Annotated in this window: 53 protein-coding genes and 2 tRNA genes; 1 reads left to right on the top strand and 54 read right to left on the bottom strand. The window is 38.3% G+C overall.

Features of this window, described 5'->3' with window-relative positions; translation table 11 throughout:
* Positions 1 to 385: 385 nt before the first annotated feature.
* The 33 genes from E7276_RS10595 to E7276_RS10755 all read right to left on the bottom strand — a co-directional run bounded on the left by E7276_RS10595 (position 386) and on the right by E7276_RS10755 (position 30,842).
* A complete protein-coding gene (locus E7276_RS10595; RefSeq protein WP_294217287.1) occupies positions 386 to 1,408 on the bottom strand; it encodes a threonine aldolase family protein in 1,023 nt (340 codons plus the stop codon).
* A 113-nt stretch (positions 1,409 to 1,521) separates the two neighbouring features.
* Positions 1,522 to 1,607, bottom strand: a tRNA-Ser gene (locus E7276_RS10600).
* 150 nt (positions 1,608 to 1,757) lie between these two features.
* Positions 1,758 to 2,447, bottom strand: coding sequence for a 2-C-methyl-D-erythritol 4-phosphate cytidylyltransferase (gene ispD / locus E7276_RS10605; protein WP_294217290.1), 690 nt, complete (start codon positions 2,445 to 2,447; stop codon positions 1,758 to 1,760).
* Positions 2,447 to 3,472, bottom strand: coding sequence for a tRNA (adenosine(37)-N6)-threonylcarbamoyltransferase complex transferase subunit TsaD (gene tsaD, locus E7276_RS10610; protein WP_294217292.1), 1,026 nt, complete (start codon positions 3,470 to 3,472; stop codon positions 2,447 to 2,449). The genes ispD and tsaD overlap by 1 nt, the downstream gene beginning before the upstream one ends.
* Positions 3,462 to 4,046, bottom strand: a complete 585-nt coding sequence (locus E7276_RS10615) for a DUF6715 family protein (RefSeq protein WP_294217295.1) — start codon at positions 4,044 to 4,046, stop codon at positions 3,462 to 3,464. The genes tsaD and E7276_RS10615 overlap by 11 nt, the downstream gene beginning before the upstream one ends.
* A gap of 1 nt (position 4,047) precedes the next feature.
* The gene (locus tag E7276_RS10620; protein ID WP_294217297.1) at positions 4,048 to 4,959 is read right to left on the bottom strand and encodes a ribonuclease Z; all 912 of its coding nucleotides are present in this window, start codon (positions 4,957 to 4,959) and stop codon (positions 4,048 to 4,050) included.
* Positions 4,960 to 5,400, bottom strand: coding sequence for a ribosomal protein S18-alanine N-acetyltransferase (gene rimI / locus E7276_RS10625; protein ID WP_294217300.1), 441 nt, complete (start codon positions 5,398 to 5,400; stop codon positions 4,960 to 4,962).
* Positions 5,400 to 6,110: a tRNA (adenosine(37)-N6)-threonylcarbamoyltransferase complex dimerization subunit type 1 TsaB gene (gene tsaB / locus E7276_RS10630; RefSeq protein ID WP_294217302.1), complete on the bottom strand. Its 711-nt coding sequence runs from the start codon at positions 6,108 to 6,110 to the stop codon at positions 5,400 to 5,402. Before tsaB ends, rimI begins: the two co-directional genes overlap by 1 nt.
* Positions 6,111 to 6,113: 3 nt before the next feature.
* A complete protein-coding gene (gene tsaE, locus E7276_RS10635) occupies positions 6,114 to 6,551 on the bottom strand; it encodes a tRNA (adenosine(37)-N6)-threonylcarbamoyltransferase complex ATPase subunit type 1 TsaE (RefSeq protein ID WP_294217309.1) in 438 nt (145 codons plus the stop codon).
* Positions 6,548 to 7,051: a YcxB family protein gene (locus E7276_RS10640; protein WP_294217312.1), complete on the bottom strand. Its 504-nt coding sequence runs from the start codon at positions 7,049 to 7,051 to the stop codon at positions 6,548 to 6,550. The genes tsaE and E7276_RS10640 overlap by 4 nt, the downstream gene beginning before the upstream one ends.
* Before the next feature lie 333 nt (positions 7,052 to 7,384).
* Positions 7,385 to 9,538, bottom strand: coding sequence for a Tex family protein (locus E7276_RS10645; protein ID WP_294217315.1), 2,154 nt, complete (start codon positions 9,536 to 9,538; stop codon positions 7,385 to 7,387).
* A 126-nt stretch (positions 9,539 to 9,664) separates the two neighbouring features.
* The gene (locus E7276_RS10650; RefSeq protein ID WP_294217319.1) at positions 9,665 to 10,711 is read right to left on the bottom strand and encodes an acyltransferase family protein; all 1,047 of its coding nucleotides are present in this window, start codon (positions 10,709 to 10,711) and stop codon (positions 9,665 to 9,667) included.
* Positions 10,712 to 10,845: 134 nt separating this feature from the next.
* Positions 10,846 to 11,211, bottom strand: coding sequence for a DUF1667 domain-containing protein (locus tag E7276_RS10655; protein ID WP_294217322.1), 366 nt, complete (start codon positions 11,209 to 11,211; stop codon positions 10,846 to 10,848).
* Positions 11,212 to 11,229: 18 nt separating this feature from the next.
* On the bottom strand, positions 11,230 to 12,492 hold the full coding sequence (locus E7276_RS10660) for an NAD(P)/FAD-dependent oxidoreductase (protein WP_294217324.1): 1,263 nt from the start codon (positions 12,490 to 12,492) through the stop codon (positions 11,230 to 11,232).
* Entirely contained in the window at positions 12,492 to 13,949 is a 1,458-nt protein-coding gene (locus tag E7276_RS10665) for an NAD(P)/FAD-dependent oxidoreductase (RefSeq protein ID WP_294217430.1), read from the bottom strand. Before E7276_RS10665 ends, E7276_RS10660 begins: the two co-directional genes overlap by 1 nt.
* Before the next feature lie 193 nt (positions 13,950 to 14,142).
* Positions 14,143 to 14,868, bottom strand: coding sequence for an MIP/aquaporin family protein (locus E7276_RS10670; RefSeq protein ID WP_294217326.1), 726 nt, complete (start codon positions 14,866 to 14,868; stop codon positions 14,143 to 14,145).
* 32 nt (positions 14,869 to 14,900) lie between these two features.
* Complete coding sequence (gene glpK / locus E7276_RS10675; protein ID WP_294217329.1) at positions 14,901 to 16,400, bottom strand: glycerol kinase GlpK; 1,500 nt, start codon at positions 16,398 to 16,400, stop codon at positions 14,901 to 14,903.
* A 67-nt stretch (positions 16,401 to 16,467) separates the two neighbouring features.
* A complete protein-coding gene (locus tag E7276_RS10680; RefSeq protein ID WP_294217332.1) occupies positions 16,468 to 17,046 on the bottom strand; it encodes a glycerol-3-phosphate responsive antiterminator in 579 nt (192 codons plus the stop codon).
* Between the two features lie 295 nt (positions 17,047 to 17,341).
* A complete protein-coding gene (thrH, locus tag E7276_RS10685; RefSeq protein ID WP_294217335.1) occupies positions 17,342 to 17,944 on the bottom strand; it encodes a bifunctional phosphoserine phosphatase/homoserine phosphotransferase ThrH in 603 nt (200 codons plus the stop codon).
* A gap of 18 nt (positions 17,945 to 17,962) precedes the next feature.
* Positions 17,963 to 19,159: a homoserine dehydrogenase gene (locus E7276_RS10690; RefSeq protein ID WP_294217338.1), complete on the bottom strand. Its 1,197-nt coding sequence runs from the start codon at positions 19,157 to 19,159 to the stop codon at positions 17,963 to 17,965.
* 4 nt (positions 19,160 to 19,163) lie between these two features.
* On the bottom strand, positions 19,164 to 19,607 hold the full coding sequence (locus tag E7276_RS10695; RefSeq protein WP_294217340.1) for an ACT domain-containing protein: 444 nt from the start codon (positions 19,605 to 19,607) through the stop codon (positions 19,164 to 19,166).
* Between the two features lie 107 nt (positions 19,608 to 19,714).
* Positions 19,715 to 20,852, bottom strand: a protein-coding gene (gene prfB, locus E7276_RS10700) for a peptide chain release factor 2 (protein ID WP_294217342.1) whose coding sequence is annotated in 2 segments (ribosomal slippage) — positions 19,715 to 20,776 and positions 20,778 to 20,852 — 1,137 coding nt in all. Because the reading frame shifts where the segments join, the coding sequence is not laid out codon by codon here.
* A 155-nt stretch (positions 20,853 to 21,007) separates the two neighbouring features.
* On the bottom strand, positions 21,008 to 22,261 hold the full coding sequence (locus E7276_RS10705; RefSeq protein WP_294217345.1) for a S41 family peptidase: 1,254 nt from the start codon (positions 22,259 to 22,261) through the stop codon (positions 21,008 to 21,010).
* 70 nt (positions 22,262 to 22,331) lie between these two features.
* Positions 22,332 to 23,240 carry a permease-like cell division protein FtsX gene (gene ftsX, locus E7276_RS10710; protein ID WP_294217347.1) on the bottom strand — a complete coding sequence of 303 codons (909 nt, stop codon included), beginning with the start codon at positions 23,238 to 23,240 and terminating at the stop codon, positions 22,332 to 22,334.
* Positions 23,230 to 23,910, bottom strand: coding sequence for a cell division ATP-binding protein FtsE (gene ftsE, locus E7276_RS10715; RefSeq protein WP_294217350.1), 681 nt, complete (start codon positions 23,908 to 23,910; stop codon positions 23,230 to 23,232). Before ftsE ends, ftsX begins: the two co-directional genes overlap by 11 nt.
* Before the next feature lie 41 nt (positions 23,911 to 23,951).
* Positions 23,952 to 25,040 (bottom strand): PucR family transcriptional regulator, encoded by a 1,089-nt coding sequence (locus E7276_RS10720; RefSeq protein ID WP_294217353.1) that lies wholly within the window; start codon positions 25,038 to 25,040, stop codon positions 23,952 to 23,954.
* A gap of 685 nt (positions 25,041 to 25,725) precedes the next feature.
* The gene (locus E7276_RS10725; RefSeq protein WP_294217356.1) at positions 25,726 to 26,937 is read right to left on the bottom strand and encodes a C40 family peptidase; all 1,212 of its coding nucleotides are present in this window, start codon (positions 26,935 to 26,937) and stop codon (positions 25,726 to 25,728) included.
* A gap of 143 nt (positions 26,938 to 27,080) precedes the next feature.
* Positions 27,081 to 27,995, bottom strand: coding sequence for a thioredoxin-disulfide reductase (gene trxB / locus E7276_RS10730; RefSeq protein ID WP_294217358.1), 915 nt, complete (start codon positions 27,993 to 27,995; stop codon positions 27,081 to 27,083).
* An 18-nt stretch (positions 27,996 to 28,013) separates the two neighbouring features.
* A complete protein-coding gene (locus E7276_RS10735) occupies positions 28,014 to 28,388 on the bottom strand; it encodes a RidA family protein (protein WP_294217361.1) in 375 nt (124 codons plus the stop codon).
* Between the two features lie 37 nt (positions 28,389 to 28,425).
* Positions 28,426 to 29,256 carry a CvfB family protein gene (locus E7276_RS10740; RefSeq protein ID WP_294217364.1) on the bottom strand — a complete coding sequence of 277 codons (831 nt, stop codon included), beginning with the start codon at positions 29,254 to 29,256 and terminating at the stop codon, positions 28,426 to 28,428.
* The gene (locus E7276_RS10745; protein ID WP_294217365.1) at positions 29,256 to 29,954 is read right to left on the bottom strand and encodes an acyl-[acyl-carrier-protein] thioesterase; all 699 of its coding nucleotides are present in this window, start codon (positions 29,952 to 29,954) and stop codon (positions 29,256 to 29,258) included. The genes E7276_RS10740 and E7276_RS10745 overlap by 1 nt, the downstream gene beginning before the upstream one ends.
* A 67-nt stretch (positions 29,955 to 30,021) precedes the next feature.
* A tRNA-Gln gene (locus tag E7276_RS10750) sits at positions 30,022 to 30,093 on the bottom strand.
* A 95-nt stretch (positions 30,094 to 30,188) separates the two neighbouring features.
* Positions 30,189 to 30,842, bottom strand: a complete 654-nt coding sequence (locus E7276_RS10755) for a YigZ family protein (protein WP_294217367.1) — start codon at positions 30,840 to 30,842, stop codon at positions 30,189 to 30,191.
* Between the two features lie 115 nt (positions 30,843 to 30,957).
* On the opposite strand from E7276_RS10755, the gene E7276_RS10760 reads away from it, so the two are divergent.
* Positions 30,958 to 33,546 (top strand): transglycosylase domain-containing protein, encoded by a 2,589-nt coding sequence (locus tag E7276_RS10760; protein WP_294217371.1) that lies wholly within the window; start codon positions 30,958 to 30,960, stop codon positions 33,544 to 33,546.
* A 156-nt stretch (positions 33,547 to 33,702) separates the two neighbouring features.
* Here the strand turns inward: E7276_RS10760 and E7276_RS10765 are convergent, their stop codons facing one another.
* From E7276_RS10765 to rpsM, 21 genes are all read right to left on the bottom strand, one after another.
* Positions 33,703 to 35,823 (bottom strand): glutamine synthetase III family protein, encoded by a 2,121-nt coding sequence (locus tag E7276_RS10765; protein WP_294217372.1) that lies wholly within the window; start codon positions 35,821 to 35,823, stop codon positions 33,703 to 33,705.
* Positions 35,824 to 35,921: 98 nt separating this feature from the next.
* The gene (fba, locus tag E7276_RS10770; RefSeq protein WP_294217375.1) at positions 35,922 to 36,788 is read right to left on the bottom strand and encodes a class II fructose-1,6-bisphosphate aldolase; all 867 of its coding nucleotides are present in this window, start codon (positions 36,786 to 36,788) and stop codon (positions 35,922 to 35,924) included.
* Between the two features lie 75 nt (positions 36,789 to 36,863).
* Positions 36,864 to 37,757 carry a diacylglycerol/lipid kinase family protein gene (locus E7276_RS10775; protein WP_294217377.1) on the bottom strand — a complete coding sequence of 298 codons (894 nt, stop codon included), beginning with the start codon at positions 37,755 to 37,757 and terminating at the stop codon, positions 36,864 to 36,866.
* A gap of 15 nt (positions 37,758 to 37,772) precedes the next feature.
* A complete protein-coding gene (locus E7276_RS10780) occupies positions 37,773 to 38,021 on the bottom strand; it encodes an HPr family phosphocarrier protein (RefSeq protein ID WP_294217380.1) in 249 nt (82 codons plus the stop codon).
* A gap of 39 nt (positions 38,022 to 38,060) precedes the next feature.
* The gene (gene whiA, locus E7276_RS10785; RefSeq protein WP_294217383.1) at positions 38,061 to 38,906 is read right to left on the bottom strand and encodes a DNA-binding protein WhiA; all 846 of its coding nucleotides are present in this window, start codon (positions 38,904 to 38,906) and stop codon (positions 38,061 to 38,063) included.
* The gene (gene rapZ, locus E7276_RS10790) at positions 38,907 to 39,779 is read right to left on the bottom strand and encodes an RNase adapter RapZ (protein ID WP_294217387.1); all 873 of its coding nucleotides are present in this window, start codon (positions 39,777 to 39,779) and stop codon (positions 38,907 to 38,909) included.
* Positions 39,779 to 40,702, bottom strand: a complete 924-nt coding sequence (murB, locus tag E7276_RS10795; protein WP_294217390.1) for a UDP-N-acetylmuramate dehydrogenase — start codon at positions 40,700 to 40,702, stop codon at positions 39,779 to 39,781. Before murB ends, rapZ begins: the two co-directional genes overlap by 1 nt.
* Positions 40,695 to 42,092, bottom strand: a complete 1,398-nt coding sequence (locus tag E7276_RS10800) for an aminopeptidase (protein WP_294217391.1) — start codon at positions 42,090 to 42,092, stop codon at positions 40,695 to 40,697. Before E7276_RS10800 ends, murB begins: the two co-directional genes overlap by 8 nt.
* A gap of 40 nt (positions 42,093 to 42,132) precedes the next feature.
* Complete coding sequence (gene hprK, locus E7276_RS10805; protein ID WP_294217394.1) at positions 42,133 to 43,068, bottom strand: HPr(Ser) kinase/phosphatase; 936 nt, start codon at positions 43,066 to 43,068, stop codon at positions 42,133 to 42,135.
* A 62-nt stretch (positions 43,069 to 43,130) separates the two neighbouring features.
* Positions 43,131 to 44,981, bottom strand: a complete 1,851-nt coding sequence (gene uvrC / locus E7276_RS10810; RefSeq protein ID WP_294217397.1) for an excinuclease ABC subunit UvrC — start codon at positions 44,979 to 44,981, stop codon at positions 43,131 to 43,133.
* Positions 44,982 to 44,984: 3 nt separating this feature from the next.
* Entirely contained in the window at positions 44,985 to 47,039 is a 2,055-nt protein-coding gene (gene ftsH / locus E7276_RS10815) for an ATP-dependent zinc metalloprotease FtsH (protein ID WP_294217400.1), read from the bottom strand.
* A 219-nt stretch (positions 47,040 to 47,258) separates the two neighbouring features.
* Positions 47,259 to 48,056, bottom strand: a complete 798-nt coding sequence (locus E7276_RS10820) for an ABC transporter ATP-binding protein (RefSeq protein WP_294217402.1) — start codon at positions 48,054 to 48,056, stop codon at positions 47,259 to 47,261.
* Positions 48,049 to 48,975 (bottom strand): ABC transporter permease, encoded by a 927-nt coding sequence (locus tag E7276_RS10825; protein WP_294217404.1) that lies wholly within the window; start codon positions 48,973 to 48,975, stop codon positions 48,049 to 48,051. Before E7276_RS10825 ends, E7276_RS10820 begins: the two co-directional genes overlap by 8 nt.
* 71 nt (positions 48,976 to 49,046) lie before the next feature.
* On the bottom strand, positions 49,047 to 50,075 hold the full coding sequence (locus tag E7276_RS10830; RefSeq protein WP_294217406.1) for an ABC transporter substrate-binding protein: 1,029 nt from the start codon (positions 50,073 to 50,075) through the stop codon (positions 49,047 to 49,049).
* 143 nt (positions 50,076 to 50,218) lie between these two features.
* A complete protein-coding gene (locus E7276_RS10835; RefSeq protein WP_294217409.1) occupies positions 50,219 to 50,998 on the bottom strand; it encodes an SDR family oxidoreductase in 780 nt (259 codons plus the stop codon).
* Positions 50,999 to 51,187: 189 nt separating this feature from the next.
* A complete protein-coding gene (locus E7276_RS10840) occupies positions 51,188 to 52,552 on the bottom strand; it encodes an MATE family efflux transporter (protein WP_294217410.1) in 1,365 nt (454 codons plus the stop codon).
* Between the two features lie 141 nt (positions 52,553 to 52,693).
* Complete coding sequence (locus tag E7276_RS10845; protein ID WP_294217414.1) at positions 52,694 to 53,218, bottom strand: bL17 family ribosomal protein; 525 nt, start codon at positions 53,216 to 53,218, stop codon at positions 52,694 to 52,696.
* 135 nt (positions 53,219 to 53,353) lie between these two features.
* Positions 53,354 to 54,313 (bottom strand): DNA-directed RNA polymerase subunit alpha, encoded by a 960-nt coding sequence (locus E7276_RS10850; protein ID WP_294217421.1) that lies wholly within the window; start codon positions 54,311 to 54,313, stop codon positions 53,354 to 53,356.
* A gap of 156 nt (positions 54,314 to 54,469) precedes the next feature.
* Positions 54,470 to 55,063 carry a 30S ribosomal protein S4 gene (gene rpsD / locus E7276_RS10855; protein ID WP_294217423.1) on the bottom strand — a complete coding sequence of 198 codons (594 nt, stop codon included), beginning with the start codon at positions 55,061 to 55,063 and terminating at the stop codon, positions 54,470 to 54,472.
* 16 nt (positions 55,064 to 55,079) lie between these two features.
* Positions 55,080 to 55,472, bottom strand: coding sequence for a 30S ribosomal protein S11 (rpsK, locus tag E7276_RS10860; RefSeq protein ID WP_090420832.1), 393 nt, complete (start codon positions 55,470 to 55,472; stop codon positions 55,080 to 55,082).
* Positions 55,473 to 55,507: 35 nt separating this feature from the next.
* On the bottom strand, positions 55,508 to 55,857 hold a 350-nt coding region (rpsM, locus tag E7276_RS10865; RefSeq protein ID WP_294217428.1), incomplete at its 5' end, for a 30S ribosomal protein S13.

Genomic DNA, 55,857 nt, shown 5'->3' on the forward strand with positions numbered 1-55,857 from the left:
GTGTAAGTAACAAGCTTGCTTGTTACCAATTAACTTGTATTAATTCAAGGTTTGTTTCACTGTTCAGTTATCAATCTTCATTTCGTTGTTGCCCTCAGCAGCAACTCGTTCATATTATCACGATGCCAGCTTTTTGTCAACAACTTTTTGTTTTTTATTTTCTTGATTCTCTTTGAAGAATCAAGGGCTGAAGCACTATTGCGTCAGCTTGTTTATAGTATCAAGTGGCAAGCTTTTTGTCAAGCACTTTTTACTATATTTTTCTGTCTTAATTCAAGAGAAATAGTTCATTTTTCAAACTATTTTCCTTTCCCGCGACAGCTTGTTTATAATAGCATTCAGCCCTTTTTGTGTCAACAACTTTTTGTTAATTTTTCGATATTTTTCACAGTATTTTCTTGAGTTCTTCTACTGCATTATCTGAGGTCGCCCAGCTTGTTGCTATTCGGATCACAGTATGGGTCTCATCATACTTTTCCCAAAATCCATAAGCAACCTTTTCTCCAAAGGATTCAAGCTTTTCATTTTCCATTACAACAAAAATCTGATTTGTTGGATTCTCCATATACAGCTTGTAACCTTTGGACTTTAAATCGTCGCGTATTATTGCAGCTTGCTTCACCGCATTTATTCCCATAGACATATATAAATCATCTGTAAATAATGCATCAAACTGCAAACCTAGTAGACGCCCCTTTGCCAATAAAGCTCCATGCTGCTTGATTTGGGTTATCATGTGTTTAGGAGTATTCCCTTTTGTAAACACAACCGCCTCTCCAAAGAGTGCTCCAACTTTAGTCCCACCAATATAGAAAACATCTGCAAAAGCTGCTATATCTGCCATGGATAATTCCGACTGAGCAGCAAGACCGTAAGCAAGTCGTGCGCCATCTACAAATAATGGCATTTCGTATTCCTTACATATAGAAGAAATAGCATCAAGCTCCTCACGTGAATAAAGTGTTCCATATTCAGTAGGATACGATATATACACCATGCCTGGATTAACCATATGTTCTGCGCTATCATCAGCATAATGATCAATTAACATCTGTTTCAATTCTGACGCGTCAATTTTACCTTCATGAGCTGGCAATGTGATTACCTTGTGACCACTATATTCAATAGCCCCTGCCTCATGAACCGCCACATGACCTGTATCTGCTGCAACCACACCATCATAGTTAGAAAGCATTGAATCAATCACAACTTGGTTAGTCTGTGTACCACCCACAAGGAAATAAATATCAGCATTAGGACATTTTATGTAATCTCGAATCTTTTCCTTAGCGCTGTTGCAAAATTCATCTTCCCCATATCCAGGTGTGGATACCATGTTTGTGTCATTTAAAGCCTGAAGCACTTTAGGATGACAACCTTCCGCATAATCACATGAAAAATAGAGCATACTTTACCTCCCTTATAGCACAAAAGCCAGATATGCATACGGTTATAAACCATAAGATTCTGGCTCTCATTATACAAAAAAGGTAGTCACATTTGCGACTACCTTTTATAAAACGCAGAGGGTGGGATTCGAACCCACGCGCCCTTGCGGACAAACGGTTTTCAAGACCGCCTCGTTATGACCACTTCGATACCTCTGCATGTATCTCTCGGACACGAATAGTATAATAACATCCGTGCCCTATTATGTCAACAAAAAATCATAAGTTTTTTCGGAAATCCCCGAATTCAGAAAATTATGACAATGCTTATATTTGCTTGCTTTTTCTAATGTAAATCCTTGTATACTTTTAACATCTTTTAAGAATTGCCTCTCCAAAAGCGGCATCCTCAGGAGTAGTAACTTTTATGTTAGTATATGCTCCCTCTATCATATGAACATCATGATCCGTTGCCAGCTCAACTATCATCGCATCATCAGTAACCGAATATTCCTCAGCCTTTGATATGATTTTATCGTAAGCGCCACGAATTAGGTTGTATTCAAAGCATTGTGGAGTCTGAACAATCCATACATTGCTTCTGTCTGGTGTGTCAAGAACCTTTCTGTGCGAATCTGTAATTTTGACCGTATCCTTTGTTGGCATTCCAACCACACAAGATTCATAAAGTGCTACAGCAGACATGCATCTATGAATAATATCTACAGAGACAAATGCACGTGCACAGTCGTGTATCAGTACATATCCATCATTAATCGCCTGCAATCCTGCATAAACAGAATCGTAACGCTCTTCTCCACCTTCAACGATAGCTATGCATTTATCTATATGATATTTCTCAATTATTTCCTTGCGACATTTCTCAACATCACCATGGGCAACAACTAAGACTATTTGAGTACATTTGCTTTCTTGAAATGTACGTAGACAGTGAACCATCAAAGGTGCTCCACCAATATCCATATATTGTTTTGGAATTTCTTGTTCCATACGTTTGCCAGAGCCAGCCGCTAAAACTATCGCTGTGAATTTGTTCATTATCTTTCTCCCAATTTAAGATTTGGAATTGCGTTTAAATCCCAACCATCACGTTTACCTGATAAGTATTCATAATAAGCTGCTGCGCCTATCATTGCCGCATTGTCTGTGCATAAAATTGGAGATGGATGATAGAACTTCACCCCTTTTTCTGCACACATCTTTTCTATGGCAGCCCTCAATGTCTGATTTGAAGCAACTCCACCAGCTATCGCAAATTTATCCATGCCGAACTCGTCAATAGCCATAGCAGCATGCTCACAAAGAGTATCAATTACTGTCTGTTGGAAGGATGCTGCAACATCAGCTTCATTAATTGTTTCGCCCTTCATTTGAGCGCCATTTATATAATTTAATACCTGCGATTTAAGTCCACTAAAAGAAAAATCATATAGTCCATCAGATACCTTTGGTCGTGTAAATTGAATAGCAGTTGAATCGCCCTCATGGGCTTTCTTTTCAATTTTAGGTCCTCCAGGATATCCAAGCCCAATAGCACGAGCCACTTTGTCAAAAGCTTCTCCCGCAGCATCGTCTCTGGTGCGTCCTAATATTTCATATTTACCATAATCTGCAACTCTAACCAAATGAGTATGTCCACCAGATACTACAAGGCACAAGAATGGTGGTTCTAATTCTTTATTCTCTATATAATTGGCACTAATATGTCCTTCTATGTGATGCACACCAATAAGTGGTTTGCCTGTTGCAAAAGCAAGAGCCTTTGCCTCTGCAACACCTACAAGCAATGCACCAACAAGCCCTGGTCCATAGGTAACAGCTATAGCATCAATATCCTCTAGTCCCATATCAGCTTCTTCTAAAGCCTGCTCTATTACCTGATTGATTCTCTCGATGTGTTTTCTCGATGCAATTTCAGGAACTACTCCGCCATAAAGAGTATGCAATGGAATCTGAGTTGATATTACGTTACTTCGCACATCTCTTCCATTTACAACTACAGCTGCTGCAGTTTCGTCGCAAGAGCTTTCTATAGATAATATTTTTATTTCCTTAGTATCCATTTATTTCGTCCTCTGTAGACAACCTCCATGTAAGGATTTTCCAATGGCCATTAGAATCTTTTCGCAAGCAAAAATCTTCGTAGGTCCTTGTATACTGGCTGCCTTCTCTAATAAAGTAATAAACATTTACAAAGGCACACTCATAACCATTAACCGTTTTGTATTGGACCTCTTTAGAATCACTGACTGTTGCAGAAACAATTACTCTATTTCTATTATGATAATCATCAATCTCCATTGAGAGAGATGCCAAATATGTATCTCTCGGATTGTACTGGAGAAGCTCGTCATCCATAAGCTTACGAGCCTGATCAGCCATTTCTTCTAACTCAGATTGATCAAAGTCCTCACTATAATAGGCTGTAATAATTCGATTGTACCATTTAACTACTGCTCTAGGTGTGGCTGGATAATCAGTATCAAAATTTTTATTGATTATTGCCTGCACTTCAGAAAGGTCAACTTCTTCTTGCGTTGTTGCTGACGCATTTCTCCGTGACAGATAGGCATAAAAGCCTATAATCAACGAAGCCATACAGATTACCGCTATTCCTATTCGCAGTACCTTTTTCATATTACTCCTCCACAAAATCAAGCTCTAAAAACTTGCCGTCTTCTCCCAAGTGAGCCTGTGGAAAAATCTCACAGACTTCTTTCATATACTTTTTGTGCCCCGTCAATGAAGGTGAATAATGAGTGAGCCAAAGCTCTTTAACCTTTGCATCTCTGGCAACCTTCGCTGCCTCATAAAAAGTCATGTGCTTATTTTGCTTAGCCTTGGCCAATTTATCCTTTTCTGCATACATCCCCTCGCAGATAAGAAGATCCGAATCTGTCGCTGCTTCAACCAAAGATTTGGTTGGTCTAGTGTCTGTACAATATGTAACTTTAATTCCTTTTCGAGCTTTTCCCATAACCATGTCCGGTGTATAAACCTTGCCATCATACTCAACTGAATTGCCCTTCTGTAAAGGATTCCACAATTGAACCGGAATGTTAAGAGCCTTCGCATTCTCTACATCAAATCTGCCTTTTCTAGGAATATCAATAGTATATCCATAACAAAGTACATTATGATTAACCTTAAATGCATGTATCTGATACCCAAGGATTTCAATTCTCTGATCAGGCTCAGTTATTTCTATTAGATTAATTTGAAATGGAAGCTCTGGAGCAATTACTCTGAGAGAGTTAACTACTCTTTCAAGACCTTTTGGTCCAATAATCGTAATCGGGTCAGTGCGATCCGAATTGCCCATTGAAAGTAGGAATCCCGGCAGTCCACTAACGTGATCGGCATGATAATGAGTCAAGCAAATCACCGAAATAGGATTTGGCGAAAACCCTGCTTCCCGAAGGGCCACTTGGGTGCCTTCACCGCAATCCACAAGTAGACCTTCACCGTTAAATCTAAACAGACAAGATGTCAACCATCGATTTGGCAACGGCATCATTCCTGCTGTTCCTAACAAACATACATCTAACATCTATATATCTAACCTCATACATACAGCATCCTCGACTGGATTGCTGTAGAAATATTTGCGAATGCCGATTTCTTCGAAGCCCATATGCTCATACAAGCTACGAGCCGGCATATTGGATACTCTAACCTCAAGAAAGATTGTTTCTATTCCTCGAGATTTTAGTTCTTTGATTGAATACTCCAAAAGTTGACGACCTAGCCCTCTACCACGGCAGGTTTCCTTAACGACTATATCCGGAAGTTCGGATTCTGGCGGTGTCAGATAAAACACACTATAGCCGACAATAATTCCTTCTTCCTCTGCCACAATTACAAATGCATGCGACGAACATATAGCCTCATCAAAAGAACAAAAGGACCAGGGACAACTCATTGATGCATTTTCTATATCAACAATATTTGTCAGGTCCTTCTCTGTTGCAAATCTAAATGTAAAAGCCATTAAGCTTTTCCTTCCTTTTCCATGCGTTCACGTTCTGCCTGGGACAGTCTCAAATATTCAGGTCTATGGTCTGCGGCCGTCTCAATATCACCATTCTCATAATAGATACAGCCTAAGGCTGCCACTGAAGAAGCATGCTGTCTGTTAAGATGAGCAGGTGCAAACCTATAAGGGACCTTAACCTCGGAAGCAACTAATTCTTTGAACACAGGTACCCCGTCCCCTAGGAAGGTAACAGGTCTACCAATAGTATTAATTTCCTTTGCAATATCATGGAAATCCAGAGCGCATTGCTCTTTGATAACATTAAACTGGCCATCCTCTAAGAACTCATAAATGCCAGTATAAACTTGACCACGTCTAGCGTCGAGAATAGGGCAAATCACCCCAGATGCCCCCCACATATTGAAGGCGAGAGCATCGACTGTTGGCACAGATACGATAGGACACCCAAGGGCAAGCCCCAGCCCCTTCGCTGTAGCAGATGCAATACGAAGCCCAGTAAAAGAGCCTGGACCAGCGGCAACTGCAATGGCATCAACAGTATATAAATCTAATTCCACCATCTTTTTAAGCTCGTCCAACATTGGAAGCAATGTCTGAGAATGAGTCTTTTTATATCCTGTGGTGTACTCTCCAATTAAATTGTCGTCCTCAACAATGGCAACAGATGCAACAAGACCTGAGCCATCAATTCCTAAAATCTTCATAGTCTAACGTGAAATAGTTTCTATCGTAATTTTGCGATAGTCAAATCCTTTTTCTAAATTTTTCTCGATTGTTACCTGAGTATATTCGTCTGGTAAAATCTCTTCTATAAGATTAGCCCACTCAATAAGTGAGACGCCATCTCCATATATATAGTCCTCATAGCCGATTTCGTCCATCTCTTCGATATCGCCTATGCGGTATACATCGAAATGATAAAATGGCAACCTACCAGTATCGTACACTTGAACGATTGTAAAAGTAGGACTGCAAATAGGCTCATCTATTTCAAGACCTGTAGCAAAGCCTTGTGTAAAAACTGTTTTACCAACACCCAAGTCTCCAATTAAAGTAAATACCTGTCCTGGAGTCGCTTGCGATGCAAGCCTTTGACCTAGAGCTTCTGTTTCTTCTGGTGAATTAGTTTCTATTATTTCTATCATTTTAGTTGTAACTTATAATCCTCTACATGCTGTTTAATGTACTCTTTTATATTGTCATAATCCTCGGCAATATCTGCCATAGGAATAATATATGCATTTACTCGATTACTATAGATAAGTAAATAGCCCTTCCATGTGGAAATTTTGTATACATACTCCCATGGAAGCTCAGCTGGTTCGTCAGTAGTAGGTGATGAGATAATAATACCCGAATCAGCAAGCTCATATGTCAAAGGATGCTGAAAAACTTCCTGGGTCATCTGCGCCTTTGATTTAAGTTTAAGGCTCATTGGTATGTAAATCAGAAACACAAATGCAACAGCTGGATACATAACCTGATAAACAAGTCTCAACTGTGGAAAACGCAATATCCACACCACAATCAATAAAACAAACAGAACAACTGAAAGAATGCCCTGATTGTGTGTGTAGGCATAATGCATATTGTATCTATATAAATCGTCATCTGTAATCTTGGTGCTAAATTTAATATTAGTCATAATTTTTCTCCCTATATATAGTGTATTTTACCATAAATAAGAACAAAAAAATACAATTATTCAACCCCATTATAAAAAGGGGCGCCACTATGCAGTGTCCCCCTTTTGTGTCGTAGTCAGGAGGAAGGCAAAAAAAGAGTGAGCCGAAACCCCTAACGACTCACTCATTAACCATTTCTCCTAAAAAGCTAACTCATTGTTACTTTTCTTTACATGGAAAAGTATAGGTATTTTCTACAACAATGTCAACAAATTGTGCTTCTTAGGGTATTATTTCGTATAGTTGCATAATTTGCACGTGTAATATATGTGCATTATACGAAAACCTTTAAGCTATTTATTTTTATTTAATTTCATGGTAAGGGCAATTCTGCCCTTTTTCTCATCAACTGAAAGAACCTCTACATCAACGATATCTCCTACAGATACTACTTCAAGAGGATGCTTAATATAACGGTCAGTCATCTGCGAAATGTGCACAAGACCATCCTGATGAACGCCAATATCAACAAATGCACCAAAATCAATTACATTTCGTACAGTTCCTTTGAGCTGCATGCCTGGCTTTAAATCCTTCATCTCAAGAACATCACTCTTTAGGATTGGCTTTGGCATATCCTCACGAGGATCACGTCCTGGCTTTTCTAATTCTTTTACGATATCCTCAAGTGTCATTTCGCCAACACCAAGCTCTGTGGATAACGCCTTGATATCGGCGATACTCTTGTGGATTTCTTTAAGAGTGCCTGCTGCAATATCCTTTACATCAAACCCGAGTTTTTCAAGGAGAGCCTTTGCCGCATCGTAGCTTTCTGGATGTACAGCTGTGGAATCAAGTGGATTTCTACCACCTGTAATTCTCATGAAACCTGCACACTGCTCAAATGCTTTAGGCCCAAGCTTAGGCACCTTTTTAAGCTCTGCACGAGAATTGAATCTACCATTCTCTTCTCTATAAGCAACGATGTTTTTAGCTAAAGTTTTGTTGATACCTGAAACGTATTCTAATAATGATGCTGAAGCAGTATTAAGATCTACACCTACAGCATTAACGCATGTCTCTACTACACCTGCAAGAGTCTCATCAAGCTTCTTTTGATTCATATCGTGCTGGTACTGTCCAACACCAACTGATTTAGGATCGATTTTTACAAGCTCTGCAAGTGGATCCTGAAGTCGACGGGCCATAGATGTGGCACTACGCTGTCCTACATCAAAGTTAGGGAACTCTTCTGTAGCAAGCTTACTTGCAGAGTAAACTGAAGCGCCTGCTTCATTTACAATAATATACTCAACCTTTTCTGGAATCTCTTTAAGCATATCTACAATAATCTGCTCTGACTCACGGCTTGCAGTACCATTTCCAAGAGAAATGAGCGAAACATTATACTTTTTAATGAGAGCCTTGATTACTTTCTTAGTTTCCTCAACTTTGTTCTGAGGCGCAGTTGGATAAACAACTGTAGTATCAAGAACCTTTCCTGTAGCATCAACTACTGCAATTTTGCATCCTGTTCTGAAAGCTGGGTCCCAACCAAGAACAACACGGCCTGCAATAGGTGGCTGCATAAGAAGCTGTGTGAGATTCTTTCCGAATACTTTGATAGCTCCATCCTCAGCCATCTCTGTAAGATTGTTTCTAATTTCATTTTCAATTGATGGAGCAATAAGTCTTGTATATGCGTCCTCAATTGTAGCCTGTAAAGCTTGATTCGTATTTACGTTATCTCGGCTGATAATTTTCTTTTCGAGATACTTGAGAATATCCTCTACTGGAGCCTCAATTGAGACCTTAAGGATTTTCTCTTTTTCTCCACGATTAAGAGCAAGAATTCTATGACCTGGAAGCATTGCGATAGCCTCATCATAATCATAGTAATTCTCATATACAGACTCAGCCTCAGCATCCTTTGCCTTTGATACAATACGACCATTTTTGAAAGTCTTTTCACGAATCCATGTACGGTAATCCGCATCATCAGAAATACTCTCTGCAATGATATCGCAAGCGCCAGCAATAGCTTCCTCCGGAGTATTGACCTCTTTTTCTGGATTGATAAATGCTTTCGCTTCCTCTTCAAGGGACTTATCTGTCATCTGAAGAATAATAATATTTGCAAGAGGCTCTAAGCCTTTTTCCTTTGCGATAGTAGCTCGAGTGCGGCGCTTTGGTCTGTATGGACGATATAAATCATCAACTGCAACCTGTGTTGTAGCCTCAAGTATTGCTTTTTTCAGTTCCTCTGTGAGAAGCCCCTGTTCCTCGATTGAAGCAAGGCATGTGGCTTTTTTATCCTCTAAGTTACGTAAATAAGTAAGTCTCTCTGAAAGTGCTCTAAGCTGCTCATCATTAAGGCCGCCTGTAGCTTCCTTTCTATATCGAGAAATAAATGGAACCGTATTTCCTTCATCTAATAATTTCACTGCAGCCTCAACCTGCGCCGGACGCACCTGAAGTTCTGCTGCAATCTGTTTAGTAATATCCATGTTGTGTACTCCTATAGGTTTTTTCTCGCCTGTTACGCAAACAATCCATAGTATTACTCCGCTCAACACACGTTTCGCTTGAGTAATCTATGAGATTGTTTACTACAGGCTATTTTTACTTTTCAATTATAAACATTTCTTTACACGGTTTGTGAAATATCTCACCAGCGCGGATGATGCCCATGTCAATGCGATGGACAGTAATAACATCGTAAAAGTCTCACGGCGACTATATAATGAAATGTCATAATGCCTAAATAATAAGGTGATAATGATGTGGTGTGTCAAAATAACATACCAGCTGATACCTGAAATATAGGCGATAACTTTATATATTTTCTTTTCAGGAGAGATATCCACATCTCTTATAGCAAGAAACATAGTTATCGACCAAATTACACAGATTATCTCAAAGGGCTGGTCTAAAACTACTGGGAAAATCGCAGTATAGCCAGCAATCAATAAATATACAAATATTGCCACAGAAACAACTGCACAAATAATCCTAGTTGTTTTTGAAATTTCCTTTTTTCCAACTAACTCATAAAGGAGCATTCCAACAAAGAAGTATAAAAAAACAAATAGTGGATTGTGCTCCACTTGAATATCAAATGGATTAAAGAAAAATAGCAATAATATATTCCAAGCAACTAAAACAGCAAAAATTGTATATTTAAATTTTTTGATTAACTTTGCAAATAACGGGAAGAGCAAATAGCAAGCCACAATACATGACATAAACCATTCGCCAATTAGATAAAACCCTAGTCCACCACTCATTTCCTGAACCATGGCATCAACGCCCAATATTGTAAATACGAACATATATAATGGAGATGTACTACCTGCTGCAACATTATTAGCTGCGAAATACACAAGAAACATTATCGTATATGCGATATAAAAAGGAATAAACAAACCTTTGAATCTTCTAATGTAGTATTCTTTTATGCTTAATTCATTCTCATGATTATACATAAGAGCATAACCAGATATAATAAACAAAAATAAGCTAGCTGGACGCGCCCAGATATTAGCAAAATAATTGACGGATGGCATAATAGGATCCGTGCCATGGGCTAAATTAATGTACTCTATACAGAAATGATACAGAAATATAAAAATAACTCCAATATCCCTGAGGATATCGAGACCAATTATTCTTTTTTTCATAATCAAGAATCTCCTCTGATTAAATTCTTTATTAAGTATATTCAATTAGGGGTTGAAAAAGCAAGTAATAGTTGGGCTCAGCCAAATAAGCACAAAAATGCCCTCCCTTCAAGGGGAGGGCCATAATTGTTATATTATTTAACTTCTACATTTCTTGTGGCAACAACATCTACACCTGTGCCGCATACATTTTTAACTACTACATCACCAATATGAACTGGCGCTTTCATTACTGCTGCATCAATTTCTTTCATGACAGCACCAATTTTATCCTTTGGAATATTTGATTTTGTCTTAACCGATACACGTGGTTTATCACCACCAAGAATTATAGCAGTTGAAGTAACTGTACGTTCTGGATGTGTAACCTCATTTTTTGCATAATTCTCACCGATTTTACAGGTGTTTCCTGTAACTGAGATTACCTCTCCTTTTTCTAATTCTACTGTAATGGCACAACCCATTGGGCAGCCGATACATGTCAATTCTCTCTTTTCCATAATTTATCTTCTGCCTCCTTAGTTATCCTCTATTTTTACAGTTATTTTCTTAAGCCCTGACTTCTCTTTTAGTTTATCTTTAAGCAAAATAACCTGTTCCATTTCACCAGGTGCCATAATACGTTTCTTGTTGTGCATTACTCTCTCATCATCAAAGTAAACACTTACGTAAGAGTCCTTATATACAGCACCTACACGGAAACGAACTGTAAGCTTGTCATCCATTCTATCCACATTGATAGTAGATGGAACTGTGTAACGAGCGCCTTCTGTAGCCACAATCTCGATATCAGCTTTTGCATCTGAAAGCTGACCCTTAACAAATTTAGCTGCATTCTGACCAGCTCTATCTGCTTCCTCAGAAACATAGTCAACAAGATCATGTACATGAAGTACATTACCACAAGCAAATACACCAGGAATGTTAGTCTCGAGAGATTCATTTACAACAGGGCCGCTTGTGATTGGACTCATCTCAACTCCTGCATTTCTAGAAAGCTCATTCTCAGGAATAAGTCCGCAAGAAAGGAGAAGTGTATCACATGTATATCTCTCCTCTGTACCAGGAATTGGTTTGCCCTTGTTATCAACCTCTGCAATTGTAACTGCAGTTACATGCTCTTTACCTTCGATGTCAACGACTGTGTGGGAAAGTTTAAGAGGAATGCCAAAATCGTCAAGACACTGAACGATATTTCTCTTTAAGCCACCTGAATATGGCATAAGTTCTGCAACAACTTTAACCTTTGCTCCCTCAAGAGTCATTCGACGAGCCATAATAAGTCCAATATCACCAGAGCCTAAGATAACAACCTCACGGCCTGGCATATAGCCTTCAATGTTTACAAGGCGCTGTGCTGTACCTGCTGAGAAAATTCCCGCTGGTCTGTAGCCAGGAATGTTTAATGCCCCTCTTGGACGCTCACGGCATCCCATTGCAAGAATAACAGCTCCAGCCTTTATCTGATACATTCCATCTTCACGACTCATGGCTGTTACCACACGGTCCTCAGAAATATCCATTACCATTGTGTTGAGTTTATACTCGATTTTTGCATCAAGAACCTTCTCAATAAATCTATATGCATATTCTGGGCCTGTAAGCTCTTCTTTAAATGTGTGAAGTCCAAAACCATTGTGGATGCACTGGTTAAGAATGCCTCCTAATTCCTTATCTCTCTCTAAAATAAGAATTTTATCTACGCCGGCATTTCTTGCTGCAACAGCAGCTGCGAGTCCTGCTGGGCCGCCGCCAACAATAACAATATCGTAATTCATCATTACTGCTCGCCTCCCTTCTGATTCTTTGTGCGCTCGATTACAATATTTGACTTTCCACCACTCTTTGTAATCTCTTCATAATCGAGGCCGAGCTCTCTATGGAGTATCTCCATAGTTTTTGGAGAGCAGAAACCTGCCTGACATCTTCCCATTCCAGCTCTCGTTCTTCTCTTTACTCCGTCAAGCGAACGAGCACCTAAAGGTCTGTGAATTGCATCAAGAATTTCTCCCTCTGATATAGACTCGCAGCGGCAAATAATGTTACCATATGCTGGATTTTTCTTAATTAACTCATTTCTTTCTTCAACTGAAAGGTCTGCTGGGTTCATTACATCTTTTCTAGTGCTAATCCAATTAGTCTTTGGTGTAAGTCCCATCATATCCTTTAACATATTTCCAACCATTTCTCCGATGGCTGGGCTAGATGTAAGTCCTGGCGATTCGATTGCAGCGCAATCAATAAAGTGCTTTGCACCCTTTACTTCTCCGATGATGAACTCATGGCGAGCTTCATGGGCACGAAGACCTGCAAATGATGTGATAACCTTTCTCATTGGAAGATTCTTTACATGGTCATTTGCCTTTGCAATTAAATCATTGATTCCAGCAGCTGTTGTGTTTGTTCCCTCTTTGTCATCAATATCAATAGCTGTAGGTCCAACAATAAGATTTCCATGAACTGTTGGAGATACCAGAACACCTTTTCCAAGGTTTGTTGGCTGTGGAAAAATAGTGTGACTAACATGATTTCCAACTTCTTTATCAAGCAAGCAGTAGTCACCACGTCTTGGAATAATTTCTATTTTGTCGTCGTCCTGGCTAACCATATTGTGGATAACACCAGAATATACACCTGCTGCATTTACTACATATTTTGAAACATACTCACCATTGTTGGTGCGAATGTGCCATAGTCCGTCTTCACCGGCTTTGATAGCCTCAACCTTTGTATTAAATCTAAAATCGACTCCGTTTACATTTGCATTTTCTGCCATCGCAATGCAAAGCTTGAATGGACAAATAATACCGCCAGTTGGTGCATATAAAGCTCCTTCTACGTTGTCTGAAAGATTTGGTTCCATTTCAAGAGCCTCTTCACGGCTAAGGATTCTCATATCCTTTACACCATTTTTTATTCCTCTGTCATAGAGCTCCTGAAGACCAGGAAGAGCTTCCTTATGAATGCAAACAACCATAGAACCATTTCTTTTGAACGGAATGTCCAAATCACGGCAAAGGTCGTCCATCATTTCATTTCCTCGTACATTTAATTTTGCCATCAATGATCCAGCAGCAGCATCAAAGCCTGCATGCACAATTGCTGAATTTGCCTTTGACGTTCCCTCACATACATCTTCACATTTTTCCAAAACACAGACATTTGCCTCATAGCGTGAGAGTTCTCTTGCAATTGCGCTACCAGAAACGCCTGCGCCTATGATTATGACATCATACAACATAGTTTTTTCTCCTAACTAAAAATGTTTATTCATTAAGAAAAGGAGTCGGCAATTAGACGCATCTCATCATGCGTTCAATACCGACTCCAATCCTCAGTGTATCAATAATAAAGTTGTAAAATAAATGGTTACAGTATTGAATACTGAACTTATATTACAATACAAACATTGTAATTCTGTGAATGACTAATTAGCCAAACATCTGAGCTGCTGCAAGTGCATTGTAAAGTAAAGAAGCAACAACACCACCACAGATAGGTGCTACAGCTGGAATCCAGCCATATGACCAGTTACCATTCTTCTTGCCAAAGTTTGGTGCAAGGCAAAGATAAGCAATACGAGGAGCTGTATCTCTTGCTGCATTCATTGCGTATCCTGTTAATCCACCGAATGAAGCGCCGCAAGCAACGATTACACCGTATACAAGTGGCCAAACAACACGGTCTGTACCTGCTGGAATAAGTGCAAGTGTAAATACAAGTACGAATGTAGCTACAAACTCTGACATAAAGTTAAGGAACTGATTAGGAATTGAAGGTGCTGTACAGAAGCATCCTCTAACTACTGCATCATCAGCTGTTTCCTTAATGTGATCATGATAAAGAAGCATAAGGATAGCTGCACCTACAAAACCACCAAGCATCTGAGCTACTATTTGGCCGCCTGCTGTGCTCCAGTCGCCTGTTCTGATAGCAAGGCCAATTGTAACTGCTGGGTTAAAAGCTGATGGACATCCAGTAAAGTTGCTCATTGCAAATGCAGGAACCATAACAGCCATTCCCCAACCGATGAGGATGTGAACTGCTCCGCCGCCCTTGAAGCCTGATTTGTTCAATGAAACGTTACAGCAAACGCCATCGCCAAGAAGTACAAGTAAAATAGTACCAATAAACTCACCTACATAAATTGGATTCATAAAAACTTTACCCCCTTTTTAAGTTGTTTTATTTACTCTTTAGCCCAGCCTCTTGTTGCAGCAACAGCCTTTGACCATCCCTTGATAGCAGCTGTTCTGTCAGCATTTGTCATCTCTGGCTTGAACTCACGGTCAACTGACCAGTTCTTGATAACGTCTTCTTTGCTCTTCCAATAGCCAACTGCAAGACCTGCTAAGTAAGCAGCACCCATAGCTGTTGTCTCAACACAGCTTGGACGAAGAACGTCAGTATTAATAATATCTGACTGGAACTGCATCAAGAAGTTGTTGTTTGATGCACCACCGTCAACCTTTAATGCTGTAAGGTGCTTGCCTGAATCAAGCTCCATAGCATGAAGTACGTCATATGTCTGATATGCAAGTGACTCAAGAGTAGCTCTGATGAGGTGATATTTATTAACACCACGTGTAAGTCCTGTGATTGCTCCACGTGCATATGGATCCCAATAAGGAGCGCCAAGACCTGTAAATGCAGGTACTACGTAGCAACCATTTGTATCCTTAACACGAGTAGCAAAGTACTCTGAATCTGGAGAAGAATCAACAATCTTTAACTCATCACGTAACCACTGGATAGCAGCGCCAGCAACATATACAGAGCCTTCAAGTGCATATGTAACCTTGCCATCAAGTCCCCAAGCGATAGTTGTAAGAAGATCGTTCTTAGAGAAGATTGGCTTCTCACCTGTATTCATAAGCATGAAGCAACCTGTACCATATGTGTTCTTTGCTTCGCCTTCGTTGTAGCATGTCTGTCCAAAAAGAGCTGCCTGCTGATCACCAGCAGCACCAGCGATGCGGATAGGACCACCAAAGAATTCTGGATCTGATTCTCCATAGATGCAGCTTGAAGGTTTAACCTCTGGAAGCATGCTCTTTGGAATCTCAAGAATCTGGCAAAGCTCATCATCCCACTCAAGTGTGTTGATGTTGAACAATAATGTACGGCTTGCATTTGAATAATCTGTAACATGTACTTTGCCCTTTGTAAGCTTGTAGATCAACCAAGAATCTACAGTACCGAAGCAAAGCTCGCCTTTTTCAGCTCTCTCACGAGCGCCCTCAACATTATCGAGAATCCAACGGATTTTTGTTCCTGAGAAATATGGGTCAAATTTAAGACCTGTCTTCTGCTGGAATTTTTCAACGATACCTGGAATCTTTCCCTTCATCTGCTCAGCAAAGTCTGCTGTACGACGGCACTGCCATACGATTGCATGTGTGATAGGCTGTCCTGTAGCTCTATCCCAAACAATAACAGTTTCACGCTGATTTGTGATACCGATTGCTGCGATATCCTCTGATTTAGCGTTTACTTTTCTCATTGCTTCACGAGCAACTGAAAGCTGTGTCTGCCAGATTTCGTTTGCATCATGCTCAACCCAACCTGGCTGTGGGAAATACTGTGTAAATTCCTTCTGTGCAACAGAGCACATCTCGCCCTTTTCATTGAAAAGGATACATCTGTTACTTGTTGTTCCGGCATCGAGAGCCATTACGTATTTTGCCATTATTACTCCTCCTTTTTGCCTTTGGCATTAGCAAGTTACTTTTGAAGTGAGTCCTAATTAGCTACGCTTAAAGCTGCCATACCTTTTCATTGGTGGTAGATACAGCAAGCACCCCATTATTAAGCGCATTCATAACATCATCCCTATCTGAAATCAAGCCTCCTGCCAAAACAGGGACTCGGCTAACAGATTTAACCCTTTTTATAATCTTTGGTAAGACTATTCCTGGAAGGATTTCGATGACATCCGGCTGAGATATCCCGTGCCTGTCTTGTTTTTCAATGTTAACAAGTGCCATGCTATCGATTACGAAATATCTAAGTACCGAATATAGACCCAACTCCTTTGCCCTTCCGATAAGATTCCCCTTTGTTGTAATAATACCGTCTGCCACAGTATTATTTTTTATAAAGTCAACGGAGATATCCTTGGTATTATTTAGTCCTGCAATCAGATCCAAATGTACCATCGCTACTTTGTCTGCATCTTTTATTTTTTGTACAATTCTTGGAATTGAACAAACGTCCCCATACAAGATAAATATTATCTCACAATCAGATGCAATAGCATGCTCCAATCCCTCGTCATCCTTTATGGCTGCAATAACTGGATTTGCTTCCAGTTTATCGATAAACTCTCTGTGCATTACTTATACTCCCTCATAGTAATCTTCCAATCCCTAGGCACAAAAAAAGAACATGCCTAGAAATACACAAGAATCACCTTATGTTAAGTCGCAGCCACATTCTCATCTCTCACGGGCATTTATTTACTTTGTATACTAATAATACACCTCACATGGGTAAAATTCAACATACATTTTTCACAAAATAGAAATACTATGTACACAATTACCTATAATAACCTATTTCACGGCATTTCAAATTAAGTAATAATCGTTTATTTGCATAAAAAAAGCTTCCCCATTAAGGGGAAGCAAATTATTTTTGTGCATTTATTATAGCATTATACAAATCATCATATTCTTCAAAGGCTGGATATTGAGGGTAATCTTTTTTTATTGCCTCAGTTGTTCTAAATAAGAATCCTGCTTTTGAAGCCTGAATCATTGCCAAATCATTAAAGCTATCGCCACTTGCTATTGTCTCAAATCCACAGGACTGTAAAGCTTTGACTGTTGTAAGCTTGCTTTTTTCGCAGCGCATTTTATAGCCTGTTATCTCTCCATCAGCTCCAACAATTAGTTCGTTGCAGAAAATAGTAGGCATACCAAGCTTTTCCATTAAAGGACCTGCAAATTGCGAAAAAGTATCACTAATAATTATTGTCTGTCCATGTGCTCTTAATTTGTCTAAAAATTCTTTTGCCCCTGGAAGTGGATCTATTTTTGCTATTGTTTCTTGAATTTCTTTGAGTCCAAGACCATGCTCCTTTAGAATTTCAATTCTATAGTTCATAAGCTTGTCATAATCAGGCTCATCTCTTGTTGTCTTTTTCAATTCTGGAATACCAGTAGCCTCCGCAAAAGCAATCCATATTTCAGGAACTAAAACCCCTTCTAAATCTAAGCAAGTAATATACATAATTCTTCTCCTAAAAAGCTAAAATACTCTTATAACCTGTTTAACACCACCAAGAGCAGCAGCACGCTCATCAAACTCTGCCTCTGTCATAAGCTGAGTAACAAATCCAACTTCTTCATCTAAGTCTAAGTTTGAATACTCTACTTTGTCGAATTCGTTTTCAATGTTTGATTGCAATGCAGATGTTCTAACAAAGAATCTATATTCTTGCTTTGCAGAATCAGCTAATTCAAGTTTTTCATGATCCCAACCAATTTTAACGTGTCTATTAGTATTTCTAGCCAAGAAAACCATATCTCCAACTACTGCAGATGCTGTAGGAAGAGCGCCTGCACCAGCTCCATAATACATTGATTCTCCAAGCATATTGCCTTTTACAGAAACAGCATTCATAACGCCTGCCACATGGTACAGCATTTGTTCAGGCTTAATTAAAAATGGAGCAACTCTGCAGGAATATGTATCTCCAACCTTTACGCTACGAGCAATAAGTTTAATACTGCACCCCATTGCTTTTGCATATCTAAAATCTGTTGAAGAGATTTTGCTAATTCCCTCAGTTGGAATTTCATTAAAGTCTACATTTTTTCCTGATACTAATGAAGTAAGAATAGCAATTTTACGGCAGCTATCATGTCCTTCTACATCAGCTGTAGGGTCCTTTTCTGCATATCCTAATGACTGTGCTTCTGCCAAAATCTCATTATAATCGCTTCCAAACTGTTCCATGTTTGTAAGCATGTAATTAGTTGTTCCATTGCAGATAGCATCGATTTCTTCGATAACATCACCAGTCAAGCAAGCTGTTAGTGTTCTAATAATTGGAATTCCGCCGCCTACTGCTGCCTCAAATACGAAGTTAACATTATTTTTCTCTGCAATTTCCATGAGCTCTGCGCCCTTGTCTGCAACCAAGGCTTTATTTGAAGTAGTGACCGACTTTCCAGCTTCAAGCATTTCTTTTACAAATGTAAATGCAGGCTCAACCCCACCCATGGTTTCAACAACGATTTGAACGTCTTTATCTTTTGCTATTTTCTTGTAGTCTTTTACGAAACAATCCTCATGTGGATCACCAGGAAAATCCCTCAAATCCAAGATATATTTAAGCTCAAGCTCTTCGCCAAGTCTGGCCTTGATGATATCTTTATTTGTGTCTAAAACTTTTGCCACACCAGAACCAATTGTTCCGTATCCCATAATTGCTGCTTTCATCTTGTCACTCCCTTGCTAATATTTTTACGTAGTGTACGCCTTCCACATTCTCAATGGCGCTGATTAAATCGGTAAAATCTCCTGAATCTTCCAAAATATCCACCGAAATTGTAAGTGTTGCAAAACCATTAACCGGTATACTCTGATGAATAGTTAAAATATTCACGCGGGAATTAGCCATAACATCAAGAACTCTTGATAGAATTCCTGGTTCATCCTCAAGCTGAATTACCATATTTATGGTTTTGCCCTTAGTATCCTCATGAAATGGAAAAATGTCATCTTTGTACTTATAAAAAGAGCTTCTGCTAATACCAACTTGCTCTGTAGCCTCTTGTACTGAGTCACATTTCCCTGTATCAATAAGCTTTTTTGCTGCTACAACCTTAAGTAATACTTCAGGCACAGCCTTTTCCTTTAAAACAAAATAGGTAGTCTTCTCTGCCATAGCTCCTCCTAGTGTCTTTTGTACAAAAACATTTGTACACGCTCAGAAGATAATAACATTAAATACTACCTATTTTCAAGTACTTTATTAAATTAAAGTGTCAAATTTTATTCTGTTTCCATTGCGCCTCTATCAGGGCAGCCTAAAGAGAGCCATTTTAAATACGCATTCATGAATGGTGTAAGCTTACCATCTAGCACTGCATCTGCATTTCCAGACTCTTCACCTGTTCTAAGATCCTTGACCATGGTATATGGTTGAAGGACATAGGAACGAATTTGATTACCCCAGCCAATGTCAGAAACCTCGCCTCGGATACCACTAGCCTTGGCAGCATTTTCCTCTTGCTTTAAAAGCAATAACTTGGTTTTCAACATCTGCATTGCCTTGTCTTTATTTTGGAATTGGCTTCGTTCATTTTGGCAGGTAACTACTATACCAGTAGGAAAATGGGTAATTCTAATTGCCGAACTCGTTTTGTTGATATGCTGTCCACCTGCGCCTGAAGAACGATATGTATCAATTCGAATATCTTCATCACGAATCTCAACATCAACGTCTTCTTCAATATCAGGCATTACATCACAGCTGGCAAAAGAAGTCTGTCGTTTGCCCTGGGCATTAAATGGAGAAATTCGAACCAGTCTATGGATTCCTTTCTCGGATTTAAGATATCCATACGCATTTTCTCCATTAACCTGGAAGGTAACAGATTTAATACCTGCCTCGTCACCCTCTTGATAGTCCAGCTCATCCACAGAAAAGCCTGCATCGCCAGCCCAACGGGTATACATTCTGTATAGCATTTGTACCCAGTCACAAGCCTCTACACCACCAGCACCTGAGTGTAAGGTGACAATAGCGTTATCACTATCATATTCTCCAGATAACAATGTTTTCATTCTTAGACTTTCAAGTGAAGCTTCGAATTCTTCTATAAGGACAGCAACCGTATCGACGATTTCCTGATCCTCTTCTTCGTTTCCAAGCTCTATGTAGTCTTCAATTTCTTTATATAAATCATCAAGTTTATCTATGACAGCTACGTCGTCCTTCATTGATTTTAGCTCTTTCATCTTTGCAGTGGACGCGTTAGCATCTGTCCAAAAATCAGGAGCCTCCATCTCTCGCTCTAGCTCTTCAATTCGAGCCTTTTTAGCTGCGACGTCAAAGTGAATCCCTCACTTCCGTCATAGAATTTTTTTGCGACGTTAGTCGCACCTTGAACTGATCTAGTTCTATCACGAAATCACCACCTTTGTCTCGCCTGTTACACTCTCAAGCCTGAGTGCAGCTTTACTCGACTAACATGTCTCGCGCAGCAGCACTCAGAGCTTGATAGTTACAGGCTATTTATACTCTACCTAATTATTTACAGTTGCCCGCCTACAAAATAGCATTTATTCCCCCAGTACTTCCAACGCTTTTTGTAGCTGATTATCATATTCTATGCTATAGGCCTCATTCTCTCCACCAAGGAACTCATATTCAAGGACTATGTCAGGAGTAATACCTTTGCCATGTATGCATTCTCCACTTGGTGTGTAATATCTAGAGGTTGTAATTTTTACTGCTGTTCCATCCCCCAAATCTATTGTAGACTGGACAATTCCTTTACCATAGGTTTGAGTTCCTATAATTGTACCATACTCAAAGTCCCTAATAGCACCTGTAAATATTTCAGCTGCCGATGCTGTATTTCCATTGACCAAAACTGCCATTGGAATATCTTTGTAGTTATCTGCATCCGAAGAATATTCAACCTTATAATCATTTCTATCCATTGTGTAAACCACAGTACCCTCTGGAAGAAGATAATCTAAAATTTTTACAACTGAATCAACAAGTCCGCCACCATTATTTCTCATATCAAAAACGACAGCAGTCATTCCCTGAGATTCCAAATCCTCATAGGCTTCAACAAAATCATCATACGTACTCTCTGTAAATTGAGATACTGCAATATAGCCTATATTATTCTCTAACATCTTTGATTCGACTGTAGGAGTAGCAATAGTTTCTCTCTCGCATGTAATTGTCATTTCCTCGCCATCACGAGAAATAACAAGGGCAACAGATGTGCCTTCCTCTCCACGAATATGTTGAACAAATTCATCCAAATCCATATCCACAGCTAGGTATTCATCTGCTGAAACAATACTGTCACCAGCCTGCAAGCCGGCTTTTTCTGCTGGTGTGTCACTGTATACCTTTGTTATATTAACCTCACCAGTTTCTATATTTTTTTGAAGAAGAGCTCCAATTCCAGCATAGTTGCCGGACAAGGTAGACATTAATTCGTCGTATTCATCTTCTGTATAATACTCTGAGTATGGATCATCTAAGCTTTCAAATAAGCCCTCATACAATCCATTCTGTAAAGTTTCATCATCAACATCTATATAATAGTAGTCTTTAATCAATTGGATTAATGAGCTTAGCTTTGCGTTCTCGCCAACTGTTGATGATGTAACCGCTGACTTTTTGTTAACTGTTCCAACTGCAAATAATATACCTAAGGTTATAGCTGCACCTAATGCTATTCCCAAAACAGCAGCTAGAAATATAGGCCACTTTTTTGTACTCTTCTTTTCTACAGTCTCTTCTATTGAGACCTCCTCAATATCCTCACACATTTTTATACGCCTTTCCATTTAAGTAAAAATCCTTATATACAAAAGTGCCTCAGCAATCGCCAAGGCACTCCCCTATTATTTATAATAGCTAAACTCTCAAATGCTTATGCAAAGTAAATCTCGAGCCAACCCAACCTATTCCAACGCCAAGCACTAATGACACTGGTACAAGGGTTTTAAATATAGTTTCTACTGGTATAAAAGATACCATATCACTCAAGAAATTGAACTCACTCGCTGCATAAGAAATTACTTTCTCATAAATAAAGAATAGAAGAACTAGTGGAATAATCGAGCCAATCAAGCCGATAAAAATACCCTCAACAACGAATGGCTGTCTAACGAAGGCATCCTTAGCTCCAATTAATTTCATAATAGCAATTTCTTCTTTTCGTACGGAAATACCTACCATAACTGTATTACTAATCAAGAATACAGAAACGAATAGAAGAATTGTAACAATCGCCATTGATATTATTGTGATGGCTCTGTTAATATCTGTAAAAGTTTTGGCAGCAACCTCTGATTTATTTACCTGTCGAACGCCATCTAGACTCTCAAGATATGAAACCAAAGTAGACTGCATCGAAACATCGCTCAAATAGATTTCATAGTTAGCTGATTCTGCAAGAGGATTATCATCTGCAAAACTATCAGCAGCATCTTCGTGTCCTGCGAAGTAAATGCTCTTATATTCTTCCCAAGCATCTTCAGCAGAAACGAACTCATATTTTGAAACCTCTGGGCGCTTTGCTATTTCATTACCAATCTCATCTATACGATTCTGAGTAATTCCTTTATCAAAGAAACAAGTAACAGCTACGCCTTCTTCTGCTTCTTTAAGCATTGCCTGGAAATTAGTTCCTAATGAGTAAAAAATACCGAATAAGAATATGCATGCAGACATAGTTGCTATAGACGCCAACGAAAAGAGTTTATTTCTCCATACGTTTTTAATACCCTGTCCAATGTTGTAAATATGGGTACTAATCTTCATAGTCATCACCTCCAACGTCACTTACTACCACGCCTTTTTTAATGGTGATAACTCGCTTATTCATTGCTCTAACAATTTCCATATTATGGGTAACAACAACTACTGTAGTTCCTCGCTGATTGATTTCCTCAAGTAGCTTCATAATTTCCCATGTATTATCATTGTCCAAATTACCAGTAGGTTCATCTGCCAAAATAATTTTTGGCTCATTAATAAGAGCTCTAGCAATAGCCACTCTCTGCTGTTCTCCACCAGAAAGCTGACTTGGTCTAGATTTGTATTTAGCTGCAAGTCCTACTAGAGATAAAATAGTAGGAACCTTTTTCTTAATCTCTCTATTTGGAGATTCAACTACCTTCATTGCAAAGGCAACATTTTCATAAACATTTCTATCTGGAAGAAGTCTGAAATTCTGGAAGACTACTCCAACATTACGTCTATACTTTGGAATCTTTTTGTGGGTAACCTTTTTAAGGTCCTGACCATTGATGTATATTTTACCCTTTGTAGGCTCTAATTCTTTAAGTAATAATCTAATAAGTGTAGATTTACCAGAGCCACTATCACCAACAACAAAAACAAATTCTCCTGGATCAATATGTATAGTTACATCCTCTAGAGCTGGTTTCCCAACTTCGTACGATTTACTAACATGATCTAATCGTATCAATATTAATTACCTCTTTCCGCTGAATAACTGTAAAGTAATATTTAGAACTTTTCATCCTCCATATACTTCATGTATTTTACTACCATAAGTGCAATTTTGAAAGTAATTGCATCTTCAAATACTCTTAAATCTAACCCCGTGCTCTTTTCAAGCTTGTCCAAACGATATACTAAAGTATTTCTGTGGATATATAGCTGTCTAGATGTCTCAGATACATTTAAGCTATTCTCAAAGAATTTGCTGATAGTTGTCAAAGTCTCTTCGTCAAAATCATCTGGTGATTTATTTTCAAAAATCTCCGAAATAAACATTTTGCAAAGAGGAATTGGCAACTGATAAATAAGACGACCTATTCCAAGAGCAGAGTATGCTATAACACGTTTGTCGTTGAAGAATATTTTACCAACATCCATAGCCATAGACGCTTCTTTATAAGAACGTGATACTTCTTTTATTTCGCCAACAACAGTTCCGTATGACACTCTGATTTCTTTTGAATTCTTATCGTGGAATGCATCGATAATAACAGCAGCAATCTTGTCGATATCACTGTAGCTGTCATTCTCGCCTAATTCCTTTACTACAATAATATTATGCTCATCAACAGCAGTAACAAAGTCCTTTGTTTTGCCGCCAAAGACAGAACGAACTCTATCTAATTCGTCACCATCCTTATCTGGGCCAACTTCCACAATCATTACTACTCTTCGAGCGTTAATATCTACGTGAAGTTTTTTAGAACGATTATAAATATCCACAAGAAGCAAATTATCTAATAATAAGTTCTTGATGAAATTATCTTTATCAAAGCGTTCCTTATAGGCAATCATCAACTCCTGGATTTGGAATGCCGCGATTTTGCCAATTGTAGATGCTTGTTCCCCATCTCCTTGAGCTAAAATAACGAATTCAAGCTGCTGATCATCAAACACCTTGAAAAAGTGATATCCCAAAGCCACCTGACTATCGGCCTCTGATGCTGCAAAAACTGATACAGCGTCTGCTAGTTGTGCAGTTTCCGTGAAAGTAGCTGCACAAACAACCCCCTCAGAGTCCATAACAGCCAAATCTATTTTTGTAAGCTGATGCAGCCCTTCTATTGTATTTTGCATAATCTGATTCGAAATCATATCGAATACCTCCTACTTTTATATGCAATATAAACAATGCAAAAACCCTTTTTTGCATACAATTACACATAACCTATGCCCATTCTAATATAAATAACCAAAAAATGAAATAGGAAACTTATATTTATTTATGCAAATTTACAAATTAATATGATGATGGACAAATATGAAGCTATTGTGAACTGAAGTATAATTCGAAATATTGTCAGTAAATACACATTTATATCTGAAAATAGTATATCAGCAATAAAGTCAAGTAATTCCGACAAATTGCCAACATTTGTAGAATTGAACCAAAACATTCGTTTATGTGAATTGTGGATAACTCCATTTCCTTTTTCACAATTATGGTGGATAAAGTGGATAACACGTTTACAAGTTCATTTTTACGTGAAGAAAGTGTGAACATCTGTTGATAAAATTTTGTATATACACATTAATCTATATTATATGTATTTTTAACTTTTTATTTTTTTGTGCACTTTTTAAGATTAAAGTAAAAGAATTTAAATTCTATTATCTGACAATTGAAGATAAAATACATTCAATATTATATAAATCACACGTGTATCCAGATGTGGCTTTTCTATAATTCAATAAAACTTCTACTACATCCTTTAATAATAAGAATTCTATAAATCAAAAATAGGGCATCTGAAGATGCCCTATTAATTATTAATTTGAATTAGAATATTCTTCTGATTGCTAAGATATTCTTGTAGTTTACATTTGAGTATGTAATACCTGTTCTGTATGTAGATGCATGAAGGAGCTGTCCATTACCAGCATAAATACCAACATGACCTGAATAACATACGATATCACCTGGCTGCATCTCATCATATGATACACCATAACCAACGCTACGAAGTGCTGATGATGAATGTGGAAGGCTTACACCAAATGCTGAGTAAACACTCATAACAAAACCTGAACAGTCAGTACCATTTGTAAGTGATGTACCACCATATACATATGGATTACCAACGAACTGTGAACCATAGGCTACTACTGAACTTCCTGATGATCCAGATGGTGCTGCATAGGTTGTTCCAGAAGAAGAAGATGATGATGAGTTAGAAACTGCTGCTGCAGCCTGAGTAGCTCTCTGAGCTGCTGCCTGTGCTTCTTCTTTCTCTCTTTCTTCTTTTGCTAAACGAGCAATTTCTGCATTCTTAGATTCAGCAACTGTAAAGTCTGTTGAAAGCTCTATATAATCTGTTGAGATATAACCTTCACCAGCATTACATGTAACCTTTACCCAGCCTGTATCTACCATTGATTCATCGATAACTGTTAAATCGTCTCCTTCTGGAAGAAGATCAATTACGTCTGAATCTGTAGTAGCTTCCTCTCTAACGTAAAGAGTAGTAGTTTTAACAATAGCAAGTCGTCTAGATACTGACTTTGCAAGTTCTTCATCATTCTGAACTACATACTCACTTTTAACATATCCTGTAACATCTCCAGATGTTATTTTGAGCCACTGTCCATCGTCTGTATCTACAGTCTCAGAAACTGTTGCAGCTGAATTGTTATATAATTTACCAACATATTCGCTATCTGCTGAAGCTGACTCTCTAATATAAACGTAATTATCTACCTGAGCGATAGCAATATCAGCATATGGATTGTCTGAAGAAGATACTGTACTAGCATCATTATCAGCTAACTGTGTCTCTGCTGAAATAGCAGTAGCATTAGCAAGCATATCGTTAACTGAAAGCTGTGCTCCCGCATATGCGGAATACTCTGTCTCCTCTAAAACTCCAGTCGTACTAGAGATAGAGCTGACACCAGAAGTAGTACTAGCAGCATCTGAGCAAAGTGAAACGCTCGATAATAAAACACATGCTGCAAGGGAGTAGCTAACAGTCTTTGTCAATTTATAATTCATTTTGTAAAAAAACCTCCGAATTTGTTACAAACTTATTACAACTGTTGACATTATATAATCTAATGCTAATGATGTCAACCCCTTGACTTTACATTGTATTTATGGGCTAATCCTCATGTGGAAATTTGTAATAATTTAGTAAACTATTTTTGCTGCAAATACCTCTCGATTGATGTAATTGCATTTGCGCCATCTGCAGTAGCAGTAATGACCTGTTTTAACTGTTTGGCTCTAACATCTCCTGCGGCATAGATTCCAGGTTTTGACGTAACACATGTTTCATCTGCAACTAAATATCCTCTCTCGTCAGTTTCTGGCAATCCCTGTATAGAAGAAGTATTTGGTGTTGAACCAACTGCAATAAACACGCCTTGAACCTTTAGTTCAGTTTGTTCATTTGTATTCTTATTTTTTATAAGAAGATATTCAACTGCATCAGAACCATTAATAGAGTCCACAGTTGTATCATAGATTATTTCAATTTTGTCAGAGGCTTTGACTTGTTCCTGTAGAAGCGCTGCACCCCTAAATTCATCTCTTCTATGAATAAGATAGACTTTCTTGCAAAATCTAGCCAAATAAATAGCATCCTCTAGTGCTACGTCTCCGCCACCTACAACTGCAACTTCTTTATCTTTAAAGAAAGCGCCATCACATGTAGCACAATATGAAACGCCAACACCTGAAAATTCTTCTTCACCAGGGCAACCAAGCTTTGTATTTGATGCTCCTGTTGCTATGATGACAGTTTTGCTGTAGAAATTACCTTTTTTAGTGACAAGCTCTTTATTCCCATCAACCTCATTGATTGAAGTAACTCGTCCTCTAGCAAATTCAACTCCAAGCTTTTCACAATGGTCACGCATTGCCTGGGCTAGCTCTGTTCCAGAAATGCCAGGCATTCCAGGATAGTTGTCTATTTCATATGTATTAAGAATTTGTCCGCCGCTGATTGAACTAGTATCTAAAATCAGAATATCAAGTCCTGCTCTCTTGCCATATATTCCGGCTGCTAAACCTGCTGGACCTGCGCCAATTACGATTACATCATAAATCATAACAAATCTCCGCTGTAATTATTTTGTAGCAATAGCTTCTGCTTCTAATAATACATCCTTTGGGATTCTAGCCACTTCTATACATGAACGAGCAGGAAATGGCTCAGGAAAATATTTTGCATACACTTCATTAATCGCTGCAAAATCATCCATATTTTTGATGAATACTGTTGTCTTAACAACATTCTTCATAGATGTGCCTGCTGCATCCAAAAGTGCAGACATGCTCTTGAATACTCTGTCAGCCTGAGCTGCTGCTCCTTGAGGAATCTCACCAGTAGCAGGATCAACAGGAATAATACCTGATGTATATACCATACCATTAACTTCGATAGCCTGTGAGTAAGGTCCAATAGCTGCTGGTGCCTTGTCTGTTGCAATTACATTTTTCATTACATTGTCCTCCTTGTTAAATCCCTAATATTGTGAACTACAAATCAATTCTTCGAATTTTACCATTCTCTAAAGAGATTTTACGTTCTTTATAAAGACGTCCAACTGCACGCTTGAAAGCGGCCTTTGAAAGTCCTGTCTCCCTTTTAATAACCTCAGGTGAAGCCTTCTCTGTGAATGGTAGAACTCCCGCATAACTATCTATCAATTCAAGAAGTGCCTGAGCATCCTCGTCCATTTGGACGTAAGCTTTGTCACGAATTGTAACGTCACATTTTCCATCTTCTTTTATACCTGTGACACGAACCATTAGGATATCACCTATTCTAAACTTCGAAACATCCTCGTGTCTAGGAATCATAGCAGAATATTTATCTTCTAATGCAACAAATGTGCCAAAGTCATGTCCGAATTCATATATTCTCGCTTCAACTTCATCTCCAACCTGATATGGCGGCTTCTTTGAAAGCAAATCATATATGCCCTTCATACTAGCACAAAGACGCTGACTTTTATCAATATATACTCTAACAATAATCTCATCACCCTCTGATGGCTGACGAGTCATTTCCTTAAATGGTAAGAATAAATCCTTTTCAAGTCCCCAATCAAGGAATGCTCCAACTTTGTTAACCTGGCTTACAGTCAGCACGCCAAACTGTCCCAATGTAAGCTTTGGTGTATTGGTAGTGGCAATCATTCTGTCCTTTGAGTCCTTATATAAAAAGACTGATATCTCATCACCAATATGATATTCTTCTGGTACCTGTTTCTTAGGAAGTAATACTCTCTCATTTCCATCTGAAAGATATACTCCGAACTCTACCTTCTTTTCTATTTTAAGCTTTTGAATCTCGCCTAATTTCATTATTTGTACTCCACAATCGTATAAACTTCGTCGTCCTTTTTAAGAACAACTTGATAACCTGTTTCTAATTCTACCAAATATACATCTAATTCATCAAATAGCAATGCTGCCTTTTTATAATTAACCGTAATTTGAAAAAAATTTTCTTTTGGTAAATACCTTCTAGTCACATCTATATAGAATGAATTATTCATGTGCCCATTAGTATCTATGTGATTTTCATTAACAACAAATCTGCCTACTTTTTCACCTTCTGCTTTATATTGAAGCTTGCTTCTCTCAAAATCAAACTTTGGCATATCAGGATCCAAAGGATAGGCCGCTATCATTTTGTCATCAATTCTAGCTGGTCTAAGATGTTCTAAATCCATCAATACCCAAAGAGAATCTGCATATACAAGTACCTCATCTTCTTCGGAACAAATGGTGTACACACGTCTTGCCATCATCCCTCTCACCTGATAAGGGTATGTTGTTATTTTGATACGCTCCATGTATTTAGGAAGTCTGTTAATGTGAATTTCGTAAGTAGTAACAAACCATCCTCTACTACGTGGTGCTAAATAATGAACACCAACTCCTACATCATCAGAATGGAAACAGCTACAATCCTGCATATAATTTACAAGTGCATAGTATGTAAGATTAAGATTTGAATCCACCTCACTATAACTAACTCGATCACTATACTGATACATGACTTCTCCTTAAAGCAAATCTGTTTTTGTAAAAAAAAAGACCTAAGCGCTATGCTTAGGTCCTTAGCTGGCCCACAAGGATTCGAACCTTGAAATGACGGAGTCAGAGTCCGTTGCCTTACCATTTGGCGATGGGCCAATACGTTGAGCTCTTTGCTTTGTTGCTTTCCCGCGTCAACGAATGCTATTATAAAGCATAGATTTTAGAATAGCAAGTACTTTTTTCAACTTTTTTTAAAATTTTAAAAGTTGGCCTTCTAAAATGTCGTATTTAATCTCGTCATCCCACGTAATTACGGCATTTCCGGCAGTTTTGTCTGCGATATTTTTTTCAAAAATTTCTATACTTTCTGATGGAATAACCGATGAAATAATGACATTTACCCCAAAATCTGTATTCAAAATTGGAAAATTATTTTCTCTGAGAACATATTCTATTTTTCCATAGCCATTATAATCTGTGGATACAGTACAACACCTTCCTGTTTTAGGAGCAAGTATTTTTGATTCCTTTAATCCTTCTTGTACTGCTTTTTGATAAGCACGTACTAATCCACCTGTCCCCAATAGTACTCCGCCAAAATATCTTGTTACCACCACGACACAATTATGGATATTTTCTTTTAATAAAACATCCAGCATAGGTCTACCAGCAGTTTGAGCTGGCTCCCCATCATCATTGCAGCGGGTAATCTCATTATTTTCACCTATAACAAATGCAGAGCAATTATGTCTAGCATCCCAAAACTCTTTTTTCTTTCCATTAATAAACGCTACTGCTTCTTCTTCAGTTGTCACTGGTGCAACATGAGCAATAAATCTAGACTTCTTCTCTTCGATTTCTCCCGTTCCACCCTGATAGACAATTTTATATTCTTTTATATCCATACTTTTTCCTTAATTTCAATTATTAATTGTCACTAATTACAATTGTGTTTTTCACAGTGAATAGTAACATTTTTACTCTGTTTTTGCTATAATGAAGTCTAAATTGGAGGTTATTATGAATTACGGAAAAGAAAATGCAGCTAAGCAATCCGCTAGGCTTGCAGGACGAGGCAAGAAGAGGCGTAGAAGTGCCGGCCTTGCGATTATCCGAATGTCGCTAATTTGTATCGTCTCTGTTATTGTAGCCACTGGTATATTTGCTTACCTCTATGCTAAAAATCTTATCGACCAACTTCCCGATGTATCTACTATAGATATTTCCCCTACAGGATATCTGAGCACTGTATATGATTCAGACGGGAATGAAATTGAAACACTTGCTTCTACAGGCTCAAATAGAACTTACGTTACATTAGAAGATATTCCTTTAGATTTACAGCATGCTTTTGTTGCAATTGAGGATGCCCGTTTTTACGAGCACAACGGTATCGATCCACAGGGTATAGTTAGAGCAGCTGTTGATGGTGTCCTAAATGGTTTTCACTTTTCACAAGGTGCTAGTACACTGACACAGCAGCTATTAAAAAACAACTATTTCACCACATGGACATCTGAGCGTACAAAGCTCGATAGTATCAACCGAAAAATTCAAGAACAGTACCTTGCAGTTCAACTTGAAAAAATAGTTAGCAAAGATACAATACTTGAGAATTATTTAAATAGTATTAACTTAGGCCAGAACACACTTGGTGTAGAGGCTGCAGCCGAAAGATATTTTAATAAATCAGTCGGTGACCTAACGCTTTCTGAATGTGCAGTTATTGCAGGTATCACTCAGAACCCAACTAAATACAATCCTATTACTCACCCAGACGAAAACGCAAAGCGTAGGAAAAAGGTCCTTGGCAATATGCTTGATCAAGGTTATATCAATCAAAGTGAGTATGAGGAAGCACTTGCCGATGATGTTTATGACAGAATCCAAGTATTAAATACAGAAATCGCCAACTCATCAACCTCTTATTTTGTTGATGCACTTACAGATGAAGTCGTTGCCGATTTACAGTCAAAGCTTGGTTACTCTGAGACAGAAGCCTATACATTGCTTTACTCAGGTGGTTTGTCAATTTATTCAACACAGGATACATCAATTCAGCAAATCGTCGAGGAAGAAATTAACAACACTGACAATTACAATGGCTTAGAAAAGGTTTCCTTCTCTTATCGACTTACCATAACAAAAGCAGATGGTTCAACGGCTAACTATTCTGACATTACAATGCTTTCTTATTACCAAGCTAGCAACAAAGACTACAATCTTGAATTTGATTCGGAAGAAGATGCCGCTGCTGCAATTGAAGCTTATAAGGAAATCGTATTAGAAGACGGCGACAAGGTTGAAGGTGAAAGTGTTACATATACATTACAGCCTCAGGCCGCAATGACCGTTATTGATCAATCAACTGGACAGGTAGTTGCTATGGTAGGTGGTCGCGGTGATAAAACAGCCGCAAAAACACTTAATCGTGCAACAGGCATTACTCGTCAGCCTGGCTCTACATTCAAGGTTATCGCTTGTTATGCCGCAGCTCTTGATGCTGGTGGAATGACATTAGCATCTGTAGAAAACGATATGCCTACCACATACGCAGATGGAACAAAGCTTTCAAACTATAATAAAGCGTATTTAGGCTGGACAAACATTCGTACAGCTATCACCAATTCCATTAACGTCGTAACTGTTGAAGTTATGCAGGATATTGGAACAAGCCTTGGTTATCAATACGCTCAGGACCTTGGAATTACTACCTTAACTGATACTGATAACAACGCAGCATTAGCCCTTGGTGGTATTACAGACGGTGTAACAAACCTTGATCTTACAACCGCATATGCAACAATTGCCAATGGCGGTGAATATAATGAACCAGTTTTCTACACAACAGTTGTAGATCATCAGGGTAATATAATTCTTGATAATAGAGAAAATAGTCCAAAAAGAGTTTTAAAAGAAACAACTGCTTGGCTTTTAACAAGCGCTATGCAGGATGTTATGACTGCTGGTACAGGTAAGGTTGCCAACTTTGAGGGAATGGCAGTTGCTGGTAAATCAGGAACAACAACCAAAAATAAGGATACTGTATTTGCAGGATTTACACCTTACTACACAGCCGTTATTTGGGGTGGATTTGACGACAATACACCTCAAAGCTATACAACTTACTCTAAAGTTATTTGGAAGGCCGTAATGAGCCGAATTCACGAGAATTTGGCCTATAAAGACTTTACCAAGCCGAGTGGAATTGTTACTGCTCAAGTTTGTAAGAAATCTGGAAAGCTTGCCATTGCAGGCGTTTGTGATTGCGACCCTCGTGGTTCAATGGTTTATACAGAATACTTTGAGGAAGGTACAGAGCCAACAGAATATTGTGATCACCACTATTTAGGTAGTGTTTGTACCGCCACTCACATGTTTGCAAATTCTGAATGTCCTTATTACACAGGAGTATTTATAATAGGTGCTGCTGCAGGCTCAGATGATGAAGCTTATGGTGTCGATGCAGCCACATTCGGACAATATTGTCCTATCCACGGTGGTTACCAGCTACCTAACTCTGGCTCTGTTGGTGGTGGCACTAGCACTGTTACCGACAGCGGAGGCAGCGAGGGAACAATCGAGGTAGTTCCTGGTAATAGCGAATAAATTATATATTTACAAAAAAGAACCAATTTGTTACGGCTACAAGCCTTAGTGTTACTCCACTCGACTAACATGTCTCGTGGAAGTAACCTAAGAGCTTGATGCCTACAAATTGGTTCTTTTTATTTTATACTATTATATTATTCGCTATATCAGGAACTACACTTCGAAAATCATGTCTCCATAGCTTGGCATTGGCCAAGATTCCTTGTCTACAATCATTTCTAGGGCATCAACTGGACGACGAAGATTTTCCATTGCCTTTACTACCTCATCATGATAGTAGTTTGCCTTCTTGCAGCTTGTTGCCTTCATTGTGTATGCCTTCTCGTTTGTCTCTCTAAGAGTAACAAGAGCATCTTTTGATTCACGAAGAAGATTTGAAAGCTTGATTAAAAGCTCCTTCTGTGTGCTTACATCTGCTTCAGGACAAGCATCAGCGATTGTGCCAATTGATAATCCTAATTCTGTCGCATAGCTAATTACAGCTGGAATAATCTGTTTAGAAGCCATATCAATCATAGTACGAGCTTCGATATTAATTGATTTAATGTACTGTTCATACTCAATTTCTGCACGTGACTCAAGCTCTACCTTTGAGAATACACCAAACTTTTCAAACATGGAAACAGTTGCATCTGTAGTAAGTGCAGGAATTGCTTCAACAAGAGAATTAATGCTTGGAAGTCCTCTCTTTTTAGCTTCCTTTACCCACTCTTCGCCATAGCCGTTACCACTGAAAACAATACGCTGGTGTTCAGTAGCGAGCTTCTTAATCATATCGTGAACTGCACTATCAAAGTCCTTTGCTTTTTCAAGCTCATCACAAGCCTCGCAAAGCGCTTCTGCCATAATTGTATTAAGAACTACATTTGGTTCACCAACTGAGTCCTGAGAGCCAGGCATTCTGAACTCAAATTTATTTCCTGTAAATGCGAATGGTGATGTACGGTTTCTATCAGTAGCATCTTTTCTGAAATCTGGAAGAGTTTTTACACCTGTAGCAAGCTTTTCACCCTTCTTAGATTTTGTAGCTGTACCTGTAGAAATCAACTGAGTCAAAACATCTTCAAGCTGCTCTCCTAAGTAAACAGAAATAATAGCTGGAGGTGCTTCATTTCCGCCTAATCTGTGATCATTTCCAACATCTGATGCAGATTCACGTAAAAGATCTGCATGAGTATCTACAGCTTTGAGAACAAGGCAAAGAATCAATAAGAATTGAATATTCTCATGTGGAGATTTACCTGGTTCAAAAAGATTAATTCCATCATCAGTAACAAGGGACCAATTGTCATGCTTTCCAGAACCATTTACACCCTCAAAAGGCTTTTCATGTAATAAGCATTGAAGTCCATGACGATTAGCTACTTTACGTAATGTCTCCATAATAATTTGATTATGATCCACAGCCACATTGCACTGTGCGTAAATAGGAGCAAGCTCATGCTGGGCAGGAGCTACCTCGTTATGCTGTGTTTTTGATGACACTCCTAGTTTCCAAAGCTCAATATTTACATCGCGCATATATGCCTCTATACGCTCTGGAATCGTTCCAAAGTAATGGTCATCCATCTCTTGACCCTTTGGTGGCATAGCGCCAAATAAAGTACGTCCAGTGTACATCAAATCCTTTCTGGCAAGATACATTTCACGATCAATCAAAAAGTATTCTTGCTCAGCTCCTACAGAAGGGATAACACGTTTTGAAGTTGTATTACCAAATAATCTAAGTAATCTAATTGCCTGTTCTGAAACAACCTCCATTGAACGAAGAAGAGGTGTCTTTTGGTCTAATGCTTCGCCTGTATAAGAACAAAATGCTGTTGGAATGCAAAGCGTAGCGCCTGCAGCATCCTGTCTAACAAAAGCAGGTGATGTTGGATCCCAAGCAGTATATCCTCTAGCCTCAAATGTGGCACGGAGTCCACCCGAAGGAAATGAAGATGCATCAGGCTCACCCTTTATTAATTCCTTTCCAGAAAAACTCATTAATACTTTTCCGCTTGGAAGTGGAGCAGAAATAAATGAATCATGCTTTTCTGCTGTGATACCAGTTAGAGGTTGGAACCAATGTGTATAGTGAGTTGCGCCCTTTTCGATAGCCCATTCCTTCATCTCGTGGGCAATAACATCTGCGGTCTCTAAATCTAGCTCTTTACCCTCAGAAATAGTCTGCTTAAGCTTCTGATAGGTCTTCTTTGGGAGTCGTTCTTGCATAACAGAATCATTGAATACATTCTCACCAAAGATATCTGCCACATTAAAATATTCTTCCATTATTTGTTATCCTTTCAAACATTATATAGAAATAGACAATCAGCATAATTCACCGATTGTCTATTCTAAAAGCTCATGTATGAGCTATTTCATCATTATTAATTAGCCTTGCCTACAGATCCGAAGAGTTCCATCTTCTCTTTAACTGTAGCCTTGATAGCCTCTGTACCAGGAGCTAAGAGCTTACGTGGGTCAAATCCCTTGCCCTCAAGATCCTTACCAGCCTCGATGTACTTACGTGTAGCATCAGCAAATGAAAGCTGGCACTCTGTATTAACGTTAATCTTTGAAACGCCAAGCTCGATAGCCTTCTTGATCATATCTGAAGGGATTCCTGTACCACCGTGAAGAACGAGTGGCATAGAACCTGTCTTCTGCTGAATAGCATCAAGAGTCTCAAATGAAAGTCCCTGCCAGTTCTCTGGGTACTTACCGTGGATATTACCAATACCAGCTGCAAGCATATCAACGCCAAGATCAGCGATTGTCTTGCACTCGTTAGGATCAGCGCATTCGCCCATACCTACAACGCCGTCTTCCTCACCACCGATAGAACCAACTTCGCACTCGATAGAAAGGCCAAGTCCGTGAGCAACGTTAACAAGCTCTGTAGACTTTGCAAGATTCTCCTCGAATGGATAGTGAGAACCATCAAACATGATTGATGTGAAACCAGCCTTGATGCACTTGTAGCATCCTTCGTATGAGCCGTGATCAAGGTGAAGTGCTACAGGAACTGTAATTCCGAGCTCCTCATCCATTGCTCTAACCATAGCAGCTACTGTCTTGAAGCCTGTCATGTACTTACCAGCACCCTCAGAAACACCAAGGATTACAGGAGAGTTAAGCTCCTGAGCTGTAAGAAGAATGGCCTTTGTCCACTCAAGGTTGTTGATGTTAAACTGACCAACTGCATAGTGGCCTGCTTTTGCTTTATCAAGCATTTCTTTTGCAGAAACTAACATAATTATTCCTCCATAAAAACGTTATTTGGGTCTTTATGACCCTACCTAACGCAAATTTTAACATAACGCAATTTGCTATTCAATAGCTATTTCCAGCGCACTCTGCTCATCCAAAATCTGAACAAGCTTGTGACTGCCGCCGTATTCTCCATCTAATGTCCATGGCACTTCCTCAGCGCTTGTGAATTTTATATCACTTGTTTGAAAAGAATATACCATATCTGAATCAGGGATAATTCCTGTCATATATCCGATAATCTCGTTTAATTCTAAAGGATTCTTTGGTCTGCGAATGAGTGTAACCTCAAGTACGCCATCATTTAATCCTATATCACCACGAATTATTCCTTGGAAGCCTCCAACAGACTTTGAATTTGTAATCATACCATATATGAATTCGTCATATACAACATTGCCATCATACTCTACCTGCATTCTAAATGTAGGTATATCCCTAAGCTGTTTTGCTCCCTCTATTATATAAGCTGCATGTCCTAGAATATTTTTTAAGTCCTGTGATGTTGCATAAGAAACCTCTGTAAAAATACCAAATGCAGCCACATATACAAATGAGTCCGAATTAAATCTACCTATATCACAAGGGAATAGGTGTTCAGACACACTCAACTGGGCCGCATTTATCATATTTTTATCTATGCCCAGAGAATTACCAAAATCATTTGTGGAGCCAGCTGGAATATAACCAATTGGCTTTCTAGCCTCTGGTGACAAACTCATCATACCTGTGACTACTTCGTCCAAGGTACCATCTCCACCAGAGCAAACAATTCTATCGAAATTCTCTGCTTGTTCTATTGTTTGTTTTGTTGCATCGCCACCAGCCTGTGTAATATGCACCGATACCTGATAGCCTGCCTTTATCATAATATCTAGGATGTCAGCAAGATGTGCTTTTATTTGCCCCTTTCCTGAGCGAGGATTTATTATAAATAGTAATCTCTTTGACATAATTCCCTCTATTAATTATTTTGTAAGAAAATCAGAAAGCTCAGCTACTGCTTTTTCTTCATCATCACCAGCTGCATCAATAACTACTGTTGAACCTGAAGCTAATACCAAACTCATCATTCCCATAATGCTCTTTGCGTTAACCTTTTTCTCGTCCATCTCAAAATAAATTGAGCTTGTGAACTGGTTTGCAAGCTGCACTAAATGTGCTATAGGTGTTGCTTCCATTGAATTTGACATCTGAATAGTAACTTCTTTTTGCATGACGTCCTCCTGACTAACTAAATAAAACCTATATCTGACTTATCGCAACCCATTCGCGATAGAAGCCAGTTTTTTAAACCTATGATTAACTCCAGACTTTCCAATTGGCGGATCTAAAAACTGTCCCAAATCTCCAAGAGATGTATCCGGATTATCCAGACGGATTTGGGCTATTTCTTGAAGCTGAACAGGCAATGTATCTAAACCCATTTTTTCATCAATAAGCTTGATATCCTCAATTTGCCTAACTGCTGCATTTACCGTTTTGCCAATGTTAGCTGTTTCACAGTTAACCTTACGGTTTATTGTGCCACGAACTTCTTTGACCACTCGAATGTTTTCCAGTTCCATGACGGAATGGGCAGCCTCCATAACACGAAGAACCTCAACTATTTGAGCTCCTTCTTTAAGGTATACCACATGTTTTCCATTTCGCTGGACTTGTTTTGCACCAATATCAAAAACATTCATAGCTTTTATCAATTGGTTGGCGTGAGCTATACTCTCACATACTATCTCGAAATGGTACCCTTTATTAGGATCCGAAATGGACCCTGCAGCTATAAATGAGCCTCTAATAAACGCTCTCTTACAGCATGGTTGCTGCAAAATAATATCATCCACAGCCGTCCCGTCCTCAGACAGTTTGACCATTTCACGAGTCTCTAAAAAAACATCCGTAGACAAAGATGTGACATCTTTTCCTATATTAAGTGTTTTATTTAATAAAGTAAAGACTTTTCTATCCAAAGCATCTTCAGAATTAATATTAATATCATTAATGCCTTGGGTTAAGATAATTCCAGCAAGTTCAGCCACCATACAATGTCTGCTTTTAGGAATCACCTTAATAAGTTCTTCTTTAACCTCTTTTGAAAATGACAATTACTTTCCTCTCAACGCATCTTTTCCAATATCACGATGCTCTATTTTTAGTCCATAAGTCTCATCGCCATTAAGCGCTTCAAAAATTTCATCTGCCAGGCAAACAGAACGATGTTTACCGCCAGTGCAGCCTACTGCTATAACCAACTGATTTTTTCCTTCCTTAATATAATTAGGAATCAAAAACTTTATCAAATCTGTGGTTTTAGCTAGAAATGTCTGAGCCTCATCATACTTTAAAACAAAGTCTTTGATTGGCTGATCATTTCCTGTAAAAGGACGCAACTCAGTATCATAATATGGATTTGGTAAAAATCTCACATCAAAAACTAAATCAGCATCCTCTGGAATTCCATATTTAAAGCCGAATGAAATAATGGTAACAAAAAGACTCTTATAGTCCACATCATCTACAAATATCTTTTGTAATTCTTCTTTAAGCTCTCTTGTGAGAAGATGTGTTGTATCGATAACATAATCTGCTTCGTCTCTAAGAAAACCAATAGATTCTCTCTCTTTGACAATACCTGCTGCGATTCTCTCTCTACCTGATAAAGGATGATTTCTTCTAGTTTCCTTGTATCTTTTTATTAGGACATCATCCTCAGCATCTAAAAATAGTATAGAATAATGCCTGTGATCGTTATCAAGTTCCTGCAATATGTCCGGCAAAAGTTTGACTGCATTGCCCCCGCGCACATCAATACCAACTACAATTTTTTTGTCGAAGGCGCCATTTTCTGCCAACTCCACTACTGACTTGAGCAATTGTATAGGCAAATTGTCCACGCAATAGTAGCCCATATCTTCAAGAATCTTAAAGGCTGTATTTTTACCTGAACCTGACATTCCTGTCAATATAAGTAGATTCACTAGATATTCCTCCCTACTATTCTCACCTCTGGTGTTAAGTGAACGCCAAATGATTCATAAACTTTTGCATCTACATCCTTCATTAGTTGTAAAACTTCCTCTGCTGTTGCATCGCCCTTGTTTACAACAAATCCACAATGCTTCTCGGATACCTGTGCATTTCCTACAGTATATCCTCTAAGTCCTGCATCATCTATAAGTTTGCCAGCAAAATATCCCTCTGGGCGTTTGAAGGTAGAACCCGCACTTGGAAAATTAAGTGGCTGTTTTTCTTGTCTCTGGGCACGAATAGAATTTATTTTTTCTTTAATTTCTTCTGGATTACCCTTGTTTAGTTTAATCTTGGCGCCTAGTACAATACCACCATTTTCCATAAGATTTGAATGTCTGTATGACAAATCCAATTCTTCTGGACTTAATTCTATAAACTTATAATCCGGTGTAAGTATATCAACAGACACCAATACATCCTTGATTTCTCCACCATATGCGCCTGCGTTCATATAAACTGCACCACCTATAGAGCCAGGAATGCCAGATGCGAACTCTAAGCCTGTAAGGCCTGCATTAGCTGCCCTATTGGCAACAGTAGATAAAAGAGCGCCTGCCTCCGCAATAATAGTATCACCTTCAATAGTAATATTACCTGCTTTTTTTCCTAATGAAACAACAACGCCTTCTATTCCTTCGTCAGAAACCAGCAAATTACTACCATTTCCTATTACCATAAAAGGTATTTGTTGGTTGCGAAGTAGATTTATCAAATTAACTGTTTCGGATGTGGTTGGCTCAATATAAACGTCTGCTGGCCCACCAATTTTAAAGGTAGTATGTTTCTTCATTGGCTCATCAACCAAAATGGTCGATTTTGGAAAATGAGCCTGAAGATCATTTACTAATCCGTAATAATTATTGTTATGCATATTTAATAAATGCCTCGTATCCTAATAGTGCTTCATACAAGTCAACCTTTGAAATAATCTCGCAAGGAGCATGCATAGAAAGAACTGCAACACCTGAGTCTATAACCTGCATATTGTAGTTACCCATGATGTAGGCAATTGTGCCGCCGCCACCTTGGTCAACCTTACCAAGTTCTGCTGTCTGCCAAAATACATTGTCCTTGTCCATGATTGCACGAACCTCTCCCACATATTCAGCAGATGCATCGTTAGAACCGCTCTTTCCTCTAGCACCTGTATACTTGTTGAATACAAGTCCGCGTCCTAAATAAGCAGAATTGTTCTTTTCAAAAGCTGATGCATATGTAGGGTCTAATGCTGCAGATACATCAGATGAAAGCACCTTGCAATTTGTAAGTGCACGACGAAGCTTAATCTCTGAATAATCTCCCATGCAATTGTAAAGCTCTGCAACTGTATTCTCAAAGAATCTAGACTGCATTCCTGTAGCACCAACTGAACCAATCTCTTCTTTGTCAACTAAGAGAGCGCATGCTGTCTTTGTAAGTGTCTCCTTGCAATTAAGAAGAGCCATAAATGAAGGGTACGCACATACTCTATCATCATGTCCATATCCCAAAATCATAGAACGGTCAAAACCAAAGTCTCTAGCTGGACCAGCAGGAACGACTTCTATTTCTGCTGAAATAAAGTCTTCCTCTTCAATATCATATTTATCCTTGAGAAGCTTTAATACATTTTTCTTAACAGCTTCTTTTTCTTTTTCGCCCTTTTTGTCAAATGCTGGAATGCTTCCGATGATTACATTTAAGTCTTCACCTTCTACAACTTTAGCACCCTTTTTGTCCATCTGATCAGCAGCCAAATGGATAAGCAAATCAGAAATACCAAAAACTGGATCTGCAGGGTCTTCACCCACATTTACAGTAACTACTTCTCCAGATTTTTTAACTAGTACTCCATGGAGTGCAAGTGGGATAGTTACCCACTGATACTTCTTGATTCCACCATAGTAGTGTGTATCTAATAATGCTAAATCAGTGTCCTCATAAACAGGATTTTGCTTTAAATCCATTCTTGGACTATCAATATGAGCTCCCAAAATGTTTAATCCAGACTCTAATGACTCTGTTCCAATATTGAATACAGCAAGCTCTTTACCCTTATTTGCTGCATATACTTTATCTCCAGCTTTAAGCTTCTTGCCACTCTTGATTACATCCTCAAGGTTTTTATAACCAGCCTTTTCTGCTGCAGCGATAAAGAATTCAACACACTCTCTTTCGGTTTTACACTCAGAGATAAACTGTCTATACTCCTCGCCAAACTTAAATACTTTTTTCTTGTCTTTTTCTGAAGTATATTTACTCCATGCGTTCTTGCGTTCCATTAAAAACTCACTCCTATTTCTTTAAAAGCAAAAATTGCCTTTATTTATTTTCATCTATATTATTTTGAACTCTTCTATAGAGCTCTTCTGCTGCATTGTAGCCCATCTTCTTCTGACGATGGTTAACTGCTGCAGTCTCACAAATAATAGCAAGGTTTCGACCTGGTCTAATTGGAAGTGAATGGCAAGTTACATCAATACCAAGAATATTCATGTATTCATCTGTCATTCCAAGACGGTCGTACTCTTTTTCTTTCGTCCAATCCTCTAATTTAATAACCAAATCAATTCGTTGCTCATCTTTAACAGCCTCAACACCATAAAGAGATTTAACATCAATAATGCCAATACCTCTAAGCTCAATTAAGTACTGTGTGATTGATGGTGCACGACCATATAATCTTTCATTGTTAGGTCTTCTAATTTCTACTACATCATCTGATACTAATCTATGTCCTCTACGGATAAGCTCTAGAGCTGCCTCTGATTTTCCAATACCAGATTCGCCTGTAATAAGAAGTCCCTCGCCATATACATCAACCAAAACGCCGTGAATGGTTGTATATGGAGCAAAATCCTTGTTTAATGAATAAATAAGGGCTGACATAAATTCTGAAGTAGCACGATCTGTGCCAAGCACTGGTACCTTTGCCTTTACAGCCTCATCTAAAAGAGCCTTTACAGGCTTTTCTTCACGGCAAAAGATAACACATGGAATCTGATAAGAGAATAATTTAGAAAAGCTCTCAGCCTGCTCCTCATCTGTCTTTTTTGATAAGTAAGCAGCTTCAACGTTTCCTATTACTTGAATTCTTGTCTGATCAAAATGCTCATAAAATCCGTGAAGTTGTAGACCTGGTCGATTAACATCAGCAACTGTAACATGAGACTCCTCTAAGTTAAGCTCTGGTGTATAGTTTACGAGATTAAATCTCTCCTGAATAGTTGCTACAGTAACGAATTTTGTAGTTGCCATATAAATTCCTCCCACATATTATAATACAAAGTTAACTATAAAAATTGTATATCATTTAACCCCTAATTAACAGGGTGAAAGTAATTATACACATTTTCTGCGGCCTCTCTAGACATGGATGGTGTGTCCTTCAAATCATCTATTGTTGCCTTTGCCATATTCTCCGCAGAAACATATTTCTTCATAAGCGCTTTTCGTCTAGCTGGTCCAATTCCTTCGATATCATCTAGGAAGCTGTGTACCTGCCCCTTGCTTCTAAGACTTCTGTGATACTCAATAGCAAAGCGATGTGCTTCATCTTGTAATCTAGTTATCAACTGAAAGCCTTGGGAATGGGTATCGATTGGTAGTTCTTGGTCTTTAAAATATAACCCTCTAGTTCTATGGTGGTCGTCCTTAACCATTCCTGCGATTGGTATATGTAGCCCTAATTCTGCCATTACCTGTTCAGCAATGTGTACTTGTCCTTTACCACCATCCATCATAATGATATCCGGAAATTTCGTAAAGCTGTCTTCCTGCTGACCGCCGTTTGCTTCAAGCTCTTCTAGACCATGAGAAAATCGTCTAGTAAGGACCTCATGCATAGATGCATAATCATTTGGTCCCTCTACCGTCTTTATTTTAAATTTACGGTAATCTGAACGTTTAGGTTTGCCCTTTTCAAATACAACCATGGAGCCGACTGATTGAAATCCTGAAATATTAGAAATATCAAATGCTTCCATTCTGCTAGCACCAGGTAATCCTAACATATCTGCAATTTCCTTCATTGCACCTAAGGTTCTGCCCTCTTCTTTTTTTATTTTTTCTCTATCTTGGTCAAGAACCATTTGCGCATTTTTAGCCGCAAGCTCTACCAATTTTTCTTTTGAACCTCTCTTTGGGGTTCTGATATATACTCTTGCCCCTTTTTTATCGGTCAGCCAATTTTCTAATAGTTCTGCCTCTTCCAAATCATATTGCACAAATATTTCTCGTGGAATAAATGGAGTCCCCGTATAATAATCCTTCAAAAAATATTGCAGCAAGTCCTCATTTGTATCATCTACACGTACATTAATAAAGAAATGCTCACGCCCAATCATTTTACCATCACGTATAAAAAAGACTTGAACAACTGCATCTTCTTTTGCTGCAGCCATCGCAATTATATCCCTATCTTCTCCGTCTAATTGGGTTGCCTTTTGTCTACCAGCGCAAGCCTTAACAGATTCTATTAAATCTCTGTATAATGCTGCCTTTTCAAAATCCATTTCCTCAGAAGCTGATAACATTTTAGCCTCTAAATCCTTGAGGGTATCAAAATAGTCACCATTCAAAAAATCTATTACTTTTTCTACATTTTTAGCATACTCTTCCTTGGAAATGTTTCCTTGGCATACGCCTAGACACTGGCCAATATGATAGTTTAAGCATGGACGATTTTTTCCAAAGCTTTCTGGAAACTTTTGACTACAAGTCCTTATTTTGTAAAGCTTTTGAACAAGTTCAACCGTATCATGTACCGCATTTGCCGAAGTAAATGGACCAAAAAATTTATTGCCATTCTTTTTCATTCTGCGGGAAAACATAACACGTGGATAAGCTTCGGTTAGAGTAACCTCTATGTATGGATAGGTCTTATCGTCTCGAAGCATTGTATTATACTTTGGGCGATATTCTTTTATTAAATTGCATTCTAAAATAAGGGCTTCAAGTTCAGAATCAGTAACTATAAACTCGAAATAATCGATATTAGCCACCATCTGCTTCTTTTTAAGCCCTTCATCATGGCTCGGCTGAAAATACTGTCGTACTCTATTTTTCAGAGAGCGTGCCTTACCAACATATATAATTTCATCATTTTTCCCATGCATTAGATAAACTCCCGGTTGATCCGGGAGTTTTCCAAGGTCTTGTTCTGTTACCATAAATTACTCATCAAAAATACTATCCGTAACTACATTGTTAGGATCATTGTCATCAAAGATACTAGATTTCTTATTATCTTCAAAAAGACTAGAGTTGTTATCTGAATCATCCTGTGACTCTTCTGCATCTGCCTTTTCTTTCGCTTTTTCCTCTTCTGGGTCAGGGAGTCCTTTTATTTCTCTGAATATCTTCATGAATTCTTTGCCTGTAATAGTTTCATGCTCAAATAGATACTCTGAAATTTTATCAAGGCTTTGCATATTTTCAGTAAGAAGCTCTTTTGCCTTTGCATAAGCATCAGTAATCATTTTAAGTACTTCTTCATCAATTTGTCCTGCAGTGTTATCACCACAGATAAGAGAAGCTCGACCATCAAGATACTGGCTTTCTACTGTTGCAAGTCCCATCATGCCGAATTTTTCCGACATACCAAAGCGAGTAACCATAGCTCTAGCAATTTTGGTAGCCTGCTCAATATCATTGGCAGCGCCGGAAGTATAGCTTCCAAATTTAATATCCTCAGCTGCACGTCCACCCATGAATGTAACAATTTTTGCTAGCAGCTCGTCCTTTGTTTCAAGGAACTTTTCTTCTTCTGGAGTCTGTAATGTATATCCAAGAGCACCCATAGTACGAGGCACAATTGTAATCTTTTGAACTGGCTCTGAATCCTTCTGTAAAGCAGAAACAAGAGCGTGTCCTACTTCGTGATAAGAAACAATTCTGCGTTCCTTCTCACTCATTGCCCTATCTTTCTTTTCTTTACCACCAACTGCAACAAGCTCGAATGCCTCGAACAAGTCTTTTTGATTAACGAATTTTCTTTTGTCCTTAACTGCAAGAATAGCTGCCTCATTTATGATATTAGCAAGGTCAGAACCAACCAAACCAACTGAAGCAAGCGCCATAGCATCCAAATCTACAGATTCATCCATTTTGACATCCTTGGCATGAACCTTGAGAATCTCAAGACGTCCCTTTTGATCTGGTCTATCAACAATAATTCGTCTATCAAAACGTCCTGGACGTAAAAGAGCCTTATCAAGTACTTCTGGTCTATTTGTAGCCGCTAAAATAAGAAGTCCCTTATTAGAATCGAAACCATCCATTTCTGCCAATAACTGGTTTAATGTCTGCTCTCGTTCATCATTTCCGCCGCCGTAATGAGCATCACGGCTCTTTCCGATTGCGTCGATCTCATCAATAAAAACAATACAAGGTGCTACCTTTTGTGCCTCTTTAAACAAGTCACGAACACGTGAAGCACCAACACCAACGAACATTTCAACAAAGTCAGATCCAGCTAATGAGAAGAATGGAACGCCCGCCTCACCAGCTACAGCCTTTGCAAGAAGTGTCTTACCAGTTCCAGGAGGGCCTACTAACAACGCACCCTTTGGTAGCTTCGCACCAATTTCTGTATATTTCTTAGGGTTATGTAGGAAATCTACCATTTCCTGAACAGATTCTTTTGCTTCATCCTGGCCTGCAACATCCTTAAAAGTAATGCCAGTAGCCTTTTCCATGTTGTAAAGCTTTGCATTAGATTTACCAACGCCCATAGGGCCGCCACCCATTTTCTTCATAAGGAAGCCTAGTACTACCCATAAAAGTACTAATGGTAAAACAAATGAAAGAATGTTATAAATAATAGCCGCTGTTGAATCAGCTATTGTACCTTCAAAATTAACATTATGCTCTTTTAGAAGCTGTACTAATTCTTCATCTTCAAAAATCCTAGCAGTGTATAATTTAATGGATGTATCGTAAATCTGAGGTGATATACTTGTCTCATCACTCACATCACTATAATCAGCATCATCTACTAAAGTGATGTTGATTACGTCATCCTTAAAGGTTACTTCTTTTACCTTATCAGCCTCTACTAATTCAAGGAATTCTGAATATGTTATCTCCTGACTTGTTCCAGAAGCAACACCCTTGTACATCATGCTTGTAAAGAAAAGCGCAATAAGCACTAAAATTCCTAATGTATAAAACGGCTGATGATTCTTTTTGTTATTTCCATTTTGGTTGTTATTGTTGTTCTCGTTCACATCTGCCTCCGCATTTATAAATTCATCTACTCTAATTTATCATAAATAGGGGTAAAAGTATCGTTTTTAATAAATTTTTAATACATATTAACGTCTTTATTCACAATTATTTCTTGTTAATTCTCTGTAACGAAAAAACAGCTTGCGACATCGATTTGCAAAAATTGTTTCAATACAATATTTTACATTTCGCTACGCAAGCTGCTTTATTTTCATTAATTATTTAGAAAGGATTTCAGTATCATTAGTAAACTCTGTACCAGATACTTCTTCAAATTTATGCAACAGGTCCTCGATAGAAAGTTGCTTCTTTTCTTCTCCACTAATATTAAGAATAACTCTACCTTCATTCATCATAATAAGTCTATTGCCGTACTTGATTGCATCACGCATATTGTGAGTTACCATCATTGCAGTTAGATTATTCTCTTTAATTAGCATGTCTGTGATTTCCAAAACCTTCGAAGCAGTTTTAGGATCCAAAGCCGCTGTATGTTCGTCTAAAAGTAATACCTTTGGCTTTTGAATTGTTGCCATCAAAAGTGTTAACGCTTGACGCTGTCCACCTGAAAGCAAGCCAACCTTTGCTGTTAGTCTATCTTCTAGACCTAAATCTAGCTGTTTGAGCATTTCATGATATTTTTCACGTTCTGATGAGGTAACACCCCACTTTAATCCTCTAATTTTGCCACGACGCGCTGCCAATGCCATGTTCTCATCAATCTGCATATTTGCAGCGGTACCTGTCATTGGATCCTGAAATACTCGGCCTAAGTATTTAGCTCTTTTATGTTCTGGTAATCCAGTAACATCAACACCGTCAATTGTAATTGTTCCTCGATCCACTGGCCATACACCAGCTACAGCGTTAAGAAATGTGGACTTACCTGCTCCATTTCCTCCGATAACTGTGCAGAATTCTCCTTCCTCTAGGTAAAGAGAAGCACCTGCTAAAGCAACCTTTTCATTAATTGTGCCAGGGTTGAAGGTCTTTTTCAAATTGTTAGCACTAAGCATGTCTTCTACCTCCTTCTCTAGCAGCTTTTCTAAATGAGCTATTTGCCTTTCCTTTTAAGTATGGTACCGCAAGGAATATAGCAACTATCAATGCTGTAAACAATTTCAAATCGTTAGTATTTAGCTTCAGCTTCAAAACTAAATCCATGAAGATGTAATATAGCACTCCGCCAAGTACAACAAATACTAATAATATGGCAAAATTTATCTTTTTTCTAAAAATAACATTGCAGATAACTTCACCTATGATAATGGCTGCCAAACCGATAACAATAGCGCCACGTCCATTATTAACATTTGCTTGGCCATTAAACTGCGCATATAAAGCACCTGCAAAGGCAACTAATGCATTTGATATCACAAGACCTATAGTCTTCATAATATTTATATTAATTCCCTGTGCCTTTGCCATGGCTGGATTTGTTCCTGTTGCTCTAAGAGCAGAACCCATTTCTGTTCCAAAAAATGCATACATAACAGCTATAATAGCAACAGCAATAATAGCTACAGTAATCAGCGCATCATTCTGATATCTCAGAGAAACTGCCAAATCATATTTATCAACTGAAATTGGAACACTAGATTGAGCATTTGAAATTCGAAGATTTATTGAATATAAAGCTAACTGCGTTAAAATTCCGGCCAAAATATCAGGAATACCAAAGGTAGTATGAAGTACTCCAGTGATTAGTCCCGCTGCAGCACCTGCTATAAAAGCTAATACAAGGGCTAAAACCCAAGATTTTCCAGATAATATTACCATTGCCGCAACAATTCCTCCTGTGGAGAATGAACCGTCAACAGACAAGTCGGCGAAATTTAATAATTTAAATGTTATATATACTCCTAGGGCCATTATACCGTATATAATTCCCTGTGCTAGAGTACCAGGTAACCCTGCTATTATTGTTTCTATCATAATCTAAAACTCCAAAGAGCAAGGTCTAAAAAGACCTTGCCCACATCCTTACTAAATATTTTGAATATCTTTTATTCTTCCATCTCAATTGCTGTATAGTCATCTGGAAGTGTAATTCCAAGCTGCTCAGCGATTACTGGATTATATTCCTTTGTAAATTCTGTAGCATAATTAATCTCTGTAGTTGCAGGATCTGCACCATTTACAAGAATATCGTAAGCCATAAGGCCTGCTTCATAACCGATGTCATAGTATGAAATTGAAAGTGTAGCGATTCCACAGCCCTTGCAGATTCCTTCTTCACCAGCCACAATTGGAACACCTGCTGTTAAAGCAATATTATTTATTGTTTCAGCACAATCTGCTGCTACGTTATCTGTTGGAACATATAAAACATCACTAGAGCTACATGCTGTCTGTACTACTGTGGATACATCTGCTGAATCTGCAAATGTATAAGGTGTTACGTTGTAGCCATACTCCTGTAAGTATTTTGTGATTTGGTTTGCCTGATAAATTGAGTTATCTTCTCCAGAACAGTAGATGATACCTACTTCCTTAGCATCTGGGAAAAGCTCATTTAACATTTCTGCCTGGCCATCTAATGGAGCCAAATCTGAAGTTCCAGTTACATTAATACCTGTTGAACCAGACCAATCATCAATGTCCAATGCTGTAGCATAGTCAGTAATAGATGTTGCAACAATAGGAATGCTATTAGTAGCTGTCTGACTAGCCTGCAAAGCTGGTGTAGCATTTGCCATAATTAAATCAACATTGTCTGTTACAAATGCATTTGCAATAATTGAGCAGTTAGAAATCTCGCCAGAAGCATTCTGTACCTCAATGTTTACTTTATCCCCAAGCTTTTCAGTTAATGCATCCTGAAATCCTTCTGTAGCCGCGTCTAATGCTGGATGCTGTACCAACTGTAAAACTCCCACATTATATGTCTGATCACCAGAATCTGATGACTGTTGTGCATCAGTCGTTTGCTCAGTCTCTGACTGTTCAGCTTTTTCTTTTGCAGCATTTGTTCCACATGCTACCATATTAAAAGCCAAAACAGATGCAGTAACAAATCCAAGAATTTTCTTCATATGTCTTCTCCTCCTATATTTACTTATGTTGGATACTTTAGCACTTTTAATGACTAAAGTCAATTTGCAAATTTTAAATTTAATTTTTGTTTATTTCCTTCAATTTAAAAAAGCCTGTAGCATAATCGCTACAGGCCAGTTAATTACATTGCAGTATATCCGCCATCTACTGGCAATATTACTCCATTTACATATGTACTGCATGGAGACGCCAAGAAAATTGCTGCTGTATCAAGCTCTCCCTCTTTTCCATATCTATTCAATGGAATCATTGTTTTAGCATATTGCTGGAAGAATTCAGTATCAAGGGTTTCCTTTGTCAAAGGAGTTTCAAAATATCCCGGACAAATAGCATTTACCGTAATGCCCTTGTTTCCCCATTCAGATGCTAATGCACGTGTAAGATTAACCACGCCACCCTTTGCAGCATGGTATGCGGCTGCTGGAGCAATATTGTTTCCTACAAGGCCATACATTGATGCAATATTAATTATTCTTCCATATCCAGCAGAAATCATTGCCTTTTTCGCTACTGCTCGAGCCATTTTAAAACTACCTGTTAAATCTATAGCTATTTCTCCTTCAAATTGAGAATCTTCCATATTTTCAGCAGATGTTGCACCTGATCCTGTTCCTGCGTTATTAATCAAAATATCTATTCTGCCAAACTCTTCTAATATCTTATCAACAGTTTCATTTACCTTTGAAGTATCAGTAATATCGCAAGGAATACCAATAGCTTTCACGCCATATGTTTCTGCTATTTCCTTTGCTACCTCATCAATCAAATTCTGTCTTCTTGCAACTGCCACAATATTGCAGCCCTGTGAAGCCAATGCCTTTGCCATTTGAACTCCAAGTCCAGATGAACATCCAGTAACCAACGCTACATGGTTTGATAAATCAAAATACTTTTTTAACATTTTTCTTCCTCCTAAAAATTTCTTTCTTTAAATTTTTAAAACTTAAGAGGTATTGTATAGTATATTTGATATTTGTGTAAGCGTTTTTCTATAGATTTAATATTTATTTAATACTTTTCTGAATATTGTTTGTTAATTAACAAACCATTTTATTAAGACTTTTAAATCCTAATAAAATGGTCCGATGATTTATATATAATGACAGTTCTCGCTGCAAAATCTTTTTTCTAATTTATGACAACATGAATAAAAACCTGGGACTAAGAATATTACAGCAAATAGCCAAGCAACTGGGCTAGCCCATACTGCGCCTTCATAACCAATTATTGGAACCAATACAAATGCAACCAAGATTCTGGCTATCATTTCCATTACTCCTGAATAAATTGCAAATCCAGAAAACCCCATTCCTTGAATAGCAAATCTAAAAATGTTAACTGCCGCTAATAATGTATAGGTCAAAGCATTAACAATCAATAATAGCATTGCCTGTTCAATTACAACTGGTGTATCAGTGAACATTCTAAGAAGAATTCTTCCAACAAAGAATAAAACTATTAAACTAATAACCGCATAAATTGTTCCTAATAGCTGTGCTGTCCATATGCCCTTTTTTACTCTAGGTATATCCTTTGCTCCTACATTCTGACCAGCATATGTAGCCATGGTTCCGCCTAAGGCATCAAATGGGCACACAACAAATTGTGAGAGCTTACCACCGGCTGTCATTGAAGCTACTGCAACTGTTCCAAGGCCATTTACCGCAGTCTGAAGAACAACAGACCCAATGGCCGTAATTGAATACTGTAATCCAAATGGAATACCCATAAACATAAGGACTTGGGTATGATGCTTGCCTAAAACCAAATCGCCTTTACTAAGTTTTAGTATAGGAAACTTTTTAATCATGTAAATGACACAGCTAGCTCCTGCAATAAACTGCGAAATAACTGTAGCTAATGCTGGACCTTCAACATTCATTTTAAATACCAATATAAAAACGATATCTAGTACAACATTTATTCCTGCCGCCAAAATCAAAAAATAGGTAGGTGTTGTACTATCTCCCAATGAACGAATGATGCCTGCCGTAAGATTATAGAGAAATGTAACAGGAATACCTAGAAAGATTATCTCAATGTATATATATGCTAAATCTATAATCTCTTCTGGTGTTCTCATCAACGAAAGAATCTGATAGCAAAAAATACAAACTACAGTAGTAATTGCCACTGATAATATAGCTGATAATACAATAGAATTACCTACAAATTTCCTCATTGAACTATAGGACTCCGCCCCAAAACGCTGGGCAACAGGTATAGCAAAGCCCGAGCAAATGCCTATACAAAATCCATTAATCAAAAAATTAATTGAGCCAGTAGATCCAACAGCAGCAAGAGCATTATCTCCCAGTGTTTGACCAACTATAATAGTATCAACAAGATTATATAATTGCTGAAACAGCAATCCAAACAACATCGGAATTGAAAAATTAAGGATTAATGTAAGAGGTCGTCCCTCAGTCATTTTTGTAATCTTAGTCTTCCCCATATCAACCTCACAGTAAAATTATAATTATATTGTCATACTACATCATTTTAGAAAATACTTAAATAATAAATATTTTTTTAAATAAAAATTTTGTGTATAAAAAAAACCAGGACTAAACGTCCTGGTTAAAAGTCAATATAATTATACTAACTCAAGAACAACTTCCATAGCTGCATCGCCCTTACGTGGTCCGATCTTTACGATACGTGTGTAACCACCCTTGCGATCAACGTACTTTGGAGCGATCTCATCGAATACAAAGTTAGCCATGTCAACCTTGTGTGTCTCAGACTTCTTTGCACCCTTAGCTGTTGGAGTGTAAAGAACCTGCATCATCTGACGACGAGCGTGAAGTCTAGAAGCTGAATCCTTCTTGATCTTCTTGTCAACTGTATCGTATACAGTAACCTTCTTGCCATCAACAACTTCCTTTACTCTCTTACCATCTTTATCTTTACGAGCAACCTTTGCCTGAACTGTAACTTCTTCGAAGTTATCCTTTTCCTTTACACCAAGTGTAATGATGTGCTCAGCAATCTTCTTTACTTCCTTAGCCTTAGCTTCAGTTGTAACAATCTTTCCGTGATAAAGAAGCTCAGTTACCTGATTTCTTAAAAGCGCTTTTCTCTGTGAAGATGTTCTGCTTAATTTTCTGTACTTTGCCATTTCTTTTCTCCTTAATAACTGGCGTTACAGGTGCTCATCGGTCTTACCCCGTAACTTTGTGATGGAAAGGCATCCGCGAAAATGCTCATCGGTCTTATTTTTCACGTATTATTTCCTGTTACTTATAAAAACGATTTAGTCCTCAATCATTCTGAGTGAAAGACCAAGCTCGCTAAGCTTCTGTTCTACTTCTTCCATAGACTTGCGACCAAGGTTACGAACCTTCATCATGTCATCAGGTGACTTGTCGCAAAGTTCTGCTACTGTATTGATACCAGCTCTCTTTAAGCAGTTGTATGAACGAACTGAAAGCTCAAGCTCATCAATGCTCATTTCAAGAGTCTTGCCTGTTGTATCATCTGGCTTGTCAGCGATAACGCTAAGATCCTGAGCAGCCTCTGAAAGATTAACAAATAAATTTAAATGCTCGCTGAGTACCTTAGCAGCCATAGAAACTGCCTCATCAGGACCCATTGTACCATTTGTATATACATCAAGTGTAAGCTTGTCATAATCAGTAACCTGACCTACACGAGTGTCCTCAACTGTCATGTTTACACGCTCTACTGGTGTGTAAATTGAATCTACCGCAATCTTACCGATTGGTGTATCTGGAGTCTTGTTCTTGTCAGCTGAAACATAGCCACGATTCTTTGTAATTGTAAGCTCCATATAAAGCTTGCAATCATTGCCACCATTAAGATGTGCAATAACAAGATCTGGATTAATGATCTCGATATCTGAATCTACCTGGATATCAGCAGCTGTTACAACTCCTTCACCCTCGAACTCAATATATGCTGTCTTTGGTTCATCAGAGCTACTGTTATTTCTAATAGCAAGCTCTTTGATGTTCATAACAATTTCTGTAACGTCTTCTTTAACGCCTGGAATAGCACTAAATTCATGAAGAACGCCTTCGATCTTAATCTGGCTAACTGCAGCTCCTGGCAGAGATGAAAGCATAATTCTACGAAGAGAATTGCCAAGTGTTATACCATAACCTCTCTCAAGAGGTTCTACAACGAATCTGCCGTATTTTTTGTCCTCAGAAATCTCAGCGATTTCAATGTTTGGGTTTTCAAAATTTAACACTACATTGCCTCCTTAATATAATGTATTAGACTGAAAAAACAGAATATTTAAAATATCCTGCTTAATTGCTCATTGTCGCATAGTAAAATTTTAACAAATCGCACTTATACAAGCAAGCTGGTATAAGTGCTTTTTGTAAGAATTCACTAAAATTTATTATTTTGAATATAACTCGACGATAAGCATCTCGTCTACAGGAACATCAATCTGCTCTCTATTAGGAAGCTCCTTAACTGTACCCTTAAGATTCTCAGAATCAACGTCAACCCACTCTGGTGTTGTTCTACCAGCTGTTACCTCAACGATATCCTTGAATCTCTGAATGCTCTTTGACTTCTCTCGAACTTCGATAACATCTCCAGCCTTTACAAGGTATGAAGGAATGTTAACTGACTTACCGTTTACAAGGAACATCTTGTGATCAACAACCTGACGAGCTTCTTTTCTTGTACGAGCAAATCCCATACGGAATACTACGTTATCAAGACGGCTCTCAAGAATTGTCATAAGGTTTTCACCTGTCATACCCTTCTGACGGTCAGCCTTCTCATAATAATTACGGAAAGGCTTCTCAAGTACGCCATAGATGAACTTAGCCTTCTGCTTCTCCTGAAGCTGAAGTGCGTACTCTGACTTCTTACCTCTTCCTCTATTCTTCTGTCTACGTGACTTTTTATCATATCCTAAAAATGTAGGATCTAAATCAAGAGATCTACATCTTTTAAGAACTGGTGTCTTATTAACTGCCATTAGATTTTCCTCCTAATTAGACTCTTCTACGCTTTGGTGGACGACATCCGTTATGTGGAACTGGAGTAACATCCTTGATTGTAAGAACCTGAACGCCGTTTGCATCGATTGCTCTGATTGCAGCCTCACGTCCTGAACCTGGTCCCTTTACGAATACATCTACACTCTTTAATCCGTGAATTAATGCAGCCTTAACTGCTGTCTCAGCTGCCATCTGTGCAGCATAAGGAGTAGATTTCCTTGAACCTCTAAATCCTAGACCACCAGCACTTGCCCATGAAAGAGCATTACCCTGAGCATCTGTAATAGTTACGATTGTATTATTGAAAGATGCCTGAACATGTACCTGTCCGTGTTCAACGTTTTTCTTTACACGCTTTTTTGTTGTCTTCTTTGCAACTTTAGCCATAATTAAACTAACCTACTTTCTTTCTATTGAATAAATTACTTCTTCTTATTTGCTACTGTACGCTTTGGACCCTTACGAGTACGAGCGTTTGTCTTAGTCTTCTGTCCACGAACTGGAAGACCCTTTCTATGACGGATTCCTCTATAGCATCCGATTTCCTGAAGTCTCTTAATATCAAGAGCTACTTCTCTTCTAAGATCACCTTCAACAGTTAATGTCTCATCAATAACTGTGCTAATCTTCTTAACTTCTTCATCAGTTAAATCCTTGACACGTGTGTTAGGATCAACACCAGCTGCCTCAAGAACCTTGTTTGAGCTTACTCTACCAATTCCGTAAATGTAAGTTAAACCAATTTCAATTCTCTTGTCTCTTGGTAAATCTA

The sequence above is a fragment of the Pseudobutyrivibrio sp. genome, assembly GCF_015057185.1.
Classification (GTDB): Bacteria; Bacillota; Clostridia; order Lachnospirales; family Lachnospiraceae; genus Pseudobutyrivibrio.

Excerpts from the sequence above, each read along its gene's own strand:
- E7276_RS10650 (WP_294217319.1), bottom strand. The coding sequence starts at position 10,711 with ATGAAAAAAAGAATAATTGGTCTCGATATCCTCAGGGATATTGGAGTT.
- E7276_RS10725 (WP_294217356.1), bottom strand. The coding sequence starts at position 26,937 with ATGAATTATAAATTGACAAAGACTGTTAGCTACTCCCTTGCAGCATGT.
- tsaD (WP_294217292.1), bottom strand. The coding sequence starts at position 3,472 with ATGGATACTAAGGAAATAAAAATATTATCTATAGAAAGCTCTTGCGAC.
- tsaB (WP_294217302.1), bottom strand. The coding sequence starts at position 6,110 with ATGAAGATTTTAGGAATTGATGGCTCAGGTCTTGTTGCATCTGTTGCC.
- E7276_RS10755 (WP_294217367.1), bottom strand. The coding sequence starts at position 30,842 with ATGGATATAAAAGAATATAAAATTGTCTATCAGGGTGGAACGGGAGAA.
- E7276_RS10695 (WP_294217340.1), bottom strand. The coding sequence starts at position 19,607 with ATGGCAGAGAAGACTACCTATTTTGTTTTAAAGGAAAAGGCTGTGCCT.
- rpsD (WP_294217423.1), bottom strand. The coding sequence starts at position 55,063 with ATGGCAGTTAATAAGACACCAGTTCTTAAAAGATGTAGATCTCTTGAT.
- hprK (WP_294217394.1), bottom strand. The coding sequence starts at position 43,068 with ATGGCAACTACAAAATTCGTTACTGTAGCAACTATTCAGGAGAGATTT.
- E7276_RS10825 (WP_294217404.1), bottom strand. The coding sequence starts at position 48,975 with ATGATAGAAACAATAATAGCAGGGTTACCTGGTACTCTAGCACAGGGA.
- E7276_RS10835 (WP_294217409.1), bottom strand. The coding sequence starts at position 50,998 with ATGTTAAAAAAGTATTTTGATTTATCAAACCATGTAGCGTTGGTTACT.
- E7276_RS10845 (WP_294217414.1), bottom strand. The coding sequence starts at position 53,218 with ATGGCAAAGTACAGAAAATTAAGCAGAACATCTTCACAGAGAAAAGCG.
- E7276_RS10735 (WP_294217361.1), bottom strand. The coding sequence starts at position 28,388 with ATGAAAAATGTAATTGCAACAGACAAGGCACCAGCAGCTATTGGACCT.
- E7276_RS10830 (WP_294217406.1), bottom strand. The coding sequence starts at position 50,075 with ATGAAGAAAATTCTTGGATTTGTTACTGCATCTGTTTTGGCTTTTAAT.
- E7276_RS10640 (WP_294217312.1), bottom strand. The coding sequence starts at position 7,051 with ATGACTAATATTAAATTTAGCACCAAGATTACAGATGACGATTTATAT.
- E7276_RS10775 (WP_294217377.1), bottom strand. The coding sequence starts at position 37,757 with ATGTCAAAGAGATTACTATTTATAATAAATCCTCGCTCAGGAAAGGGG.
- E7276_RS10680 (WP_294217332.1), bottom strand. The coding sequence starts at position 17,046 with ATGCACAGAGAGTTTATCGATAAACTGGAAGCAAATCCAGTTATTGCA.
- rpsK (WP_090420832.1), bottom strand. The coding sequence starts at position 55,472 with ATGGCTAAAGTTGCAAAGAAGACAACAAAAAAGCGTGTAAAGAAAAAC.
- E7276_RS10595 (WP_294217287.1), bottom strand. The coding sequence starts at position 1,408 with ATGCTCTATTTTTCATGTGATTATGCGGAAGGTTGTCATCCTAAAGTG.
- E7276_RS10760 (WP_294217371.1), top strand. The coding sequence starts at position 30,958 with ATGAATTACGGAAAAGAAAATGCAGCTAAGCAATCCGCTAGGCTTGCA.
- E7276_RS10615 (WP_294217295.1), bottom strand. The coding sequence starts at position 4,046 with ATGAAAAAGGTACTGCGAATAGGAATAGCGGTAATCTGTATGGCTTCG.
- thrH (WP_294217335.1), bottom strand. The coding sequence starts at position 17,944 with ATGTATATTACTTGCTTAGATTTAGAAGGGGTTTTAGTTCCTGAAATA.
- E7276_RS10740 (WP_294217364.1), bottom strand. The coding sequence starts at position 29,256 with ATGAAATTAGGCGAGATTCAAAAGCTTAAAATAGAAAAGAAGGTAGAG.
- E7276_RS10765 (WP_294217372.1), bottom strand. The coding sequence starts at position 35,823 with ATGGAAGAATATTTTAATGTGGCAGATATCTTTGGTGAGAATGTATTC.
- E7276_RS10820 (WP_294217402.1), bottom strand. The coding sequence starts at position 48,056 with ATGCTTAGTGCTAACAATTTGAAAAAGACCTTCAACCCTGGCACAATT.
- trxB (WP_294217358.1), bottom strand. The coding sequence starts at position 27,995 with ATGATTTATGATGTAATCGTAATTGGCGCAGGTCCAGCAGGTTTAGCA.
- E7276_RS10645 (WP_294217315.1), bottom strand. The coding sequence starts at position 9,538 with ATGGATATTACTAAACAGATTGCAGCAGAACTTCAGGTGCGTCCGGCG.
- E7276_RS10720 (WP_294217353.1), bottom strand. The coding sequence starts at position 25,040 with ATGATTTCGAATCAGATTATGCAAAATACAATAGAAGGGCTGCATCAG.
- E7276_RS10670 (WP_294217326.1), bottom strand. The coding sequence starts at position 14,868 with ATGAATCCAATTTATGTAGGTGAGTTTATTGGTACTATTTTACTTGTA.
- E7276_RS10800 (WP_294217391.1), bottom strand. The coding sequence starts at position 42,092 with ATGGAACGCAAGAACGCATGGAGTAAATATACTTCAGAAAAAGACAAG.
- E7276_RS10840 (WP_294217410.1), bottom strand. The coding sequence starts at position 52,552 with ATGGGGAAGACTAAGATTACAAAAATGACTGAGGGACGACCTCTTACA.
- E7276_RS10660 (WP_294217324.1), bottom strand. The coding sequence starts at position 12,492 with ATGATGAATTACGATATTGTTATTGTTGGCGGCGGCCCAGCAGGACTC.
- E7276_RS10620 (WP_294217297.1), bottom strand. The coding sequence starts at position 4,959 with ATGTTAGATGTATGTTTGTTAGGAACAGCAGGAATGATGCCGTTGCCA.
- ispD (WP_294217290.1), bottom strand. The coding sequence starts at position 2,447 with ATGAACAAATTCACAGCGATAGTTTTAGCGGCTGGCTCTGGCAAACGT.
- glpK (WP_294217329.1), bottom strand. The coding sequence starts at position 16,400 with ATGGCAAAATACGTAATGGCTCTCGATGCCGGAACAACAAGTAACAGA.
- uvrC (WP_294217397.1), bottom strand. The coding sequence starts at position 44,981 with ATGGTAACAGAACAAGACCTTGGAAAACTCCCGGATCAACCGGGAGTT.
- fba (WP_294217375.1), bottom strand. The coding sequence starts at position 36,788 with ATGTTAGTTTCTGCAAAAGAAATGCTTGATAAAGCAAAAGCAGGCCAC.
- E7276_RS10705 (WP_294217345.1), bottom strand. The coding sequence starts at position 22,261 with ATGGAAAGGCGTATAAAAATGTGTGAGGATATTGAGGAGGTCTCAATA.
- E7276_RS10745 (WP_294217365.1), bottom strand. The coding sequence starts at position 29,954 with ATGTATCAGTATAGTGATCGAGTTAGTTATAGTGAGGTGGATTCAAAT.
- murB (WP_294217390.1), bottom strand. The coding sequence starts at position 40,702 with ATGCATAACAATAATTATTACGGATTAGTAAATGATCTTCAGGCTCAT.
- E7276_RS10655 (WP_294217322.1), bottom strand. The coding sequence starts at position 11,211 with ATGGAAAAGAGAGAATTGACATGTATCGGCTGCCCAATGGGTTGTGCC.
- ftsX (WP_294217347.1), bottom strand. The coding sequence starts at position 23,240 with ATGAAGATTAGTACCCATATTTACAACATTGGACAGGGTATTAAAAAC.
- E7276_RS10690 (WP_294217338.1), bottom strand. The coding sequence starts at position 19,159 with ATGAAAGCAGCAATTATGGGATACGGAACAATTGGTTCTGGTGTGGCA.
- E7276_RS10780 (WP_294217380.1), bottom strand. The coding sequence starts at position 38,021 with ATGCAAAAAGAAGTTACTATTCAGATGTCAAATTCAATGGAAGCAACA.
- tsaE (WP_294217309.1), bottom strand. The coding sequence starts at position 6,551 with ATGATAGAAATAATAGAAACTAATTCACCAGAAGAAACAGAAGCTCTA.
- rimI (WP_294217300.1), bottom strand. The coding sequence starts at position 5,400 with ATGGCTTTTACATTTAGATTTGCAACAGAGAAGGACCTGACAAATATT.